Raw genomic sequence first — 57,671 nt, 5'->3', positions numbered from 1 at the left:
AATCTACTGTTGCTAGTCAATGGAATTTCTTTCAAAAGAAGGTTGGCGCTAACAGTGGCTCTTTACCAATTCTATTGAAGCCTGCACAAGGTGTAAGAAAAAATAGTAGGTTTTATCGTCAAATGGGACAAATGGCCACAAGATTTTTAACAACAAATAAGATGGTGATGGTGTTAGTGCCGAAAAAGTATCAAATGTATTTCCCTAGTGAAACTCGTTTTTTAAATGATGAGCAACACGTACCTAATAAAAATTTATATGCTTTTTGGCAATATACAAATCATGGACATGTAAAAAATACCAAAAATATGGAAGATAATGTAACGATGTATGCTTATAACGGCACCATGGGCCAGTATAAGCAACTTTATGGAGAGTTGACACAATAATGTATAACAAACAGATTCAAGCAGTATTAGCAAAAGAAGGCAAAGTAAAGCCAACTTTAATTCAAGAAAGGAGTTATGACTTACTTAAGAGCGGGCATAATGTTATTGGCTTTGCCAAAACAGGAACAGGAAAAACTTTAGCATATTCATTGCCATTAATTGAAGTGACCGAAGCTGGTGAGGCAAGCAGTTTAGTAATCTTTGAACCAACAACTGAACTTGCTATTCAAACGCGGAATGCGATTCGGCCATATGTTAAGGCGATGGATTTAGACGTTTTGGCTTTAGTAGGTAGTGGTAATCGCTCTCGTCAAATTGAACAACTAAAAAAGAAAAAGCCAGAAGTCTTAGTAGTTACACCCGGACGCTTTTTTGATTTGTTTTCAGATAATAAAATCAAAGTAAAGCAAATTAAACACTTGGTGATTGATGAAGCAGATGATATTTTAGAATTTACTAAGCTTGAACTTTTGTCAAGATTAGGTCAAAACCTACCTTCAGATAGTCAAGTTGTTTTATTTGGTGCTACCGAAAGTGATATCACCAAAAAGGCAGAAGACTTATTTTTAGCCAAGTTTTATTTGGTTGATGTGAGGGCAGACCAAAAGAGTACGATTAAGCACTATTTCTTAAAAGTGGCCAATCAATATAAGATTCAATTCTTACAACGCTTGGCTAAAGTCGACAATTTTAAGGGAGTTTTATTTTTTGATTCCAATGAAAATCTAGAAAGATTTGCTAGAATTTTTTCTCACTCAAAAACTCCTTTTGATTTATTGTCAAATAATCAACCAAAAAATCGGCGTCAAAAGGCAATTAATGATTTGGCTAGTGGCAAGACTAAGTTGTTATTAGCAACTGATTTGGCAGCGCGTGGGTTAGATATACCTAAGTTAAGTTTCGTGGTCAATTATGAATTACCTGAAGATTTGAATACTTATCTTCACCGCGCTGGTAGAACAGGCAGAATGGGAATGGAAGGTACTGTCGTTACTTTAGGTGATGATCATGATTTGCGTGATTTGCGAAAAGTTTTGCAAGGAATAGAACTCAAACAGGTTTATTTTGCTGGCTTCAAATTAGTGACAGAAAAGCCTAAGAAGAATATCCGCAAAAAAGTTCAAGCTGATTTAGAAAAGCCAGTTAAAAAGCATCACAAGAAGAGAAGAAAGAAGCAAAAGAATAAAGGATATCATCCTAGAAAAGAGAAAAAATAGTGCGAAAATTTATTGATTTTTTGAGTCGTTATGTTTTTCCACTTGCAACTAGACTGGCAAATTGGCGTTGGCTAGTCGCACTTAGGGATGCTTTTATCAGTATTATTCCAATTTCTGTTATTGGGTCATTAGCAGTATTAATTCCTGGACTAATTTCGGCTGCTAAGACGATGTTAGGACTAAAAGCGTTAGCTTATGCATTAGGGCCAATTGTGCAAATTTCTAATTTAGTTTATTTAGGTACTTTTAAGCTCTTTTCTTTTTTCTTTGTTTTAGCTTGGGGATACCAAATAGCCAAAAACTTTGAAGTGAATAGGTTAGCAGGAGCAATCGTGGCTCTGGGTAGTTTTTGTATGAGCATTGCAAATTTGGTTAAAGTAAAGATTGGCAATGAACAAGTTGTTTTGCATCATGTTTTTAATACTAGTCAATTATCTTCAACTGGCCTTTTTACTGGCTTAATTTTTGGCGGGTTAGGCGCAGCGCTGTACGTCTTATTTTATAAGGGACACTTGACTTTACGGTTTTCAAACCAAATTCCTCATGCTGAAGAAGCTGCCTTTGTATCACTTATTCCTGTTTTGCTGAGTTTAAGTATTGTTGGTACAGTGAATTATCTTTTTCAAACAATTACCGGAACTTATTTTGGAAATTGGTTACTTAATTCAATCCAAGCTCCATTGATGAAAATGGGCCAAGGTTTTGGTATGGTTTTATTAATCACCTTTTTAATTCACGCTTTCTACTTTTTTGGAATAAATGGTTTGAGTGTTTTAGCCCCCGTCCTAGATTCTATTTGGTTAACTGCTCAAAATTCAAATATCAGTTTAGCAAAAGCTGGAAAACTACCTCATTATATTTGGACAAGAAATTCATTTGATGTTTTTGCCTTTTTAGGAGGTAGTGGGGCAACGTTATTATTAATTTTTGCTATTTTGCTATTTTCAAAACGAAGTGATTATCGTACACTAGCAAAAATAGCTATTGGTCCTGGATTTTTCAACGTGAATGAACCAATAATTTGGAGTTTACCAATCGTACTCAATCCTATTTATGTAATTCCGTTTATTTTAGCTCCGATGGTAAATGTTTCAATTGCCTATTTTGCTAGTGCGATGCATTGGATTAACCCAATCCAAGCCACAGTCCCTAGTGTAATTCCTCCGATACTGAATGCCTATTTAGCAACAGCTTATGATTGGCGAGTAATTATCTTAATTATTATTAATATGGTTGTGAGCTTGTTAATTTGGACGCCTTTCGTTTTTGCGGCAGATAGGGTTAGGGATGAGAGCGAGCATCGCTCATTTTTTAATTATCAATACTAATGAAAAACACTAACTAATATGGTAAAGTAATTAGTGTTGATGGCCACGTAGCTCAGTAGGATAGAGCCACTGTCTCCTAAACAGTAGGTCGCCAGTTCGATTCTGGCCGTGGTCATAAAAAAAGGTTGATATCTACGCTTATACGTAGGATATCAACCTTTTTTATCTAGTTTTTAATTTTTCTCCATCAGCAAAAATTTAGAAAAATCTCCTTTTAACTTTTTCTTATCATTAACCGCCTTTAATAATTGCTCTTTACTAATTCCTTTGAAGTCTAAAATTGCATGGAAAACAGTATAAACGTCCGCTAATTCTTCGAGTAAATTTTCTTCACTTGTAGCATTTTTTACTTCATTAGCTTCTTCTACAATTTTATTTTGGAGAGCAGAAAGAATTTCCTCTTGTTTAAGACTTCTAAACTTAGCGTTAGTTGCAAATTCAGGTATTTTGTCTCGTACTAATTTATGCATATTATAAGTTCCTCTAATATTATTTTTTATTTTCATAGTTAATTATGAATTATGGATAAATATAACTCATTGTTCTTAATTTTATCACTAATTTTGATAAAATTCATTGACTGTTACTCAAATATTATTTAAATTGCAAATTATTATACGCGACTAAATTAATAATGTACGCATTTTCACAAATAAAATGACGACGATTATCCAAAATATCAAACCTACAAAAATTAAAAAATATTTCTGATAGCTTTTTTTACTTGCAATTCCAAATACTAGACAAAAAGCGCCTATTGCAATCGCAAAGCCACAAATTAGTAAGTAAAAGAAACCTAAATCCATTTAATTCCCTTCTTTTCAATAACTTATTAATAGCGTATCATAGGTAGTAACGCGATGGAGGTAATTTTATGAAGCAAATTAAAGTAATGACTGTTTTTGGAACAAGACCAGAAGCAATTAAGATGGCTCCGCTTGTTTTGAAATTAAAGTCAGATGCGCGCTTTGAAGAAGTGACTGTTGTTACTGCCCAACATAGAGAAATGCTTGATCAAGTATTAGACATTTTTAAGATTAAGCCAGACTATGACTTTAATATTATGCACAAGAATCAAACCTTAGCTGATATTACAACTAAGGTTATGACAATGCTTACTGATACAATAAAAAAAGAAAAGCCTGATATTGTTTTAGTTCATGGCGATACTACTACTTCATTTGCTGCTAGTTTAGCTACATTTTATGAACAAACAACCTTAGGCCACGTTGAAGCTGGACTTAGAACTTGGAATAAGTATTCTCCATTCCCTGAAGAAATGAATCGTCAATTAACTGATGTTTTAAGTGACTTATACTTTGCTCCAACTAGTTTAAGTAAGCAAAATTTACTTAAAGAAAGTCATCCAGCAGATAATATTTTTATTACTGGTAATACTGCAATTGATGCTTTACATGAAACGGTTCAAAAAGATTACCATCATGATGTTTTAGATGAAATTAAGCCAGGTAATCGTGTGATTTTGGTAACAATGCACCGCCGTGAGAACCAAGGTGAACCAATGCGCCGAGTATTTAAAGTGATGAAACAAGTGGTGGATAGTCACGATGATGTTGAAATTATTTACCCAGTCCACTTGTCACCACGTGTCCAAGCGGTAGCTAAGGAAGTGCTAGGTGGCGATTCTAGAATTCACTTGATTGATCCATTAGATGTCGTTGATTTCCATAATTTAGCTCAAAGAAGTTACTTCATTATGACTGATTCAGGTGGTGTGCAAGAAGAAGCCCCTTCACTTGGTAAGCCAGTTCTAGTTTTACGAGATACTACTGAAAGACCTGAAGGTGTTGAAGCAGGGACTTTGAAACTCGTAGGTACTGAAGTTGATAAAGTAAAAACTGAAATGGTTAAACTTTTAGAAGATAAGGCTGCTTATGAAGAAATGGCCAATGCCAAGAATCCATATGGTGATGGTCATGCAAGTGACAGAATCATGGATGCAATTGCTTATTACTTTGATAAAGAAAATACTAAGCGTCCAGCTGAATTTGAATAAAACTAGACTCTAATTTCTAGCAATATGTATTTTAAGGCTTAATTCCGATATTTTTTGGAATTAGGCTTTATTTTTTTGGAAAATAAGTTGATAAAAGCAACTATTTTATTATAAAATAAGTTGATAAAAGCAACTATTTGCAGGTGATAATCAATGCTTAACAATAAAGAAATCAATATAATTCGAAAATTTAATCGGCAATATGTAATTGCCCTTGGAGTACTTAATAAGAAGATTTTTAAAACGGATTTATCTTGGCCCGAAGGAAGAATTCTTGAGGAAATTGCTGAAGAAGCTGAGATAACACCAATTCAAATTGTAAATAAATTAAAGATTGACAAAGGCTATACTAGTCGAATAATTAGTCAATTAGAAAAGAAAAAGTTAATTGAAAAAATCCCCGATTCACAAGATCGGCGTTCAATTAAATTGGTTCTAACTGATAAGGGGCTTGAAGCATATAAATCAATTGATATCCGTTCGAATGATCAAATAAATAACTTAATTGAAAATTTACCAGATAGTCAACAAATAGAGTTTTTTGAGAGTATCAAACATGCAAATCGATTATTATTTGGAAGTGAGGGAAAATAGCTATGTGGTACGTTAAGAAATGGAATGAATTAACACCTGAAGAAATTTGGCAAATATTGGACTTACGCATTTCTACGTTTGTTGTTGAACAAAAACGAATTTATCATGAAATTGATAAAACTGATCTCTCTGCTTTACATGTTTTTGCAATTGAAAATGATAAAATAGTAGCTTATGCTCGGGTCTTTTTGGATGGAAAATATGTTTCTTTTGGAAGAGTGGTTACTAGTGAAGTGGTTCGTGGGCATGGATATGGGATGAAGTTATTAAAGGAAATTATGCATACTATAAAAGAGAACTTCCCAGGAAGAGAAATTGAAATTGAATCTCAAGAACAGGTACAAGATTTTTACAAAAAAGTGGGCTTTAAGACTATTGGAGCGCCTTTCATTTTTGAATCAACGCCTCATATTAAAATGATTCATAAAAGTTTATAAGTTAGTCTATCGCAACAAAAAAAGGACCGTTAATGGTCCTTTTTTCTTTGCTTTGACTCAATCACGTATTGCCGAATACGCTCTCTAATAAGATGGTCATTTTTTTGAAAAATGGCCTTTGTAGTTAAATAGTTAAAGATTCCAACTAAAAGCTGGTCAACTAATTTAACACATACTGAGTTTAAATGAAGTAAGCTGAGACCTACTATCATAATTAAAGTATCAGGAATGATACTAATTATTCTAAAAGTGAAAAAAGCTACTAACTTATGCCAAATGGACTTACTTTGATCGACATGATGAGTAAACACTGCAAAATGATTAAAGAAGAAAGAGGCTAAGTTAGAAATGATAAATGCTAATGTATTAGCAAAAACTAGGACAACTTTAAAATCAGTATGTAAAACAACGAAAACAATTGTATTAATTAAGGCTGCAATAAAGCCAAAAATCATATAAACATATAAGTTTCGATGTCTTTTAACTAACTTTTTGCCTAAGTTACGAAGGTGAGCTTTTTCCGTTGGTAAATTAGTCTTTTTAGCCATTGAGAATATCGGCTAATTGTTCGGCAACAGCATCAATTCGATCAACATCGTCATCATCAGGTGCATTTTCAACAGTTAAAGGTTTAACAGTTTCCTCAGCTCCAACTGCTAAAAAGGCCTTTTCAAAGTCAAAGACATTTTCACAGTAATGTTCTTTATATGTTTTATCGCCACTACCCATGACGAAGAACTTTTTACCAGTTAAATCTAGAGTTTTTAATTGTTCATAAAAATCTGCAATTTCATCGGTCATCTTACCTTCACCGTATGTGTAGGTTACAAAAACACAAAGATCGCAGTTTAGATAATCACTGGCATCAGTGAAAGAAACATCACTTGAATCTACATCAAAGCCAGCGTCTTGTAAATCTTCTTCTAGAATTTCAGCCATATCTTCATCATTACCAGTCATACTGGCGTAGACAATTTTTACTTGCATAGCAATTTCCTTTTCTTGTTTTGTATAATTATCTGCTTCAGTTTAGCATATTATCAACTAGTTGGTAACTAATAATGGAATAATTTAAGAATTGTTTTTTAATTTGTGGTTTAACGCTATAATAGAGAAGAAACTATAAATTAAGGAGAATTTACATTGATCACTTTAAAATCAAAGCGTGAACTTATTGGTATGCAAAAATCAGGTCGTCTTTTAGCTTCAATGTTTGAAGGACTAAGAGATGTTATTAAACCTGGAATTTCTACTTGGGAAATTGAAGAGTTTTGTCAAGCATTCATGAAAAAACGCGGAGGACGCTTATCAGAACAAGGATTTGAAGGTTATAAATATGGCACTTGTATCTCTGTTAACGATGAAATTGCTCACGCCATTCCACGTAAAGATTTAATTCTCCAAGAAGGAGATTTAGTCAGCGTTGATGTTACTTGTAATTTAAATGGTTATGAAACTGACTCATGTACCACTTATCCTGTTGGTGCAATTTCTGAAGAAGATCAAAAGCTACTTGATGTAACTAAAAAAGCAATGTACATGGGAATTGACCAAGCTCAAGTTGGTAATCGGATTGGTGATATCGGTGCCGTAATTCAACATTATGTTGAAGATGAAAATGGCTTTGGTGATGTTCGTGAATTAATTGGTCACGGAATTCAACCAACTATTCACGAAGACCCAGAAGTACCACACTGGGGCAAAGCTGGTCATGGTTTACGCTTAAAGGAAGGTATGACTATCACTGTTGAACCAATGCTTGAAGCAGGTGGTGACTGGCGAATTATGCAAAAAACTGTTGACGATCCTAATGACGATTGGGTTTACTATGTAACTCCAGATGGCTCAAAGGCTGCTCAATTTGAACATACTTTTGCAATTACCAAAGATGGTCCAAAGATTTTGACTTTGCAAAAACCATATGATGGTTTAGAAAAATATATTCCACATTTTGATGATGAAGTAGATGATTAAGAATTTTGATTTGAGACATTTTTTTAAAGTGCTTTCTAAAAGAATGTCTCATGGTGAGATTAATCAAAGTTCAATCATAATCGCCTATTACTTACTGTTTAGTATGTTTCCGATTTTAATTATCGTTGGGAATATTTTGCCGTTATTTCATTTGAAGACGGAATTAATTGAAGAGTATTTGGTTTATGTTTTACCAACTAAAATAAGTGAATTTATGATTCCGATTGTAAAAAGTGTTTTGCAAAAACAATCGACAGGGTATATTTCATTTGGTATTTTGATTGCATTATGGTCTTTTTCTTCTTTGACAAATGCCATGAGGATTAATATGAATCGAATCTATGGTGTTAGACAGGAAGAACTCCATTTTTCTTTAGGGCGAAAAATGCTTGAACGGATAGCAGTTATTTTGATAACTGGATTAATGATAGTTTTACTAGTAATATTGACTTTCGCTTTAACTTTTGGTCAGGAATTAATTGAAAGTCTCAAAAGATTTTGGGGAATATCTTATTTGGGATTTGAAAGTATTTTTGCTTATAAGTGGTTAGTTTTACTAATAACGATGTTAATTGTAATTGCCTATTTTAATTTTGCACTCCCCAATGTAAAAAAGCATAAACGGGCAGTTTGGCCAGGAGTTTTTACAACTCTTATTGGTTGGGCAATTCTTTCATACTTATTTGGGTTGTATTTAAGTCACTTTAAAATTTCATTTGAAAATTACGGGATAGTTGGTACATTCATTATTTTTATGTTATGGTTGAATTTAAGTTCACTGTTATTCTTGTTTGGGGTTTGCATTAATGCAACTATCGACGAATTAGAATATGGAATACCAGAAATCCGTTAGATGAAAGCGCATTATTTTGTTATACTGAGTATATAATGATAAATAAGAAAGTGTGAATATATGAAAGTTAGAAAAGCAGTTATACCCGCAGCAGGCTTAGGTACACGTTTTTTACCTGCAACTAAGGCAATGCCTAAAGAAATGCTTCCAATTGTTGACAAGCCAACAATTCAATTTATTGTTGAGGAAGCTAAGAATTCTGGAATTGAAGATATTTTAATTGTTACAGGTAAGAGTAAGCGAGCAATTGAAGATCATTTTGACTCCAATCCTGAACTTGAAGCAGATCTTGAAGAAAAGCATAAAGAACAACTTTTGGAATTAACCCAAAGTATCACCAACTTGGGGGTAAATTTATATTACACTCGGCAACCACACCCAGCTGGCTTAGGGGATGCAATTTATCGTGCTAGAAGCTTTGTGGCAGGCGAACCATTTGTGGTTTTGCTTGGTGATGACTTAATGAATGACAAAGTGCCATTAACTAAGCAATTAATTAATCGTTATAATGAGACTCATGCTTCAACTATTGCAGTTAAGCGAGTACCACATGAAGAAGTTTCAAAATATGGTATTATTGAGCCTTCTGGCGAAATTGCTTCAGGTTTGTACAATGTTAAATCATTTGTTGAAAAGCCAGCAATTGATAAAGCTCCAAGTAACTTAGCAATCATTGGTCGTTATTTATTAACACCTGAAATTTTCGATATTTTAGCTAAACAACGTCCAGGTGCAGGTGGCGAAATCCAACTGACTGATGCAATTGATACTATGAATAAAACGCAAAGAGTGTTTGCTCATGTATTTAATGGTGAACGTCATGATGTTGGTAACAAAGAAGGGTATCTTGAAACTTCAATTGAATATGGTTTAACCCACCCTGAAACTAAGGATGCTTTGCGTCAATATATTCTTGATTTAGCCAAGACGCTTGAAAAGCCAGTAGATAAGAAAAATAAATAATTAATTTAATAAAGGTCAACCATTTTGTGGTTGGCCTTTTTACTTGATAAGCACTTTATTTGGTTTTCCAATTTGAATTCCAAAAATTAGCTCTTGTTTGTGATCGAGTTGAATTTTAACTAAGAGCTGTCGATTTTTAACTTTTTTTGTTAAAAAATAAAATTTTTGTTTTTGCATTGCTTCTTTACCGGGAATTAATACACATGCTTCACTAGTAATTTCGATTTTGCTAATAGGGTAAGCTTTATCAGCTTTCAAAAACACTAAATTACTATTTTGATTTAAATCTTTGATAAGTAGTAAAAAATCAATTAGTCTCATATCTTAATTTTCCCTTTAGTTAACTAAATTTGTGTAAGTTTTAACAGCTTTTTTGATAATATTTCTCTTGAAAGCTAATTTTACTTTTTGATTTCTATCCATTCTTTTTATGATATACTGTTTAACAGTTCGATTCAGATAGGAATGGAGAATAATAATGCAAAAAAATAAAAAGCATAACCGTCTTGTTTTATGGTTAGGTGGAATTATCACCTTCATCATTTTTGCTTTTGCTGGGGCAGGGATGTATTTTTATAATGTAGCAGTAGTTCCGGGACACAAAACATTTTTAAGTAGTAGTAAACCACTTACTAAGTCTGATTCCTTGTATCAAGAAAAACTTTGGTATAAAAAGGCTACTAAAAAACATCTATACATGATGAGTAGTGACAATAAATTACGTCTTGATGCCAATTATATCAAAAATAATAATTCCAAAAAGACTGTTATTATTTTGCATGGTTATATGAATAATAAAGATGGAATGGGTGAATATGCCGCTTTATTTCATTCTTTGGGCTACAATGTCTTGCTTCCAGATGCACGTGGACATGGTCAAAGTCAGGGGAATTATGTTGGGTATGGCTGGATGGAAAAAGATGATATAAAAAAATGGATTCAGAAATTGCTCAAAGATAATCCTAAACAAGAGATTGTGATTTTTGGAGTTTCAATGGGTGGTGCTACAACGATGATGACTAGTGGCTTGAAACTACCTAGTCAGGTTAAGGCTTTTATTGAAGATTGTGGGTATACTAATGCTAAGAATGAAATTGAGCATGAAGCTCAAGCAATTTATTCGATGCCAACTTTTCCACGCTTCCCTTTGGTTGAAATTTTGAGTGGAATAACTCGTTTGAGAGCTGGTTATTTCTTAGGAGATGCTGATAGCATTAAGATGCTTAAGCATAATACAAAGCCGATGCTGTTTATCCATGGGGCAAAAGATACTTTTGTACCAACTGAAATGGTTTATAAGAATTATCGTGCTAGTCGTGGACCAAAACAGCTCTGGGTAGTGCCAGGTGCTAGCCATGCTAAATCATTTGCAACTCATCCCCATGAATATAAAGCTAGAATCAAAGCATTTTTAAATAAGTACATCAAATAGTAAAATTAGCATCAGATTTTGGAGAAATGAGAGGAAATTTGATGCAAGACATTTATATTATCGCCGCAAAGAGAACACCTTTTGGTCGTTATCGTGGTCAGTTAGCAGCTTTTAATGCCGTAGAGTTAGGGACTTATGCCCTTAAAGACGCCTTGAAGGCTGCTAATTTGCGTTCTAGTGACTTAGATGCCTTATTTATGGGAAATGTTTTAAGTGCAGGACTTGGACAGAATATGGCTCGTCAAGTTGCTATTAATAGCGGGATGAGAGAAGAAAGTGTTGCTACAACAATTAATGAAGTATGTGGATCTTCACTTAAGGCTGTTCGTTTAGCCCAAGCTCAAATGCTTATTGGCGATTTAGATCTTGTCGCAGTTGGTGGTAGTGAGAGTATGACTAATGCGCCACTTCTAGCTAAAAAATCCGAAAAAGATAATCCTAATTTTGTTGATAGTATGCTCAATGATGGTCTAACTGATTCATTTAGCAACAAGTTAATGGGAAATACTTGTGAAAATGTCGCTGTTAAATATGGGATAAGTCGCGCTGAAGCAGATGAATTTAGTGTGGATTCACATCAAAAAGCAGCTCGCGCACAGGCTGCTGGCTTCTTTAATCAAGAAATTACTCCTTTGGCAGAATTAGATCATGATGAAAATGTACGGCCAGATTCAAATGTTGAAAAGTTAGCTAGTTTGAAGACGGTCTTTAAAGAAGGTGGTGTTGCTACAGCTGGTAACTCATCACCTTTATCAGATGGGGCAAGTATGTTAATTTTAGCTACTGAAGATAAGGTTAAAGAATTGAACTTAAAGCCACTTGCCAAGTTAACCGCCTATGCCGAAGTGGGGCTTGATCCACAAATTATGGGCTTTGGTCCTAAAGTAGTTATTGAGAAATTATTGCAGGAAAATGGGCAAACTCTAGCTGATATTGACTTGTTTGAAATTAATGAAGCTTTTGCTGCAACTAGTCTAGCTGTTGAAAAAGAATTGCACTTGGACCATAGTAAGGTTAATATTCATGGTGGAGCCTTAGCATTGGGACATCCATTAGGAGCAAGTGGTGCGAGAATTTTAGGTACTTTAGCTCATTCTTTAATTAGTGAAAATAAAGAAAGAGGAATTGCCAGCCTTTGTATTGGAGGCGGGCTAGCAATTGCCTTTGAGATTGAACGGGTGAAATAAAAAATGAAATTTTATCAGTTGCCAATAAGTGAGCGGCGAAAAATGCTGCTTCAAAATGGAATTAAGCTGAATCATGTTGATGACGATTTATTAAGTGAATTAGATTTGCTTAGTGAAAATGTAATTGGCAAACTAACTTTACCATTATCAGTTTTGCAAACCGCAATTGTTAATGGACAAAGCTTTCAAGTTCCAGTGGCAACTGAAGAGTCATCAGTTGTTGCTGCAGCTAACCATGGCTTAAATATCTTTAACCAAAATGGTGGAGTTAGCGCTAAAAGTGAGCGGACAGGTATTTGGGGACAATTAGTTTTTGAAGCAGCAGAATTTTCATTAGCTGAATTTGAAGCTAAAAAGCCGGATTATCTAAAATTAGTTAACGAGGAATTTGCATCACTAGTTAAGCATGGTGGTGGCGTTAGACAAATTATCGCTGAAGTAAAAGCAGATTTATTGTTTTTACGGGTGTTAGTTGATCCTGCAGAAAGCATGGGAGCTAATCGGACTAATGCAATTTTGGAGTTTTTGGGACAAAAAATCAGTCAAGATTTTACAATTGAAAAACTATATGCAATTTTATCTAACTATCCTAGTCAATATACTTACGCTAAAGTCTCTTTGGCTTTTGCCAGTTTAACTAAAACTAAAGATGAAAAAATTGGTAAAAAAATAGCTCAAAAAATTGTTTTACTTAGTAAAATTGGTCAAGAAGATCCATATCGCGCTGTTACTAATAATAAAGGGATTATGAATGGTGTGGATGCGATTTTGCTGGCAACAGGTAATGATTTCCGCGCTGTAGAAGCAGCTTGTCATCAAGCCGCAAGTTTATCAGGTAGTTATCAAAGTTTAAGTAACTGGCGAATTGAAGATAATAAGCTAGTTGGTGAAATAAAATTGCCACTTGCAATTGGTGTTGTTGGCGGCTCAATTAAATCGCGAAGTGACGTCCAAGTTGCTTATCGGATTTTGGGACAGGTAACTGCTAGTGAACTAGCGGAAATTATTGCAGCAGTTGGGTTAGCTAACAACTTAGCTGCTTTACTTGCTATTTCAACTGTGGGGATTCAAAAGGGACACATGAGTTTACAAATCCGTAATGTCTTAAAGAATCTAACAGCAACTGATGAAGAAAAAAATTCAGTAAAAGAACTAATGCAAAAGCAAAAACGTTATAGTGAAACTGACGCAAAAAAGTTTTTACAAGAAATTAGAGAGGAAAATAATTAAGTATGAAAGTCGGTATTGATAAAATTGGTTTTTATACACCAAATAAATTTGTAGATATGGTGGATTTAGCTAAGGCCCGCGATGTTGATTCTGGGAAATTTTTAATTGGTATCGGTCAAAATAAGATGGCAGTTGCTGATAAAAGCCAAGATGCTGTTTCAATGGCAATCAATGCAACTAGTGAATATATTGATAAGATTGAACTTGATAAGTTGGGCTTACTAGTATTTGGTACTGAATCAAGTGTAGATCAATCAAAGTCTGCTTCATTATTTGTTAAAAAGGCCTTGAATTTACCTAAAAACATTAGAACTTTTGAATTAAAGGAAGCTTGCTTTGGTCTTACTGCTGCAATTATGACGGCAATTGACTATGTCAAAGCTCATGAAGATAAAACAGCCATCGTTATTGGTAGTGATATTGCTCGCTACGGTGTGGCAACTCCTGGAGAAGTTACACAAGGTGCCGGTAGTATTAGTTTGCTCATTAAAAAAGATCCAAGCATTATGGAAATTGACAGTGAAACTAGTATGTACTCAGATGATATTGATGACTTTTGGCGTCCCAACAACTTCAAATGTGCTTTAGTTGATGGCAAATATTCAACTAATGTTTATCTTGATTTCTTTAAGCACTGTTTTGAAGATTATATCCAAAAGCAAAATTTAAAAACCAGTGATTTTGAAGCCTTACTTTTCCACTTACCATTCACTAAAATGGGACAAAAAGCCCTTAAATTGGCTATCGAAGGTCAAGCTCCAGAAACAACTGCTCGCTTACTTGATAAGTTTGTGGCAGGAGCAACATATGGTAAAGAAGTTGGTAATATTTATACTGCCTCACTTTACATGTCACTTCTTAGTTTACTTGAAGTGGATCAACCAAAAGCTGGCAGTTTAATTGGCTTATTTTCATATGGTTCAGGTGCGATGGCTGAATTTTTCACTGGCCGATTGGTAGATGGTTATGAAAAACAATTAGCTCCTGAAAAGCACGAAGAAATGCTTGAAAATCGTCAAAAGCTAGCAGTTGACGAATATGAAAAGATATTTAATGATAGTTTGAAAGATTTAGGGGCTAATGAAGAAGTAAGCTCTGATGCTAGTGGTTGGTACTTTGCAGGAACTCAAGAAAATATTAGACAATATTCTAATAAATAATTGTTGCAAGCGTTTACATAAAATGGTATATTAGAAGCGTGGAAGAGGTAGAAAGTAACAAAATTAGGTTTTTATCTCCAGAATTGTATTGTTAGTTAAATGAAGATTCTCTGAATAGAGGTGTTAGCTAATTTTTCGATTGGCTACGCGTGTATTTTCCATTTGATTATTATTTTTTGATTGCGTTTGACGCAATAAACTCGAACAAGTGATGTTATTTTAAGGTCGCGTCGCCAAGATTTGATGATTGTGACTAGAGGAATTAATCCTGCCTCGTCCATTTGATAAACAGGCTACTTACTAGGAAAGCAAGGGTAGCCTGTTTTTTAATGCAAAAAAATAAGGCCTAACATGGCCTTATTTTTATATAATTAGATATCTTTTCGTAAAACTAATTTAGCAATTGCTTCGCAACGAGCAGTTTGTGGAAGCATATCGATATTTTCAATTACACGAACATCATAAACTTCACTCAGCATGACTAAGTCTTGAGCAACAGTAGAAGGGTTACATGAAATATAAACAAAACTTTCTGGTCTTACTTGCATTATTGTTTTAATCAATGATTTAGCTAAACCGGTTCTTGGTGGGTCAACAATTAATGCATCAATTGGTACGCCACTATTCTTCAACTGGGGTAAGATTTTTTCAACGCTACCTTGTAAGTATTCCGCATTGCGTACGTGATTTAATTTAACATTATGCATTGCATCTTCAACTGCTTCAGGAATACTCTCAATTCCAATAACTTGTTTGACATAATCACTGGCGATAATTCCGATTGTTCCAACGCCACTGTATGCATCAATTAGGACCTGATCAGGAGTTAAGTTAAGAAGTTTAATTGCTTCTGAATAAAGAATTTCAGTTTGTTCAGGATTTAACTGGAAGAATGCACGTGGAGAAAGGGCAAATTTCTTTTCTAAGATATGTTCTACAATTTGGTTCTTTCCGGCTAACTTAATAGTCTTATTACCCCAAACTTGTGGATTGTTCCAATCAGTTTCATTTTGATAAACAGAAACTACTTTGTCTAATTTCATAACTTCTAAAGCTAATTTCTTTAAACCATTGATTTTCTTACCAACAGTGATAAAAGTAACTTGCATTTCACCGGTTGAAGCTGCTTCACGAACTACTACAGTTTTAATGCCATCGAAGTGTTTGCGCCAACTTGCAACAGGAAGATGATATTTATCAATTAACTTTTTGATTAAACGCTCAGTTTTTTGTGTATTTTTAGATTGGGTAGGCATTTCAGGTAAATCAATTAGGCGCCGAGAGTTTGGAGCATACATTCCTAACTTGGTTTTACCTTTGAAAAATTCAAGTTGATATTGTGCCTTGGCACGATAGTGCCAAATATTCTTGGCAGGAATTGTATTTTTCACTTTGTACTTTTGGTAACCACGTGGATGATATTTTCTAAGTGATTCTAAGACGATATCTTTTTTAAATTCAAGCTGCTGATCATAATTTAGATGTGCTAGCTCTAAACCACCGATTTCAGGATCAACTTTTTCAGGAAAGGCCACACGATTAGAGCTCTTTTCTTTAATGCGAACTAATTCAGCTTCAATATATCCTGGATGAGTCTTGATTATTTTAGCAACAACAACTTCACCAGGTAATGCTCCAGGAATAAAGATAATCTTTTTCTTGTAGTAACCTATTCCCTCACCATTAATTCCCAAACGCTTTATGGTGATAATTAAATCCTTTTTAAATGTCTTCTTTTCGGCCATTTGCGTACCTGTTCTTTCTACAAAAATCTTTTAATCATTATTTATAATACGGGCAAAAAAAGCCCCTTGCAAGCAAAAAAGACTTTGGATAGCATATTATACTAGAGAGGATAAAATTATGGCAAAAATCACGAAAGTCTCAGCACAAAAGCGACCTGGTAGATATAATATCTTTTTAGATGGAAAATACGCTTTTTCAGCTAGCGAAAAGACATTAGCCAATTTTCGCCTTTTTAAGGATACTGAGCTGACTGCTGAAGAAATCGAAGAAATTAAACAATTTGATTTAGATAGCAAGGCTAGTGACTTAGCTGCTAAATTTTTAAGTTATCAGCCACGAACAGTTTATGAAGTGGTAGTCTATTTAAAAGAAAAAGATTTAACAGATGAAGCTATCAATAATGCTGTTAGTGAGTTTGAAGACTTAGGTTATTTAGATGATTCGAATTATTGTGTTTTGTTTATTAAAAATAATCTACATGTTGGAAAAGATGGACCTAAGAGCTTAGCCAATAAGTTGCGAAAAAAGGGTGTAAGTGATAATAAAATTGAAGATGCTTTGAATGAATTTGATGATGAAGATTTTATTGAAGCTGGAATTAGGTTAATTAAGTCAATGAAGCATCAACAAGGAAAGCTTGCCTTTAAAGAATTAAAGCGTAAAAGTTTAACTAAGTTAATGAGTCATGGCTTTGATCATAATCTGGCTGAAAATATTTTTGCTAAGTTAGATTTAGTAGAAGATAATGATTATGAGTTAGATGCAATTAAACGCCAAGGAATTAAGGCGTACAAACGCTTTAAAAATTTGGATGAGACTCAAAGAAAGTATAAGATAAAAAATTATCTTTATACTCATGGCTTTAGTAGTACAGCAATTGATGAATTTCTTGCTGGTGAGATTGTTAACTTATCTGAATTAGATGAATATTAATGAGGTGTATTATGGAAACAAGAGAATTTGAAAAAAGATATTTTTATGGACGACCATTTCCTGCAAGTCTAATTGACGAAAATCGTTCATATTCAGTTCAAAACATGACAATGGAACAAGACGATGAATTTTTAGCATTTTTAAAAGAAAATGATTTAGAAGCAAATCGAGCTAACTTAGTAGTCTTTAATCCAGATAGTTTTATGTACTGGTACGGAGCTATTACCGATAAAATGATAAGTGATCGTCATGGCTTATTAAAATTTGATTTACCACAAGCTAAGGTAGCTAGTGAGATAAGTGAAGGTACGATTGCTAATTTATCTATGCCTTTGAATGCAGCTATTCCTACTTTTTTAAAGAAAGTTACTGCTAGTGGAATTAAAGTATATGAAAATTTAGGTGATAGCCAAACTCCTTATGTACTTCAAATGGTTGATTTAAATACAAAAAAACTGACTCAAATATTGTATCTTGAGTCAGTTGAAAAGTAGCTATTAAGCTGCTTTTTTATTTTTGTCTGGGGTCAATTGATAAATTATCGTATTCTAGATAGGCCCCAATGCAAGTTGAAATAAACATTACGATTAAAACTATGCCAATTGAAGTATTGACGATTTGGGATAAAGTTAGGACTTTTCTAGTAGCAACAGTAGAAATGTAGCAAAGAATAAAGTCTAAAATAACGTTAGCTATCAAAAATACAGGGCGTCTACGAATACTAAAAAAGCGCAAAAATTGTTCAAATAGACCTTCATCTAATTCTTTGGCCATTAAGTCTAATGGTCTTTGAATTGTTGCCTTAATCCCAAACATAACTAAACTTCCGGTAAAGGCTCCAACTAAGCTACGCCAAAGACTATCAGAATGGAGCACTAAACCATTATAGCCAATACCAATTAAAGTTAAGGAACAAATATAAGGAATAAGTAATAAGAAGATAAAGACCAAAAAGATATTGCGTTTTTTCATTGCTTAAATTACCTCGTTTCTTAACTGTATTTTATCATAAAAATTTGTAAGCTATGGTATAATAATTTAATTAATGAGAAACTATAATTTTTGTAAAGAAAGTGAGAAATAAGAAGATGAGTAGTGACCCGGCGGCGACTGGCTTCTTCGAAAATTTAAAGAAACATTTTGCTCATGAAAAAGAAGATAGTACTTTAGAAAAACTGGGCAAAGAAATAGAAGATTTGCATCAAAAAACAGAAATTAATGATACTGAATATTCAATGTTTTCAGGATTATTAAACTTCCAAGGGAAGATGGCTCGTGAAGTAATGGTGCCACGCCCAGATGCATTTATGGTTGATATTAATGATAGCTTTCAAGATAATTTAGATAGTATTTTACATGAACCTTACTCTAGAATTCCGGTTTATGACCAAGACAAGGATAAGATTGTAGGGGTAATTCATATTCGGTCTGTTTTAAGAAAAGCTCATAAAGTTGGCTTTGAAAATTTGAATTACCAAGATGTAATGTATAAGCCATTATTCGCACCAGAAACTATTGAATTAAGTGATTTGTTAGTAGAAATGCAAAAACGACAACAGCAAATCGCCATTTTGACAGATGAATATGGTGGCGTGGTCGGCTTAGCAACCATTGAAGACTTAATCGAAGAAATTGTTGGTGATATTGATGACGAAGTTGACACAGCAGAAGTCTTGTTTACCCAACTTTCCGAAAATAAGTATGTTATCTATGGTAAGATGCCACTAGATGATTTTAATGAAGAATTTGATACTGATTTAGAAATGGAAGATGTTGATACCGTTGCGGGGTATGTCATCACTAAATTAGGGATGATACCTGCTAAAGGCGAAAAGTTAAGTGTGCGTCTTGATAATGGTATGGTTTTAACGACTAGAAGGATGAAAGGATCAAGAATTCTTACCTTACTTTTAACAATTCCAGATAAAAAGAAAGAAGAAATAGAGGATTAATGGCAGAAAAGTTATTAGATCAAGTTAATAAGCGTCGGACCTTTGCAATTATTTCCCACCCCGATGCTGGTAAAACAACAATTACAGAACAAATGCTTTTGTTTGGTGGGGTTATTAGAAGTGCTGGTACAGTTAAGGCGCGTAAGTCAGGCCACTTTGCAACTAGTGACTGGATGGAAATTGAAAAAAAGCGTGGTATTTCTGTTACTAGTTCGGTAATGCAGTTTGAATATGAAGGTAAGAGAATTAACATCCTTGATACACCCGGGCACCAAGACTTTTCAGAAGATACCTACCGGACATTAATGGCAGTTGACGCTGCGGTCATGGTAATTGACTCAGCCAAGGGTATCGAACCACAAACTAAGAAGCTTTTCAAAGTCGTCCGTAAACGTGGAATTCCTATCTTTACCTTTATGAACAAGCTTGACCGTGATGGTCGCGATGGCTTAGATTTAGTAGCTGAGCTAGAAGATATCTTAGGTATCGAAGGCGTTGCGATGAATTGGCCAATTGGTTCTGGCAAGAGCTTAAAGGGGTTATACGATATTCAAAATAACCGGGTAGAGCTTTATCGTAAAGATGGTGATGACCGCTTTATCGACCTAGATAGTGATGGTAAATTACCTGAAAGTGAAGAATTAAGTCAAGATAGTTTGTACCTTTCAGCCTTAGATGAAATTGAATTAATTAAAGAAGCTGGGAATACTTTCGATGAAGATAAAGTATTAGCTGGTGAGCAAACTCCAGTCTTCTTTGGTTCAGCCTTGACTAACTTTGGGGTTGAAACTTTCTTGAAGAGCTTTGTTGATTTAGCTCCAGCTCCAAGTAGCCACAAGGTTAATGATGATGAAGAACTTAAACCAGATGATGATGAATTTTCAGGTTTTATCTTTAAGATTCAAGCTAATATGAATCCTAACCACCGTGACCGGATTGCCTTTGTCAGAATTGGTAGTGGTGAATTTGAAAAGGGCCTTGATGTAACTTTAGCAAGAACTGGCAAGGCAGTTCGTTTAAACAATGCGACTGAATTCATGTCCAGTGAGCGTGTTCAAGTATCTAAGGCTGTTGCTGGTGATATCGTTGGGTTATATGATACTGGTAATTTCCAAATCGGAGATAGTATCTATGCTGGCAAACGTAAGATTGTTTATGAACCACTTCCAGAATTTACGCCAGAATTATTTATGCGCGTAACAGCTAAGAATGTTATGAAGCAAAAGTCATTCCACAAGGGGATGAATCAATTAGTTCAAGAAGGTGCGGTTCAGTTATATCGTAACTTCAACACTGATGAATATATTTTAGGTGCAGTTGGTCAACTTCAATTTGAAGTCTTTAAGTTTAGAATGCAAAATGAATATAATTCAGAAGTAGAAATGACTTCACTTGGTAAGAGGGTTGCACGCTGGATTGATCCAGAGCAACTTGATCCAAAGATGTCATCATCAAGAAACCTCTTAGTTAAGGATCGATATGACAAGCCATTGTTCTTATTTGAAAATGAATTTGCAATGCGCTGGTTCCATGATAAGTATCCAGATGTAAAATTAACTGAAAAGTTGTAATAAAAAACAAGCTATGAAATTCATAGCTTGTTTTTTTTGCTTAATTATTTTTTACAAGTGATAGCAATAACTTTCTTACTACTGTCGACGGTAACGTTGTAACTACGATCATCATGAATTAATCGACGAACCAAGAAATCAACTTCTTCATCCTTGATTTTACGATTATGATTTTCAATAACAATTTCAATATCGACATCAGTTTCAGTATAAACGACTGAGGAATTACCAAGTGAATATACTTTTACATATTGAGCATTAGTTGAATTAAGCTGATTTTGAACCAAATCGGAATAAGTATTTGTAACGTCAATTAAATGCATATTTTTCACCAGCGTCTTTCTAAATCTTTCTATTTCCAGTATACCTTAAATTCAGATATTCGTTCACAAAAAAAGCACCCGAAGGTGCTTTTTTTATTCATCTTCTTTAGCTGAAATAGTAATCTCATCGTTAACTGAATCAGCAACAAAACTCTTTACATCTGGATGATCAAGCTTAAAGTCGGCAACTTTGTCTTCAATCTCTTCTTGAATTGTCCGACGTAGAGGTCTTGCACCGAGACTAGGTTCATAACCTTCTTTTACTAATTTTTCTTTAGCTGCATCAGTAACATCAATATGCAAGCCTTGATCACTAATCATGCTATTGGTTTTAGCAATCATTAAGTCAACAATCTTGAGAAGGTCTTCTTTAGAGAGTGGATTAAATTCGATGACATCATCTAAACGGTTTAAAAATTCTGGTTTAAAGAATTGACTCATAGATGAACGAGTTGATTCTTTACTTGGATTTGCTTCAGCAGTAAATCCAACACTGGCATTCTTAATACCTTGACCAGCATTAGAAGTCATAATAATGATTGTATCCTTGAATGAAACAGTTCGACCTTGTGAATCAGTTAAACGCCCATCATCTAAGATTTGCAAGAAGAGGTTTAAGACATCAGGGTGAGCTTTTTCAATTTCGTCAAGTAAAATCAAGCTATATGGGTTGTGACGAACGCGTTCGGTCAATTGACCAGCTTCTTCGTAACCGACATATCCTGGTGCTGAACCAATTAACTTAGAAACTGAATATTGTTCCATGTATTCTGACATGTCGAAACGAATCATGGCGTCAGTTGAACCAAACATCTTCAAAGCCACTTGCTTAGCAAGTTCAGTTTTACCTACACCAGTTGGCCCAACAAATAAGAATGATCCAATTGGACGACCGGATTTATTAAAACCAATCCGATTACGACGAATTGCACGAGCAACTTGTTCAACAGCCTTATCTTGACCAATAACGCTTGCTTTTAAGTCACTAGCCAAGTTTTGCAATTGGTTTTCTTCTTGCTTTTGAATATCACCAACCGGGATGCCAGTCTTTTCTTCGACAATCTTATTCATAATCTTATCGGTAATGACAGGAGATTTGTCTGGATCAACTTTTTGATCTTTCATCTTGTCATACTTTTCAATTTGGTCACGGTAGTAAGCAGCTTTTTCATAGTCTTCATTTTTTAAGGCTTCTTGCTTTAATTCTTGTGCTGCATCAATTCGTTCCTTAATTTTTTCTTTGTCAACATAAGGAATAGTGAGGTTCATTCTTGAACCGGCTTCATCGAGTAAGTCAATCGCTTTATCAGGAAGATAACGGTCTTGGATATAGCGTGATGAGAGTTTAACTGCACTTTCAATTGCACTATCAGTGTAATGAACATGGTGATAGTCTTCATAACGTTTTTGAATACCATGCAAAATTCGAATAGTTTCATCTACACTTGGTTCTTTAACTTCAACTGGTTGGAAGCGGCGAGCAAGGGCAGAGTCTTTTTCAATTTCACGGTATTCTTTAATTGTAGTAGCACCAACTAATTGGAAGTCACCACGAGCAAGGGCAGGCTTGATAATGTTCCCCGCATCCATACCGCCTTCGGCGTTACCGGCACCAACAATTTGGTGAATTTCGTCAATAAATAAAATTAAATCTGGGTTGCTTTGTAATTCTTTAATCAGGCGTTGCATTCTTTGCTCAAATTGACCACGAACGCCAGTACCTTGAACCATTGAGACAATGTTAAGCGAAACAATCCGCTTGTTTTGAAGTTTAGCTGGAACACTGCCATCAACTATTTCTTGAGCTAACCCTTCAACAACTGCCGTTTTACCAACACCAGCTTCACCAATTAAAACAGGATTATTTTTAGTTCTTCGATTCAAGATTTCAATTACACGAGCAATTTCTTTATCTCGTCCAATTACTGGATCAATTTTGCCCTTTTTAGCTAAATCAGTTAAATCGGTACCATATTGGTCTAAGATGGAGTTATTACCATTGTTTCTGCCACCACGTTGGGCTTGCATGTTAGGATTTTGAAAGTTATCTCTTTGACTTTCATTGAAAGCTTTAAATAAATCATCAAAATTTCCAAAGAATTCATTATTTTCATCGTTGTTCATAGCGTTATTTCCTTGTTCTGATCTTAATTTTTGATAACATTGCCCACATAAGGCAATTTCGCGACTTTGTCCATTGACCTTGGTATAAAGGTGAATGGAGGCAGGACGCTCATGACAATTTTGACATAACATTGAGTTTCCGCCTTTCTATTCATTTACCTAAATTATAGTTTTAGCACTCAAAAGGGTCAAGTGCTAAAACTTGATTTCATTTAAAAAAACGGGAAAATAGGTTTATAGCGGTTGCTTGGGAATTTTATTTGTAATTGAAGGGAAAAATTATGGAAGAAATAAGTAAGATTTTAGATCAACTAATTAATGGAGAAATCAAAGAATATCGAGTAGAGGCTGAAAATGCTTTCGAATTTCAGAAAGTTTTACGCACTTATGCCAAAAGACAAAATATTACTGGCAGGGCTCTACGTGGCGGGGCAATAATTTATCATTTAAAAAATGAAAAGATATAACGCTGAAAACATTTACATTGGCGGTTGTTTTAGCTTCTGAAACATGTTACTCTATTTAACGTACGGGTATTTTATTATTACAAATTAAGGAGACTTTTATTATGGAAAAACGCGAATTTCACATTATTGCCGAAACTGGTATTCACGCACGTCCTGCAACTTTATTAGTTCAAGCTGCTTCAAAATTTAGCTCAGATATTAGCTTAGAATACAATGGTAAATCAGTAAACCTTAAGTCAATCATGGGTGTAATGTCACTTGGTGTTGGTAAGGATGCAGATGTAGCAATTACTGCCGACGGTGATGATGCTGCTGACGCAATTGCAGCTATTGCTGACACAATGAAAAAGGAAGGTTTAGCTGAATAATGACGAAAACACTAAAGGGTATTGCAGCCAGTGATGGTATTGCAGTTGCGCCTGCGTATCGTTTGGTTGAACCTGACCTTTCGTTTTCTAAAACTTCAGTTACTGATGTAGATCAAGAAGTGGCTCGGTTCCAAAAGGCTGTAAATACTTCAATTAAGGATGTTGAGAGCGTTCGCGATATCGCTAAAGAAAATTTGGGTGAAGATGAAGCTCAAGTTTTTGAAGCTCACTTAATGATCTTGAATGACCCTGAATTTATTGGGGCAATCGAACAAGAAATTAAGGATTCAAAAGTTAACGCCGAATTTGCACTTGATGAAACTAGTCAAAAATTTATCACAATCTTTGAAGGCATGACTGACAATGCATATATGCAAGAACGTGCTGCTGATGTTCGTGATGTTTCAAAGAGAATGATGGCACACTTATTAGGGAAGAATTTACCAAATCCTGCAGCAATTGATCATGAAGTTATCATCATTGCTCATGACTTGACCCCAAGTGATACCGCTCAATTAAATAAAGACTACGTTAAGGGCTTTATTACTGATATTGGTGGTAGAACAGCTCACTCAGCAATTATGGCACGTTCACTTGAATTGCCAGCCGTTGTAGGTACTGATACAATTACTAGTGATGTTAAAGATGGTCAAATGGTAGTTGTAGATGGATTAGATGGCTTGGCTGTAGTTGAACCTTCAGATAGCGAAGTTGCTGATTACAAGCAAAAAGGTGAAGCTTTCTTAAAGCAAAAAGCAGAATGGAAGAAATTAAAGGATGCTCCTTCTCAAACTAAGGATGGCAAACATTTTACCATTGCTGCTAATATTGGTACCCCTGATGATATGGCTGGTGTGCTTGAAAATGGTGCAGAAGCAGTTGGTTTATACAGAACTGAATTCTTATATATGAATTCTAGTGAATTACCATCTGAAGATGATCAATTTGAAGCATACAAGAAGGTCATTGAAGGTATGAAGGGTAAGCAAGTGGTAATTCGTACCATGGATATTGGTGGGGATAAGCACTTACCTTACTTACCATTACCAGAAGAAATGAATCCATTCTTAGGTTACCGTGCAATTAGAATTTCTTTGAAGGAAGATCAAATCTTCCGTACTCAATTAAGAGCCTTACTTAGAGCTTCAGCTTATGGTCGTTTGGGTATCATGTTCCCAATGATCGGTACTTTAGCTGAACTTCACAAGGCTAAGGCTATCTTCAACGAAGAAAAAGAAAAATTAGTTGCTAAGGGTGTTAAGATTGGTGATGACATTCAAGTTGGGATGATGATTGAAGTTCCAGCAGCAGCTATTTTAGCGGACCAATTCGCTAAGGAAGTTGACTTCTTCTCAATTGGTACCAACGACTTGATTCAATACACCTTTGCGGCTGACCGTGGTAATGAACATGTTTCATACTTATACCAACCTTACAACCCTTCACTACTTCGTTTGATTAAGCACACTATTGATGCTGCTCATGATAACGGAATTTGGTGTGGTATGTGTGGTGAAGCAGCTGGTGATTCAGTAATGTTCCCACTACTTTTAGCAATGGGTCTTGATGAATACTCAATGAGTGCTACTTCAATCTTACGTATTAGAAGTCAAATGAAGAAGCTTGATACTAAGGACTTAGAAGGCTTAGTAGACAAGGCAATTAATGAATCAAAAACTAACGAAGATAATGAAAAGTTAGTTCAAGAATTAATGAGTAAGCTTAATCTCGATTAATCGAAAAAGAATTTACCAATTAGGGTAAATTCTTTTTTTATACTAGAACTTCATAGAATATTCAAATTTAAATAATAAAATGAGAATAGTTAAAAGATAATGATTAAAAGAATTAGTAAAAAATTAGCTTTTAAAAAGTTTTTTTATGGTGTATAATAAAATTACAGGTAATTAATGCTGTTATTTAAGGAGCGTGAATAATATGATTAATTTATATGTTTCATCAAGCTGTACTTCATGTCGTAAGGCAAGAGCGTGGCTAAAAAAACATAATATTCCTTTTAAAGAAAGAAATATCTTTTCAGATCCACTTAGCAAAGAAGAAATAGTAAATATTCTTCGACTAACTGAAAATGGTACTGAAGAAATAATTTCAACACGTTCACGCGCATTTCAAGAATTGCATGTTGATTTAGACGAGTTATCAATTGATCAGTTACTAGATTTAGTTCAGAATAATCCAAGTTTATTAAGAAGACCAATTATTATGGATAATCGTCGTTTACAAGTTGGATATAATGATGATGAAATTCGTCGCTTCTTACCAAGAAAGGTTCGCCGTTTGGAATTGGTAAAAGCTCAAAAAATGGCAGATTTATAATTTGAATATGACGTCAGTCTAGTTAGGCTGACGTTTTTCTTTTATAATTGATTTAGGTTACAATAGATATAGAAGAAAGTGAGGTGCCTAATTTGGAAGTAAATCGCATTAATGAAAATACTTTACGAATTCGTCTAACAACAGCGGAATTAAAAGAGCGCGGTATTGGAATGCTGGATTTACTTGGCAATAAGAGCAAGATTCAAGACTTTCTGTACTCTGTTTTAGAGGAAGCGGATACCAGTCGTGAGTTTGTAGATAGTCAACCAGTGGCATTTCAGGTTATTCCAAATAAAAATGGACTGGATTTACTTGTAGCTAAGTCTAAAGGTGGCGCAGATTTAGGTGATTTTTTAAATAATGAAGTACTTTCTAATTTAAAAGATAATAATGAAGCAGAAGCCCAAGTTAATCCAGAAGTAAAAAGTCAATGTATTTTTATCTTTAATGATATTGATTTAATTGCCGATTTAGCTGATATGTTACCAAGTAATCATCAACTCGGTTCGACATTATATCAATTTAATAATCAATTCATGTTGCTTGTTACAGATTTAGCTCCCGAAACTCCGGACAGAGAAGCTATAAGAAGTCAACTTTGGGCAATTTTCTTAGAATATGGTTGTGAAAATAACGATATTAAGCCTGAAAATTTAAAATTTAGTGGTAGATGTTTGATACAACAGGATGCATTAGGAAAAATTAGCTACTATTTCAAATAAATTTAAAAAGGTCAGATAAAATCTGGCCTTTTTTGCGTATATAACACTGAGGTGTTAAAAATGTATGCAGCATTATTAAATAAAAAACTAGTATCTGCTGTTGAGGAAGCAATATTAGTTCAAAAACAAGTTAAACGATTAAATTATGATTTATATCGTTGCCCCAAGTGTAATAAAAAAGTGGTTTTGATTATTTCTGAAAATAAGAATGCGTTTTTTAAGCATTATCGTTCTGCACATCAAGCTGGTGAAAAGGAAGAGCATCTTCAAAGTAAACTATTAATGAAAACAGCTTTAACAGCTGCTGGTTTTAAGGCCAAAACTGAAGTATCACTATCTGAAAATGAATTAAGGGCAGATATATTAGCAAGTTCTAAATTGGCGATTGAAATTCAATGTGCACCATTAAATGAACAGGAATTTACCCATCGTCATCAACTTTATCAGAAATTAGGAATATTAGATTTATGGATAGTAGGTAAAAGACATTATTTAAAAGAAAAGCTAAAGAAGACTCAAGTAATTTTTTTTCGGAGAAATGAAAAGTGGGGAACGTATTTAATTGAGATTGATCCTTGGAAAGCTATTTTGCGTTTAAAATATCAAATAATGTTAGCCCCGATTTCTAATAAAGTCTTTTTCTTGACTCAAATCTTTCCTTTAGATGATTTGGGCTTAGTTCAACTTTGGAAATTTGAAGGTGAAAAATTTAAATATCAGTTAAATCCTTTGATTGAACGACAATATTTAGCTAAGCAACTTCAGCAAAAAACGAATTTGGGCTTACGCTTAGGCCAAGAACTCTATTTAAATAAACTTAGTATTGAACAATTACCTGATGAGATTTTTTTAAACTTAAGGAATATAAATGAAGTTACAAATTTAGAACAATATTTAAAGAAAAAAGCATTTACCTGAGGTAAATGCTTTAAAGTAAACGAAGTTTGTTAGGATGAAGTTCAATCATTGAAGCTGATAAAGAAGTGAAATCATTTTCACCATTAATAATTTGAACTAATTCATCATAGGGTAATAAACCTTCAATGATAAGTCCACTAGTTTCATCTTCATCATTGAAGATAACAGTTGTAGGTGTATCTCTAATATGCCATTTTTGGGCTAATTTCTCATCTGCAGCAATCGATTCTTTCAAATATGGTGATGCTTCTGCTGCTTGAACTTTACTTGCGTCAAGTTTTAATTCTGCAAATAAATTCAAAACCAAAGTTAATGAATATGGCTGATTTAGTTCATTAATAGCATGTTGGAGTCTTAAACAAAATGCACGAGCTTTTTTATTGCCATATGCCATCTTAATTGCATGATAAGTTTTAAGAGCAGTAAAAGTGGCTTCAGAAGCATGATTAAATATAGTTAAATTTGATGGGCAAAGATGCTTTCGAATTAAATCACTTTGAATCGTATGCATATTTGCAAGAGGGATTAATTGATAGCGAGTAGCTATTTTTGCTTCCTTCATAGTTTTCATAATTGTTTGTTCAGTTTGGTAGCAACAAGTGCCAATTGGATTCACAAACATAAAAACTTCAAACATGGTTATCTAAACCTCCGAATTATTGTTCAGTTATATTTTAAACAAGAATATAGGTAAGTGCTAGATTTTTGCTTTAAATTTTATGTTTACTTGCACGAGCAATCTTGCTTTCATGTTTTTTTTCAGGAATTTTTTCAAAATTAAAATCATGTTTCAGTTTCTGTAATACAGCTTGAATGAGAGCTGCATCATCATTTTCAATTTCAAGTTCAAAGTCAAAATAACCATCAGGGTAATGAGTTTCATCTAAAGTTAATTCACAATTTTGAGGTCCATTTAAGAGACAACGTTTTGTCTTGGAATATGTAAATAATCTTAAGTTGATATCTGGAAAGTGTTGTTTTAAATATTGACCGATACTTCCGTTGAAATTAGCATTATCCCCTGTTTGTACTTTTTTTAAAAAGGATTCTGCCTCACTTAAAGTTAAAGCATCGGTTAATTCAACAGAACTATGAAAGTTACTTTTTTTAGGCGTAGGGATTTTCATTGTCTGTTCTGCGTGATCATCATAAAGTCGAATTCGTAAACTTATTTTAGCTGCTTTTAGAGTACTGTTAGTATCATCAAAATAATAATTGCTTTGCCAAAATTCATTTTCTTTAGCAAAGGTAGTAACTATATTCTGATAAATAGTAGGTGTAATTAAAGTCTTTGATTCAAGTTCAAGATTTTTACTCATTTTTAACCTCCATACTCTCTTATTATACCTTAATATGTTAGAATGATTGTGTTTGAATAAAATAATTAAAGGAGCAGGCGAATGGAAAATTGGGATGTTTTTCTTTGGCCATACAACGAATGTGTTCGTGAATTAAAGACCAAGTTTCGCAATTTAAGACAGGGCTTTTTAACTAAGGGTGAGCATTCACCAATTGAGTTCGTTGTTGGTAGAGTGAAAACGATTGAGTCAATTAGAGAAAAGATGACTCGAAGAGTGATTTCACCAGAATTAATTGAAACAGACATGCAAGATATTGCTGGAATTAGAATTATGTGTCAATTTGTAGATGATATTTATCGAGTAGTTGACTTGATTCATGAACGCAATGATATGCAGGTTTTAGAAGAAAGAGATTATATTCATGCAGCCAAGCCTTCAGGTTATCGGTCATATCATATGGTGATTGAATATACTGTTTATTTGCCTGAAGGGGAGAAAAAATTGTTAGCCGAGATTCAAATTCGGACGCTAGCAATGAATTTTTGGGCAACAGTTGAGCATACGCTTAGCTATAAATATCAAGGTAAATATCCAGAAGATGTACAAAAGCGGCTTAAATCAACAGCTGAAGCAGCATATCAGCTAGATGAGGAAATGAATCAAATCCGTAAAGAAGTTCAAGAAGCACAGCGAGTTTTCAATCAAAGTAAGGGTAACAAGTAAGTATGAAGGTAGCAATTGTTAAAAATCCTCGAAAACAATCTCAACTAGTTGCACAGCAATTAGAAAAATTATTACTTGATCAGGGAATTGAAATTGATGGAACAAACCCTGAAGTGGTAATTTCAGTTGGTGGTGATGGTACAATGATTTCAGCTTTTCATAAGTATCAAGCCCAGCTAGATCGAGTTCGATTTATTGGTGTCCATACTGGGCACCTGGGATTTTATACTGATTGGCGTAATTTTGACTTGAAAAAAATGGTTCAGGCTCTTACCCAAGAAAAACCTTTGACCAGTTCATATCCTTTACTTGAGCTAATTGTTATTACTGATAATGAACCAAGACATTTTTTAGCTTTAAATGAAGCTAGTATCAAGCGAATTTCTAAGACTTTAGTGGCAAAAGTAGCGATTAAAGATGAGCTATTTGAAACTTTTCGTGGTGATGGATTATGTGTGTCTACTCCAACTGGATCGACAGCTTATAGCAAGTCGTTAGGAGGAGCGGTAATTCATCCTCGGTTAAAGGCCTTACAATTAACTGAGGTAGCCTCAATTAATAATCGAGTTTTTAGAACAATAGGATCTCCTGTTGTGATAGCGCCAGATGAATGGATTACAATTGAGCCAGCCGATCAACATAATTTGATTTTGATTGTAGATGGAAAAAGAGTCCCTGTAGATCATGTTCAGAAGGTAATTTACCGTATTAGTAAGCAAGAGATTAAGTTTGATAAGTTTGGACACCACCATTTCTGGTCAAGAGTGAAAGATAGCTTTATTGGGCAGGTTGATGATGAAAGTTTTTAAATTTAAAGTTACAAAAAAGGACCCCAAGAGATTGGGTTCCTTTTTAGGAAGTAAGCATTTTTCAAAACAGGCGATTTTAAATGCCAAACATAATGGTGGCATGATTTTAGTTAATAAAAAAAGACGGTATACAAACTTTATCTTAAAAAATGGCGATTTTGTTTATTTTGCAATGGGGGAAGAAAAGCTTAATAAGTATTTAAAGCCTTCTAATGCTCCGATTGATATTTGTTTTGAGACTGAGAATTATTTAGTCATAAATAAAGAAGCTGGTGTATTATCAATTCCTTCGCGTTATGAAGATGATAGTGCTTTAGTAAATCGAGTGTTAGGTTATTTTAGTAAAAGACCAAGTTCTGAACAAAAATTTCTTAAGCCACACGTTGTTACTAGATTAGATCGTGATACAAGTGGGTTAGTTCTAATCGGAAGTAATGCTTTAGCACATGGAAAATTTAGTGAACTAAAAAAAGATGTCTTTATCAAAAAATATCATGCAATCGTCCATGGCAATTTTGAGACCTTAACAGGACTAATTGAAGCCCCAATTGGTAAAGTAGGTAGTTCTGTAAAAAGAGCTGTTAAAGTTGATGGACAATATGCAGCGACAAAGTATCGGGTTTTAGAGCAAAAAAACGGCGCAAGTTTAGTTGAGCTCCAATTACTAACTGGGCGAACGCATCAAATTAGAGTTCATATGTCTTATTTAGGTCATCCTTTATACGGTGATGAATTATATGGTGCAAAGGATGATTTTTCAAGACAAGCTTTAAATTGTTATTATCTTAGCTTTCCTGATCCCTTTACAAATAAAATCCAAGAAATTCAAATTGCTGAACCGATAGATATGCAGAACTTATGGAGTGAGTTATAAACTTACTCTATTTTTATTTATAAAAATTCATAATATTTCGCAGTTTATTATTTACTTCTTCACAAATTCTTCAAATACCGGCTGTACTATATAATCAAATCAAAAGCAAGGAGGCAACTAATGAAGCAAAAATTTGATAGTAAAAAATATTTAGTAGGTTACCTCAACTTGGTAACTTTTGGAAGGTGGTAAGGCTATAGTAAAGACAAATTTTTAAACTCCTGAAAAAAATCCAATTAATTTTAAAGCTTACACTATTTTAGTACAACAATTATTCTCCCAAATTATAAAACCTCATATATATTCCCCAAATAACAATGAACTTATTATTTATTTCTTAAACTCAATCCATATTTATAAGTTGTTACTAAAAGTGTAGTTTTAATATTCCTCAATAAAAATCCAATATACAAAAAGACCGTAATTCAGCTTTAATGAATTACGGCTTTTCTTTAGTTATTAAATATATTTTTGATACCTACTAGTGCTAGTCCAGTAATTCCAACAATTAATGCAGGTAGCAAAAGCCAAGAAACTAAAAAGAAAATAAATGCTATGGCGATAAAAAAACTAAAGATATAAATTAATCCGATACTAAGTTTATATAAAAGATAAATTACCAAAAGTAATAGTAATAACTCAAGCATATATTACACCTCATTAATGAATGAAATTTAATACTCCAGCTAAAATAACTATAATACCTAATACAATTCGGTACCAACCAAATGACTTGAAGTCGTGTGTTTGAATAAAGCGCAATAAGAATTTTACAGCAATATAAGCTACTACAAATGAGACAACCATTCCGACTAAGAGGACCATTAATTGATCACCAGCAAAAGTATGTCCTGCTTTGATATATTTCACTATTTTTAAAAGTGAAGCCCCAAACATAGTAGGGATGGCTAAGAAAAATGAAAATTCGGCAGATACATAACGACTAGCGCCAATTAACATTGCACCTAAAATTGTTGCACCTGAACGAGAAGTACCTGGGATAAGTGAAAGTACTTGAAAGCATCCAATTAAAAAGGCCATTTGAAAACTAATTTTATTTAAATCAGTAAATTTAGCTTGGCGATTTTTATAGTAATTTTCCAAAATGATAAATAAAATACCATAAATAATCAATGTGGCGCTAATAACTTGCCAATTTGTCATGTTTTCTTCTAACCAGCTATTTAAAGGTAAACCAACAATCATTGCTGGGATGACAGCGACTACTACTTTAAACCAAAGAATCCAGGTGTTTTTTCTTTGGAGGGCAGTCTTCTTTAATGAAAATGGATTAAGTTTACTAAAGTAAATTACGATAATGCTTAAAATCGCTCCAAGTTGAATTACAACCATAAACATATCAATAAAATATTTAGGTTCGTTTAACTTAACTAGATAGTCAGCTAAATAGAGGTGACCAGTAGAAGAAATAGGAAGAAATTCAGTGATTCCTTCAATAATTCCTAAAATAATTGCTTTAATTATATTTATAATGACCATATATTAATCCTCACTAAAAACAACACAAGTTCCTTCTGGAACACTAATATCTTTTTGAACTAATGCAAGTGTACCTAATTCACTGCTACGTTCATATAATGTAGCATTATTTGAATTTTGATTAGCAGCAATCACCCATTTTTGGCTCATATCCCAGTTAAAATCACGCGGAAATTCACCAAATGTTGAGATTCTTTGGAGTAATTTTAACTGAAAATCTTTGCCAATTTTGAATACAGTAATTGAATTATGGCCTCGATTTGAAACGTATAAAAACTTATTATCATCTGAGATTCTGATTGCGGCAACACCATTATGTTCATGAAATTCAGCTGGAATTGTTGAATAAGTAGCTAAATTTTTAAACTGCCAATTTTCTTCGTCAAATGCAACAAGATTGATTTTACTTGATAATTCTCCAGCTACAAAGAAGTGTTTACCATCTTTAGTAAAAACTAAATGCCTACTACCAAATCCAGGTTCATTTTTGTATTGAGCTTGGTGTTTTAGTGAGTTGTTTTTAAAGCTGTAGAAATCCACACTATCATTTCCTAAATCACAACTAACTAAGTTACCTTTGGGTGTTTGGTCAAAGAAATGTGGATGGGCACCATCAACTTGTTCAGGTCTAGGGCCTAAATTGTCATTTTGATGTTTAACTTGATCTAGTAGCTTTAACTTCCCATCTTGATATGAAAAGACGGAAAGGTAAGCGGTGTGATAATTAGCAGTAAAAATGAGCTTTTCTTTGCGATTAATACCAATATATGCTGGACTAGCTCCATCAGAATAAAAAGATGATCTAAGTTTTTTATTGCTTAAGTCAAAAAGGTCAATACCACCTTTATTTTCTTTTTTACTGATAGAAATTAAATAATTACCGTCTTTTTTTAAATAGGTAGGACCACTCTCTGGTAGGCATAAGTTGAATTCGCTAACTTTTCCATTATTTAGGCTCGCTTGATATATTCCTTGGGAGCTAGTTTTGGTGTAGCCTCCGATAAAAACTTGCATTACGCTTTCCCTCCTAGAAATCTTCTAACTTTATCCTAGTATATCATTGCTTGTTAATTTTTTTGCGTTAAAATAAGTTAGTACATTTTAACTTTAAAGTTTGAAAGAGGAATATAAAGTGGACGAAAAAAAGATTCGTGAACTTTATGCTGAAAGTGAAATTGAAGATGTTTATCACACATTAAAATCTACTGCTTCAGGATTAAGTTCAGAACAAGCCAAAGAAAGATTACGAAAATACGGCCTTAATGAAATTAAGCGCCCACCGAAGCAAGGCCAGTGGCAAACATTTATTAAAAACTTTACCACCTTGATGGCAATTTTATTATGGATTTCGGGTTTTATTGCAATTGTTTCAGGAACTTTAGAATTAGGTATTGCAATTTGGCTAGTTAATATCATTAATGGTACTTTCAGTTTTTGGCAGGAACGACAAGCTCAAAGAGCGACGGACGCTTTAAATAAGATGCTTGAAAGTTATGTTCAAGTATACCGAGATGGTAAAAAGCAACAAATTGAAGCTAAAAATATTGTCCCAGGTGATGTATTTTCTTTACAAGCAGGTAGTAAAGTACCAGCCGATGCAAGAATAATTAAATCAACTAGTTTGCAAGTTGACCAATCTGCTTTAAATGGGGAATCTGTACCTGAAAGCAAGAAAAATAGCTTTGAACCTGGTGAAGGTAAATATGCTGAAAGTAATTTAGTTTATTCAGGAACAACTGCAGTGTCAGGTAATGCTACAGCTATTTGTTTTAGCACCGGGATGGATACTGAATTAGGTCAAATTGCCAATTTAACTCAAAGTCAAGAAAAAGTTGAGTCACCACTTAGTCGTGAACTTAATCGTTTGACTAAACAAATTTCAATTATTGCTTTTTCAATTGGGTTAGCATTCTTTATTTGTGCACTATTTTTTGTTAAGTATCCTTTTGCTAAGGCCTTTATCTTCAGTTTAGGAATGGTTGTTGCCTTTATTCCAGAAGGTTTATTACCAACTGTAACTTTGTCATTGGCTCAAGGGGTTAAGCGGATGGCTAAGAAGCATGCTTTGGTTAAAGAACTTAATTCTGTTGAAACTTTAGGTGAAACCACAGTTATTTGTTCAGATAAGACTGGTACTTTAACTCAAAACCAAATGACTATCCACTATATCAGAACTTTAAATGATGAATTTACAGTTTCTGGAGACGGCTATGTTAATAATGGTCAAGTTGAATTAAATGGCAAGCAGTTGTTCTATGATGAACATCCTGATTTGAAGCGGCTTGTGCAAATTGCTTCTTTAGATAATGACACCGCAATCGAAAATAAAGATGGTAAAAACAAAATTATGGGGACACCAACCGAGGCAGCTCTTGTTATCATGGCGCAAAAAGCTGGTTATGATATCCATAAAGAAGTTTTGAAGATGCCACGTTTACGTGAGTTTACTTTTGATTCTGAACGTAAAAAGATGTCTACCATCAATCAATTAAATGATGAACGTGCTATTGTATTAGTTAAGGGATCGTATTCTGACTTAATTAAAGATTGTACTCAGATTCAAGTTAATGGTGCGATTCGACCTTTGACTGCAAGTGATCGTCAAAAGATGGATCAACTTAATCATGATTATGCTGCACAAGGATTGCGGAGCATGGGGCTTGCATTTAAGCTTGTTGATAATAATCAATCAATTAACTCCATGACCCTAAAAGATGCAGAAAGCGAGTTAATCTTTAGTGGGTTAGTGACAATGAGTGATCCACCACGTCCAGAGATTTATGATGCAATTAAGCATTGTCATGATGCCAAAATTCGTGTTGTAATGGTGACAGGGGATTCAAAGCTCACTGCAAAAACTGTTGCTGTTAAAATTGGAATTACCAGCGATAAGGCGCGTGTAATCGATGGGCGTGAACTTGATGAAATGAGTGATAGCGAATTAAGAGAAGCTATTAAGGATGAAGTTATTTTTGCTCGTGTTGCACCTGAGCAAAAATACAAGATTGTCAAAACTTTCCAAGAAAATGGTGAAGTTGTTGCATCAACTGGCGATGGAGTAAATGATGCTCCTGCCCTTAAGCGTGCTGATATTGGTATAGCAATGGGGCTCAGTGGAACTGACGTTGCCAAAGATGCGGCTAACATGATTTTGACAGATGATAACTTTGCTTCAATTGTAGCAGCGATTGAAGAAGGAAGAACTGTTTATTCAAATATTCGTAAGTTTTTGACATATATTTTGTCTTCAAATGTGCCTGAAGCAATTCCATCAGTTTTATTCTTATTATCTGGCGGTACAATTCCGTTACCATTAACTGTTATGCAAATTTTAACAATTGATCTTGGAACTGATATGTTGCCAGCTTTGGCATTGGGAGCTGAACCTAGTGATCCCGATGTAATGAAGCAAGCTCCTATTAGCAGAAAAGAGCACTTACTTAATAAACGGGTTTTGTTTAAGAGCTTTTTATGGTATGGTTTGCTTGAAGCATTAATTTCTGTAGCGGCATATTATTTCGTAAACTTACGTTCAGGTTATACAATTAATCATTTAGCAAGTGGTAACAATTTCTATGTAGCAGCTACAACTATGACTTTGGGTGCGATTGTCTTTGCTCAAATAGCTAATGTTATTAACTGCCGAACTGAAAAGGTTACAGTCTTTAAAAAAGGACTTTTCCAAAATCAACATATTTGGACTGGTATTCTGTTCGAAATTGTCTTATTCTTTGCTTTAACTGTAACTCCGGGAATTCAAGAAGTATTCAATACAACTAGTCTTTCTTGGAGTGATTGGTTGATTCTTTTAGTAATACCAATTCCACTTGTTCTTATTGAAGAAGCAAGAAAATGGCTATTCTACCATCGTAAATAATTATGTGACTCGCTTATTTAAAAGATAAGCGGGTCTTTTTTATGGTAGAATTTTCTTAGACGAAAAAAGGGGTTTATTTTTATGGAAAAAAAGAAAAATAAAGGAATGAACCTATTTAGAGATTGGTTTTTGAATAATCGTTTTACGGTTTCACTTTTAAATATATTACTTTTCTTTTTGATAATTTGGTTATTTAATGAAATTTCTTTTGTATTGCAACCTGCTTGGATATTTTTATTTGCAGTATTGCCACCGATAATTTTGGCAACAGTTCAATATTATCTTATGAACCCGGTTGTAGATTTTTTTCAAGAAAAACTTAAAGTTCCGAGAATAGTTACAATTTTACTTTTATTTTTGCTTGTCCTTGGACTTTTAATTTGGATGATTAATTCACTAATTCCGTTGATTCAAAGTCAAGTTGATTCTTTAGTCAGAAATTGGCCCAAAATTTGGAAAAGTATTAATAATATTACTCAAGATTTATTGCATGATAGTCATTTTAAAGGAATTAAGAGTAACTTATTTGCAGCAATCAATAATATTGAGAAAAATGTCTTTAAATCATGGCAAGATACGGCTAATTTAGCAATTAGCAATATTTCTTCTGCTGTTAGCGTCTTTGGTGTTGTATTTATGACCTTGTTAACCGCACCATTTGTTTTATTTTATATGCTTAAAGATGGTCATAAACTAAATGCTTACTTAACTCAGTTCGCTCCTAGAAGATGGCAAGATGGATTTTCTAGCATGTTACATGATATTAATGAGGCAGTTGGCTCTTATGTTAGAGGACAAATTGTAGTTGCCTTTTGGGTTGGAATCATCTACGCTATTGGTTATAACTTAATTGGGTTACCATATGGAACTGCTTTAGCAGTTTTTGCTGCCTTTATGTTGCTTATACCATATTTCGGAACTTTTATCGCCTTGATTCCAGTTTTAATAATTGCAGCGATTACTTCATGGGGGATGTTGATAAATGTTTTGATTGTATTTGTAATTGAACAAACGATTGAAACAAGATTTATTAGTCCTTTTGTTGTTGGTAATCGAATGAAGATGCATCCAATAACAACAATTTTGTTATTGATTGGGGCAAGTGCTGTTTGGGGATTACCGGGCGTAATTTTTGGAATTCCAATTTATGCTGTGATTAAAATTATTGTGACACGTTCGTTTAACTACTTCCGTGAAGTATCACGTTTTTATAATGATGAGGATTTATTTGAGACCCAAAACAATTCGAAAATAGAATTAAATAAAGGAGATATAGATAACCATGACTAATCACGTTGTTTTATTTGAACCTCTTATGCCAGCTAATACTGGTAATATTGCGAGAACTTGTGCTGGAACAAATACTGTCTTAGATTTAATTGAACCTTTAGGTTTCCAACTTGATAATAAAAAGATGAAGCGAGCTGGACTAGATTATTGGGATAAAGTTGATATTCGCAAGCATGATGATTTGAAAGCCTTCTTAGATACTTTAGGTCCTAATGATGAAATGTATTTAATTTCTAAATTTTCATCAAAGTCATATACTGATATTCAATATACTGATGATAATAAAAATTATTACTTTGTCTTTGGTAAAGAAACAACTGGTTTACCAGAAACATTTATGCGAGAGTATTATGACCGGAATTTAAGAATTCCAATGTCTGACCATATTAGAGCTTATAATTTATCTAATTCTGTGGCGATGGTGTTAATGGAAGCTTTAAGACAACAAGAATTCCCAGGACTTGAAACTAGTCACCACTATGAAAATGATAAATTGAAAGATGATTATAATCGTCACGAACGATATGAAAGAAATTTAGGAGATGAATAAGATGGTTGATTTTACAAAAGAAACTGATATTTTAGTTCGTAATTTTCATTATGATATGAATGAAAAGCCTGAAACAAAGTCAGAAGTAAATATTGCATTGAGACAGGTTGAAAAACGTGACGAGCAAAACCAGCCGGTTGAAACTAAGGGTGGTAGTTACTTTGAAATTGCTGTACCGTTTGAAGTTAGTCCTGAACCTGGTGAATTTACAGTTTCAGGTTTGATTACCCAAGTGGTGTTTTTGAAGGATTATTTTGGTGATGGCCAAGATTTGGATAAGGCGGATTATAAGCTTTTATCACGTCCTTTAGTTGAATATATTGAAACCTTAACGTATCAAATAACACAAGTTGCGCTTGATCAACCTGTTAATTTGAATTTTGAAGCTAATTTTTAAACTGAAATAAAGGAGAAAGAAACATGCCAAGAAGGAGAAAGAAAGCCAGTAAAACGTCAGTTTCACAACGTGAGCTGAGATGGGCTGTTTTTGGCATCGTTCTCGTCGTTTATGCGATGTTTACTTTTGCCAAGTTAGGCTTAATTGGTAAACAATTAGCAAATATCTTACGCCTGTTTGTAGGTGACAGCTATTTAATTATGGCTGGCTTATTCTTTATCTTTGGTTTTGTGATGCTGATTTATTCTAAGCCCCCTCGCTTAGGTTTTAAACGCAATTTTGGTCTTGTTTTAGCATATTTAAGTTTAATAGTAGAACTAGCAAGTCAATATTTTGATCATGAATTTGTTTATAACGGCTTTTTTAATGTTTTTATTAAAGCTATTGAAAGTGAATTTGGACGGGCTAATATTACTACCAATGTTGGCGGTGGTATGCTAGGAACTTTAGTTTATACTCCAATGTATTCACTATTTGGTAAATTAGGGGTTACTTTGCTGGCTATTATTGGGATAATAGTTGGTTTTTTAATGTTTTTTGATGTTAAGTTTTTACAAGTCTTACATGGCTTCCAATCTGTAAGTCAAAAGGTTATCGAGAAAAACAAAGATGCTGGAGCTAAAATCATCGACAAGTATGGCGAAGCTAAAGATGCATATTTGCAAAAAAAGTCTGACAATCGGGAAAAATTGCAAGATCCTTTAGCTAATACTGATGATACCTTCCCTGACACTGATGTTTTTGATACGAATAAAAAAACAGAGACTAAGGAAAATGATGATGTAATTTTTGATTTTCCTGATAACAAAAAAAATCAAGTCAAAGAGCAAGCCCCAGCAGATACAGAAGATTATACGGATGAATTACCTAAATCACATGCCTTTGAAGCAGAAGACCAAAAGATGCTGCAAGAGCATGCTAAAGCAGAATTAGAAAAAGAATCGAGTTCTCAACCCGATACTAATCATAAAGACTATACTAAACCCTCTCTGAATCTGCTTGCTCCAATAAAAAAGGTAGATCAATCTGGTGATCAAGACTTAATTAGAAAAAACACTCAGATTTTGGAGTCGACCTTTAAGAGTTTCGGGGTAGAAGTTGTTGTTAAAAAAGCAATTTTGGGTCCAACAATAACCCGATATGAGGTTCAACCTGCAATTGGGGTCAAGGTTTCTAAAATTGTAAATCTAAGTGATGACCTTGCGTTAGCCTTGGCTGCTAAAGACATTAGAATTGAAGCTCCAATTCCTGGAAAGCCTTTAGTCGGAATTGAAGTCCCTAATAAAACTACTAGTTCTGTTTCATTTAAGGATGTTATGCTACACCAAGATGAAAAGTCAAAGGCTAATCCATTGGATGTTCCACTAGGAAAAGATGTAACTGGTGCAATTGTTTCTACTAATTTAACTAAGATGCCTCACTTGTTAATTGCAGGTTCAACTGGTTCTGGTAAGTCAGTCGCTATTAACACAATGTTAACGAGTATTTTAATGAAGAGTTATCCAGATGACGTTAAATTGGTTTTGATTGATCCCAAGATGGTGGAATTATCTGTTTATGCAGGTGTTCCGCATCTTTTAATTCCAGTCGTAACGGATGCTAAATTGGCTGCGAACGCGTTGCATAAAACAGTAAAAGAAATGGAACGACGTTATAAGTTATTTGCTGCTGGTGGGGTTCGCAATATTACTGAATATAACGAAAAAGTTGAACAAAATAACGCTGATAAGACTAAACCAGTAATGAATAAGTTGCCATTTATTTTAGTTGTGGTTGATGAATTGAGTGACCTTATGATGGTTGGTGGTCATGATGTGGAAGATGCAATTGTCCGTTTAGGACAAATGGCAAGAGCGGCTGGTATTCATATGATTTTGGCTACACAAAGACCAAGTGTTGATGTTATTACTGGCTTGATTAAGGCTAATGTACCTTCTAGAATTTCATTTGCAGTATCTAGTGGAGTTGACTCACGTACAATTTTAGATCAAGTAGGTGCTGAAAAGCTTTTGGGACGAGGCGATATGCTTTACTTGCCAATTGGAGCAGCTAAGCCTGAACGTGTTCAAGGAGCATATATTTCAGTTGAAGAAGTTGAACGTGTGGTTGAATTTGTGAAGCAACAACAACAAGCTCAATACAATGAAGACATGATTCCGCAAAAAGGCGCAGAATCAGATTCTGGTAATCCTGCAGCCGATGAAGAAGATGAATTATATGGTCAAGCTGTTGAACTAGTAGTTAAGCAACAATCAGCTAGTGTATCGATGTTACAGCGTCGTTTTAGAATTGGTTATAATCGGGCGGCTAGAATAATAGACCAAATGGAGGCTCGAGGTGTCGTTGGCCCATCAGAAGGTTCAAAACCTAGACAAGTATTGATTACAAGTGCGGAGGGCAATAATGCTAAGCAATAAGTTACAGAATGCAAGTATCTTTATTGATGAAAATAAAAATTTTGCAACGGGAATAATTTCACTTTATTTCAAGCTACCTTTGACTGCTCATAACTTAGCTTTTGCAAACTTGTTGACGAATCTACAGTCGAATTCAAGTGAAAAGTACCCTAATATTACAGCTTTGAACACCGTTTTAGAGCAAAACTATAATGTACGGATAAATTTTAATACTGAGATTTATGGATGTCAGTTACTAATTCGCTATACGTTAAATTATCTTGAACCGCTTGAATTACTCGATGCAGAATATAATTATCAAGCGATTGTTGATTTGTTTTGTGAGTTGGTTCTGAAACCTAATTTTAGTGCTGATGCTATTTCATATAGTCAGAGGCAATTAGCAGAAGATTATCAACTTGCAATGAGTGATCCAGAGAATTATGCCACTGAACAATTTTTTAAGAAATGGTATCATCAAGAACGCGATTATACCTATGGTTTTATGGGACCTATCAGCGAAATCTTAGCGGCGGATGTTGAAAGTCTTAGACGCTTTTTTGAAAGTCTAAAAAAATCACCGGCAGCCATTTTTGGAATAGGTGTTAATTCAGATGCTTTAAGTCAATTATTGATTGACAAATTGTCTGAATACAGCTTAAAACGTGATTTTAGTGCTAATGATTTGGTTATCGCTAGTTTGCCTGATCCAGTTGTCAAAACTGAAGAAAAGAACTTGTCTCAAGCAATTGTTAACTTAGGTTTTGGCTTTGATTCGGAATTAAATGCACGTGAAAGAAAGATTGCTAAAATTTTGGCAATATATTTGGGTGGTCTTGATAACTCAATTTTATTTGCTAAAGTCAGAGAAAAGTTAGGTGCTGCATATTATGTTCGAGCAGATGCATATGTTAACAATTCTCTTTTATTAGTTTCAGCAGGCTTGAATCACGAAAAAATGTCAGCTGGAATTGAAATAATCAAAGATGAAATTCAGAACTTACAATTAGGCAATGTTGATGGAGATTTGCTAAAAAGTGTAAAGCAAAATTATTTAACTTTAATTGAAAATGGGCAAGATAGTCCATTTTTTCGAGTTACTAAAAAAATGCAAGACTTATTGCTCCCACAATACATTGTTGATAATGAAATCTGCATAAAGAGTATCAAAAAAGCTGATTTATCAAAATTAGCTAAAAAGATGACATTAACTGAAAGTTATTATTTAAAATGAGAAAAATTCAAACAATAAAAAAAGTTTTTAAGAATGGCTTTACTACCCAAATAGTTTTAAGACCTGGTTTTAAAGAACATTTTTTTGCAATTGGGGTAAATTTTGGCTCGGCTGACCCGCAGATACCTGGGACAGCTCATTTTTTAGAGCATCAATTGTTCAATAAGGATACAGGCAATATCGGTAAAGAGTTTACTAAAATTCAAGCCTTTAATAACGCCTATACTACTTTTGATCGTACGGTCTTCTATGCTCGTGGCAATAAGAATACTAAAAGAATTATTGATTTGTTGTTTCAAGTTGTTAGTCAGCCATATTTTAGCCTGAACTCAATTGAAAAAGAGCGCGCTATTATTCAAGAAGAAGCCGCAATGTATTTAAATCAGCCATTGGTTAATTTAAATAATGCTCTAATGAGTGAATTATTTAATAACAATTTAGGAATTGATATTGTTGGCAATAAGAAAGATATTGCTAGTATTTCTGCAGATAGTTTGAAAGAAAGTTATCAAAATTTTTATACTTCAGGTAATATGGAATTTATTGCGGTTGGAGATTTTAGTGATTATGCCATTAAGCAAATTGAACATCTTACAAAAGAATATTCAAAAATGCTTTCTCCAAAAAAGTATTCCAAAAATAAGCCTAAGATTGAAGTGGGGAAGTTATCCAATCGTAAACTATCATTAGATTTGGCCACTAGTGGATTTAGTTTAGGGTTATTATTACCAGATTTTAAGAAAATGTTATATCAGGGCGAGATAGCAGAGTTTTTGCTAAATATAATGATAGAATCAAAAATAGGTGAATTGAGTAGCTACATGCAAGAAGCTATAAACAATGGTGATTTAAATAATCCATTATCAGTAGAAATAACAACAACTGGTTATGGAAATTTTGCTATAATTTCAGGATTTAGTGCTAATTATCAAAAAGTAGTTTCTGATATAACAAAATTATTGAAAAAGCCAATAAAATCACTCAATCAAGCTAAAGCTCAATTTGACTTATTGTTAAAAAGCGGATTAGGGAATGAAATTCGCAGTTATGACTCACTCGAAGCACTGGCAAATCAGTTCTTAGCTTTTTCACTAAAGGGTGAAGATTATTTAGATTTTGTGCGCCAGGCAGGTCAAGTGAAGTTTAACGATTATGCTAATTTTGTTGATGAAGTTATTGATAAGAGCAAGATGTGTTATATAATTGCTGATAATGATGCAAGGATGATATAAGTGAAAAGAGCAATAGTTTTTGGAGCTACTGGCGGAATAGGGCAGTCAATTTGTGGTGAATTGGCAGCTAATGGCTGGTCACTTTATATTCATTACAGCCATAACCAAGAGAAAGCAGATTTGCTTGCAGAGAAACTAACCAAGCAATATCCTATGCAAGATTTCTTAACTATTAAGTTGGATTTTTTAGTTAGTAATCAAGACTTGGAATCTTTTTGTTTCAGTCTATTACCGATAAATGCGGCAATTTTTGCACAAGGAATAACGCATTTTGGCTTTTTTGGTGAGCAAGAGCTAGATAATTTTGACCAGGAAATGAAGGTAAATTTACTCACACCTTTGAAGCTAACTAAGTTACTTGAGCCGATTTTACTAAGGTATGATCATTCTAGATTAATTTATTTAGGCTCTGTCTATGGTGGACAAGGTAGTCCACTTGAATCTGCCTATAGTGCAAGTAAGGCTGCTTTATCAAGATTTTGTCAAAGCTATGCTCGTGAAGTTGCATCAAGTCACTTAACTGTAAATTGTTTGGCGCCTGGAGCAGTTGATACAGCAATGAATTCAATTTTTTCTGAGGAAACACTAAATGAAGTCAAGGAAGAAATTCCAGCTGGTCGATTGGCAAAAGGAGATGATATAAGCTACTGGGTTGCTAATTTATTGCGCCCGGAAAGTGACTATTTAACTGGACAAACAATTTATATTTCAGGTGGATGGCTTGTATAGTCAAATTTTATGGTATACTCAATTTGTTAATTTTTTAGATATAAGGGGTTATTATGTCAGATATCGGAGAAAAACTACGCAGTGCTAGAGAAGCAATGGGCTTGTCTATTGCCGATGTTGAAAAAACAACCAAAATTCAAAGCAGATATTTAACTGCAATTGAAAATAGTGATTTTGATAAATTACCTGGTGACTTTTATGTTCGAGCTTTCATTCGTCAATATGCTCAAGTTGTAGGATTAGATGGTAAAGAGTTATTAGCTGAATATCACCATGAAGTTCCTGAAACTAAGAGTGAAGAATACGTTGAAAATTCAATTGACAACAAAACCGAAGAAGTCAAGAAGACAACTAACAGCAAGAAGGGGATGCTTCAAAACTACATGCCCAAGATTGTTTTGGGGGCAGGTGTTGTCATTGCTATCGTTGTTGTATACATGCTTGTAACTTCTTTATTTAGTGGTAGTTCAAATCAAGCTGATAACAATGTTGATTCAGGAGTAACAGTTTCATCTCAATCTGAATCATCATCTTCTTCAACTAAGAAAGAAAGTAAGCATGAAAAGAGTACCGTTAAAATTAACAGATTGGGTTATGGCTCATATCGCGTTACCGGTTTAAAGAGCGACCGAAAGTTAGTCATTTATGCTGGTGACAATAGTATTACTTCATACGTTACTATTGATGGAAGTACTGAATGGAGTGGTAGTATTTCAGAATCAGGTAAGCATACAATCACTATTCCAAAAGGTACTGAATCAGTTGTTGTTTACTTATCTAGCGATACTGGTACTAAAGTTACAATTGGTGGTAAGAAAGTTCCTTATACTGCCGGTGGTTCAAGCTTGAGCTTGCGTTTAACGTTAGGTAGTGCGAGCGCTTCAAGTTCTCAAAATAATACTAGTTCAAACTACAATAATTACAGCCAAAACAGTAGTCAAACTCAAAGTCAGGTTACAAATAATCAAACTAACCAATCAACTGTTCAATCAAGTCAAACTACTACTAATCAAACTACCAACTCAGGTCAATCAAATACTGGCCAAACTACTACTCAAAATAATAATACTGGCAATGCTAACCAAGGTGGTACTGCTAACGGTCAAAATAATGGGGGCCAACGTTAAGAAGAATGAATTTACCAAATCGTCTTACAGTTTTTAGAATTATCTTAATTCCAGTTTTTATGCTGGTATTGATTTTTAATTTCCCAGCAGGACAATTGCAAGTCCTTGAAACCAATATTACTTTTAGTCATATTTTGGCAGCAGTTATTTTTGCTGTTGCATCATATACAGACTATTTAGATGGACATATCGCTAGAGCTCGAGGCTTAGTTACTAACTTTGGTAAATTCGCTGATCCTTTAGCTGATAAAATGCTCGTTATGACTGCTTTTATATTCATGGTAAGTATGAATTTAGCTCCAAGCTGGGTTATTGCAATTATCGTATGCCGTGAATTAGCGGTTACTGGCTTGAGATTATTATTGGTTGAAATGGATGGTGAAGTTCTCGCTGCCAAGATGCCAGGTAAAATTAAAACCGCGACTCAAATGTTATCAATAATCTTTTTGTTATTGGGTGACATCTATTATATCGGTACTGTGTTACTTTACCTCTGCTTAATTTTCACCATTTATTCTGGATGGGACTATTTCTACCAATCAAGAGATGTTTTTAAGGGTGAACTTTAGTAAAAAATCCACATTAAATGTGGATTTTTTTATTTTTAAAGTTAAAATCTAAAAAAATTACGTATATTATAATTGAAAGGTGATTTTTAAAACATCTGTTCGAATTTTTCTTGCTTTTTTGAATGAAAAGAAAGTATAATTATAAGGTAAACGGCTTAAGGAGGAAAAACTTTGGCTAAAGATGAAAAGCAAGCTGCTTTAGATGCAGCATTAAAGAAAATTGAAAAGAACTTTGGTAAGGGTGCTGTTATGAGAATGGGTGAGAAAGTTGACACCCAGATTTCAACTGTACCTACAGGATCCTTAGCACTTGATGCAGCTCTTGGCGTAGGGGGATATCCTCGCGGACGAATTGTTGAAGTATATGGGCCTGAATCATCTGGTAAAACTACTGTCGCACTTCATGCTGTTGCTGAAGTTCAAAAACGTGGTGGTACAGCAGCTTATATTGATGCTGAAAATGCAATGGACCCTGCCTATGCGCAAGCACTTGGTGTTGATATTGATTCCTTAATTTTGTCACAACCTAATACAGGTGAAGAAGGACTTCAAATTGCTGATACTTTGATTACTAGTGGTGCTATTGATATTTTAGTTGTTGACTCTGTTGCAGCTTTAGTTCCTAGAGCTGAAATTGAAGGTGAAATGGGGGACTCACACGTTGGTTTACAGGCCAGATTAATGAGTCAAGCCTTGAGAAAACTTTCAGGAAATATCAATAAGACAAAAACAATCGCTATTTTTATTAATCAAATTCGTGAAAAAGTTGGGGTCATGTTTGGTAATCCTGAAACCACACCAGGTGGACGTGCATTAAAGTTTTATTCAACTATTCGACTTGAAGTTAGACGTGCTGAACAGATTAAGCAATCTAGCGACGTTGTCGGAAATCGTGTAAAAATTAAAGTGGTAAAGAATAAGGTTGCACCACCATTTAAAGTGGCCGAAGTCGATATTATGTATGGGAAAGGCATTTCTCAATCTGGCGAATTGCTTGATATGGCGGTTGATAAGGACTTGGTTGATAAAGCAGGTTCATGGTATTCATATAATGGTGAAAAGATTGGCCAAGGCCGTGAAAATGCTAAAGCTTATCTTGAAGAACACCCAGAAGCATATTCTGAACTCATGACTAAGGTTCGTGAAGCATATGAAATTGATGCTAAATCTTTAGAAGATAAAGAAGATCCTGAAAAAATTAAGGAAGCACAAGAAAAAGAGCAAGACATTGATAAGGCCAGTAAAAGCTCAAAATCCTAAAGAAATTGATTTAGATCTAGGTTTTTAATCTAGGTCTTTTTTGTTCTAGTTGACTTCTCAAGATGTTAAATTTATCATTAATATGGTGTGTATAATTCGAAAAGGACGATAGTGATTATGATGAATGATTATTTAATTCCTGCAGCAGTCGCTATTGTTTCACTTTTGATTGGATATGTAATCGGATATTTAATTCGTAAAAAGCATTGGGAAAAACAAGCTGAAAATGCACGTAATGATGCCAAGCACATCTTGGAGAATGCACATAATAAATTAACTGCAGTTAAAGCTGAAGTAGAAATGGCTAAGCAGACTGCAAATACAGTCAAGCAAGAAGCTGAAACTAATAAAAAAGCTAAGATCTTGGAAGCTCAAGAAGAAATTCGAGCTTACCGTGAAAAAGCTGAAAATGAGCTTAGTCAGCAAAGACTTGATTTGACCCATAGAGATGCACGTTTACAACAAAAAGAAGATACAATTCAAGAAAAAAGTGAGAATTTGAGTCAAAAAGAGGCTCAGCTCACACAACTACAAGACCAACTTAAGCAGCAAGAAATTGACCTACAAAAGAAGCACGAAGATGCCGATGAATTGCTTGAAATGAGAAAAGAAAAACTATATCAAGTGTCTGAACTCAGCAAAGATCAAGCAAAGCAAATTATTTTGGATAAGCTATCAAATGAACTTGATAGTGAGCGAGCAGAGCTAATTCGTAATAGTAACGAACAAGCTCAAGCTAAGGCGGATCGCTTTGCAAGACAAATTTTGGTAGATGCAATTCAAAGTAGTGCTGCTGATACTGTTGCTGAAACAACAGTATCAGTTGTGGAACTTCCTAATGAGGAAATGAAGGGAAGAATTATTGGTCGCGAAGGCCGTAATATTCGTTCATTTGAAGCTCTAACTGGGGTTGATTTAATTATTGATGATACTCCAAAAGTCGTTACTTTAAGTGGTTTTGACCCAATTAGACGTGAAATTGCTAAAAGAGCTATGGAACGTCTAATTAAGGATGGTAGAATTCATCCAGCTCGAATTGAAGAGATGGTTGATAAGGCCCGCAAGGAAGTTAATGATGATATTTATGAAGCAGGTGAAGGTGCTTTAATTGAGTTAGGAATTCATAAGATGCATCCTGAACTTGTTAAAGTATTGGGAAGATTAAAATATCGGACTTCTTATGGTCAAAACGTTTTAGCTCACTCTATTGAAGTAGGGAAGCTAACAGGGACAATGGCAGCTGAACTTGGTTTAGATGAAAGATTAGCGGTTCGCGCAGGATTATTACACGATATTGGTAAAGCCATCGATCATGATATCGAAGGTTCTCACGTGGAAATCGGTGTTGAATTAGCGCGTAAGTATCATGAGTCCGACATTGTTGTAAATGCAATTGCGGCTCATCATGGCGACGTGCCTAAATTGTCGTTCATTGCAGAATTGGTTGTTGCAGCTGATACAATTTCATCTGCAAGACCTGGTGCACGAAGCGAAAGCCTTGAAAATTATATCAGAAGATTAACTCAACTTGAGTCAATCGCAACTGGTTATCAAGGGGTTGAACAAGCCTTCGCTATTCAAGCGGGGCGTGAAATTAGAGTTATGGTGAAACCTGATCAAATTTCAGATGATAGAACTACAATTTTAGCTCGGGATATCCGCAACCAAATTGAAAAAGAAATGGAATATCCAGGTAATATCAAAGTAACCGTAATACGTGAGAAACGTGCGGTGGCAATTGCTAAATAAGATAAAAGGGCCCAATACAGGGCCCTTTTTATTTTAGTTTGTTAAAGTCCTTAATAACTTGTATAATTAACGCTAGAAATATTGGAAAGTTGATTTTTTATGTTTGCAATAATTGTTAAATTATTTTTTCTTGTGATTATTTCGGCTTTAATAACTCCATTTATTAGACGATTAGCTTTTGTTTTAGGTGCTGTCGATAATCCAAATGCTCGCCGTGTTAATAAAAGACCAATGCCAACGATTGGTGGATTAGGTATTTTCGTTACTTTCAACATTGGAGTATTTGTTTTATTAAGAGAACAGTTTCCAACACATGAAGCCTTTTCAATTTTACTTGCCTCAAGCGTGATTATCTTGACCGGGATGGTTGATGATATTTTAGAACTTAAGCCAATCCAAAAGCTTGCTGGTCAACTTGCTGGTTCATTAGTGATTTATTTCTTGGCTGGAATTAAGATGAAAGAAATAATCTTGCCATTCATGCACCATCCGCATATTCAATTGGGCTGGTTAAGTTTACCAATTACAATTTTTTGGATTTTGGCTTTGACTAATGCAGTTAACTTAATTGATGGTCTAGATGGGTTAGCCGATGGTGTTTCATTGATTTCACTTTCAACTATGGGAGTGGTAGGGTATTTCTTTTTGCATACCAAGGACCTATATATCCCAATTGCCTGTTTTATTTTGGGAGCAGCATTATTAGGATTTTTACCTTATAATTTCCATCCTGCTAAAATCTTTTTAGGTGATACTGGAGCTTTGTATATCGGCTTTATGATTGCTATTCTCTCACTGAAAGGCTTAAAAAATGTTACCTTTATTTCATTGATTGTACCGATTATCATTTTAGGGGTTCCAATTACTGATACTGTTTATGCTATGATTAGACGTAAACTTAATCATAAGCCGATTTCGCAAGCAGATAAGCACCATTTGCATCACCAATTAATGAGAATGGGGCTTAGCCATCGGCAAACAGTTTTGTCTATCTATGGTATTTCTCTAGTTTTCTCTTTTATTTCACTCTTATTCTTATTATCGCCTTCATGGGGAATTTGGCCATTAATAATTGGATTGATGATTGCTTTAGAATTCTTTGTTGAATCTGTGGGATTACTTGGAGATAAGTATCATCCTCTATTGAATTTGATACAAGGCTTAATTAATGTATCGCGCCAAGATGAACCTGAAGTTCAAGTTTGGCACCTTGGTAAGGAAAAACCAGAACAATTAAAGAAAAAGTCTAAAAATAAGTAAAAAGTCGCATCAAACGATGCGACTTTTAATTTTGTTCATGATAATTTATCTCTTTAACTGGAATTTCGTTGTATCTTCCGGTTCCATTATTAAAATTGACTTGTCCATTAAGTAATTCTGTTAATTCATTTTCAAATTTGGCTAAATCTGATTCTTCAATAAAAATTGTAAATTTTACATCCGTTGTAAATTCACGATGGGCTACAAAAATCTCATTTTCATCTAAAAAATGATTTACTTCGTCAAGGCGATTATATGGAATAGAAAAGTAGATTTCTTCTTGATATACCCGTTTGATAACGCCAATTGCTTGGGCAGCTTCAGTTACAGAGTTGGAATATGCTCGGATTAAGCCCCCGGCCCCTAACTTGATACCACCAAAATATCGTGTTACAACCACAGCTACATTTTTTAACTTCATTAATTGTAGTGCTCTTAATTCTACAACGCCTGCTGTTCCTTGTGGTTCACCGTTGTCACTTGCTTTAACTTGGTCATCATTTAAGCCAATCGTATAAGCATAGGTATTATGTGTGGCATCATGATATTTTTTTGATATTTGATTGACAAAAGTTTCAGCTTCTTCTTTGTTGGTTACCCTAGCCATTGTTGTGATAAAACGACTTTTTTTAATGGTTAACTCGTTGCTACCACTTTCTTTAATAGTTAAATAATTTTCTTTTTCAGACAAAAAACTCATCCTTTCGTGTAATTAATAAAGGAGGGTGAAAAAATGGAAGATTTAACTCCTTTATCCGGAAGACAATGGATTAGTAATCAAGCAAATTCTAGCATATTTGAAGATTGTATCAAAGTTGAAACAATTAAAGATGACCACTGCCAAAGATGTGGTCAAAAAGTTACAGATAAGTTAGCGGATAAACGTTTTTATTGTCGGCGCTGTATTGGATTAGGAAGATGTATTGAAGGTGAATATTTATTCCGACTAAAAGGTCAAGGTAACTATACAGTAAAAGAGCCAGTTTTAACTTGGAAAGGGAAATTAACTTCAGACCAAGCTAGAGTTTCTCAAGAAATATTAGAAGCATTTGATCAAAGAAGAAATCATTTAGTTCACGCTGTTACCGGGGCTGGAAAGACGGAAATGCTATTTAAAGTTCTGGAAAAGTGTCTAAGTCAAGGATTAAGAGCAGCAATTGCTACGCCCAGAATAGATGTCGTCAATGAATTATATCCTAGAATTAATTCGGCATTTGCAAATACTGTTATTGGAAAATATCATGGAAGAGAATACAATGATGTGAAAAATGATCAATTAGTTATTTGTACTACCCATCAGCTTTTAAAATTTTATCGGACATTTGATTTGTTGATTATTGATGAGGTTGATTCATTTCCATATGCTCCGGATCCGATGCTACATTATGGAGCAAAAAATGCAGTTAAAGAACTAGGGCAAGGGATGATTTTGTATTTAACGGCGACTCCACCAGATGATTTACTTAAAGCAGTGAAGCAAAAGAAAATTGGCCTTTCTTTATTAAAGCGTCGATTTCATGGTGGTAAATTACCAGTTCCTAAGGAAAAACTTTTTATTGGTCCTTATATTAGTAAACAGCGCATAAATCATAGACTAAAAACAGAAATACTTCGAGTCGTCCAAAGTGGTCATCCGCTACTTTTGTTTGTACCCAAAATCTCTGAAATTCCAATATATTTAGCTTTATTAAAGAAAATTCCAGAATTAACAACTTGTTCAATTGAAGGGGTTCATGCTGCCGATAAAGATCGGATAGATAAAGTGGCAAATTTTAGAGCAAAGAAAACTCAAATATTGGTAACAACGACAATTTTAGAACGAGGAGTTACATTCCCACATGTTTGGGTGATTATTGTTGCAGCTGATGATCCAATTTATACTCGTGCCTCCTTAGTTCAGATAGCAGGGAGAGTTGGGAGAAGTAAAGAAGACCCAACAGGATTAGTACTTTATTGTTATCATCGCTACACCAAGAATATCAAGGAAGCAATCAAGGAAATAAAGAGGATGAATCGATGAGATGCTTAATGTGTGATAGTAAATTTTTGCCAGAGATGGATTTTAGAAAAATATTTTCACTTTTTAATGACTTAAATCAAAAGCTATGTCATTCTTGTCAAGGTAAGTTTAGTTATGTAGTTGGGGGATGTAGTAACTGCCAAAGTCCCAGGGTTGAAAATGGACTATGTCGAGATTGTCGAGCTTGGCAAAAAGCTGAAAAAATCCTTTTGAAAAATACAGCGGTTTGTTACTATAATCAAGCCTTTCATGATTTGTCAGTAGCATATAAACGCTATGGAGATTATCAAATGAAAGAAGTTTTGAAGTATTTGGCAAGTCCAGCATTAAAGAATTTTGATGCAGATTATTATATTCCAATTCCTACTACACAGAGTCATATTAAAAAAAGAGGATATGATACGATTAGTGAAGTTTTTGATGGCTTAGTGCCATTAAGTCCATTTTTGAGCAAGGTGGATGGGCAAAAAAGCCAAGGCGAAAAAAATCGACAAGAAAGATTACAAACACCGCAAACCTTTTACATCAAAACCAGCGCTACAATAAAAACCGGTAGTAAAATATTATTGTTGGATGATATTTATACTACTGGTAGAACACTTTATCATGCGAGAAATGCAATTTTTACGGCGTATCCAAATGTAAAAATTGAAAGTTTTACAATTAGCAGATAGATTTTGCAAGTGCTTACATTTTTGGTATAATAACAGTGTAAAGAAAATCCACTTCGGTGGAGAAAGGAGAATCTTTTATGTTAAAGTATAATGTTCGTGGTGAAAATATTGAAGTTACAGATGCTTTGAGAAGTTATGTTGAAAAGCGCCTAGAAAAGCTTGAAAAATATTTTGAACTCAATTCAGACGTAATTGCCCACGTTAACTTAAAGATTTATAAAAATCATAATGCCAAGGTTGAAGTTACTATTCCTCTTCCATATCTTGTTTTGAGAGCCGAAGAAACTTCAGATGATATGTATCGGAGTATCGACTTTGTTTCTGAAAAGTTGGAAAGACAAATCAGAAAATACAAGACCCGGGTTAACCGGAAGGGTCGTGAAAAGGGGATAAAGGACTTCTTCATTGAAACTCCAACCGAAGAAAAGAAGCCTGAAAAAGAATTTGATATTGTTCGTAATAAGCGAGTAAGCTTGAAGCCAATGGATCCTGAAGAAGCAGTATTGCAAATGGATATGCTTGAACATGATTTCTTTGTATTTCAAGATGCAGAAACGAATGGTACTAGCATCGTATATAAGAGAAATGATGGACGTTATGGCTTGATTGAAACAAACGAATAAACTATTAAAACATCTGCTCCTCAAGGACAAAATCCTTGGGGAGTTTTTGATTGGAAAGATTTTTCTTTTCAAGGTAAACATGGTAAAATATCATATGTATTTTTAGACTTTAAATTAGATTTAGGGACCGATTTAATGGTAAATATTTTAAAGAAGCTATACAATAGCGACAAAAGAGAACTTAAAAAATTTGAAAAATTAGCTGACAAAGTAGAAGGTTATGCAGATGAATATAGCAAGCTTTCTGATGAAGAACTTCAAGCTAAGACAACCGAATTTAGAGAACGTTTGAAAAAGGGAGAAACTTTAGATGATTTGCTTCCTGAAGCCTTTGCCACTTGTCGTGAAGGTGCTAAGAGAGTTTTGGGGCTTTTTCCATTTAGAGTTCAAATCATAGGTGGTATTTCACTTCACTTTGGTAACATTTCCGAAATGATGACTGGTGAAGGTAAAACTTTAACAGCTACTATGCCAGTGTATTTGAATGCTTTAACTGGTGATGGCGTTCACGTTGTAACTGTTAACGAATACCTTTCTAGTCGTGACGAAGAAGAAATGGGACAGTTGTACCGCTGGTTAGGTTTAACAGTAGGCTTGAACTTAAATTCAATGACACCAGACCAAAAGCGTGCAGCATATGATTGTGACGTTACTTATTCAACTAATGCTGAATTAGGTTTCGATTACTTGCGTGATAACATGGTGGTTTACAAAGAACAAATGGTACAACGACCACTTAATTACGCTATCATCGACGAAGTAGACTCAATCTTAATTGATGAAGCCAGAACTCCATTAATTATTTCTGGTGAAGCTGCACAAGCGAACGGTGAATACATTCGAGCAGATCGCTTTGTTAAGACTTTAACTGAAGATAAAAGTGATGACGATGTTGAAGATGACAAAGATTATGGCGACTACAAGATTGACTGGCCAACTAAGACAATTTCGTTGACTCGCCAAGGAATTGCTAAAGCATGTAAGCACTTTGGTCTTAAGAACTTGTACGATGTCGAAAACCAAGTCTTAGTTCACCACATTGATCAAGCATTGCGTGCAAACTACATTATGCTTAAAGATATTGACTATGTTGTGCAAGATGGCGAAGTTTTAATTGTTGACTCATTTACTGGCCGTGTAATGAAAGGCCGTCGTTATTCAGATGGCTTGCACCAAGCAATTGAAGCCAAAGAAGGCGTTAAGATTCAAGAAGAATCTAAGACCCAAGCAACAATTACTTACCAAAACTTCTTTAGAATGTACAAGAAGTTATCAGGGATGACAGGTACTGCTAAGACTGAAGAAGAAGAATTCCGTGAAATTTACAACATGCAAGTTATCACGATTCCAACTAACCGTCCAATTCAAAGAAAAGATATGCCGGATATTCTTTATCCTACTCTTGACTCAAAATTCCATGCAGTAGTAGAAGAAATTAAGAAGCGACACGCTAAGGGACAACCGGTATTGGTTGGTACTGTTGCAATTGAAAGTTCTGAACGTTTGAGTCACTTGCTTGATGAAGCTAATATTCCACATGCAGTTTTGAACGCAAAGAATCACGCTAAAGAAGCGGAAATTATTATGAAGGCTGGTCAAAGAGGAGCAGTTACAATTGCAACTAACATGGCTGGTCGTGGTACTGATATTAAGCTTGGACCTGGCGTTAAGGAATTAGGCGGTTTAGCAGTTATTGGTACTGAGAGACATGAGTCAAGAAGAATTGATAATCAGCTTCGTGGACGTTCAGGCCGTCAAGGTGATCCAGGTTACTCACGTTTTTATCTTTCACTTGAAGATGATTTAATGAAACGTTTTGGTGGTGACCGTGTTAAGGTATTCTTAGACCGAATTTCTGACAATGACGAAGATAAGGTTATTGAATCAAGAATGATAACTCGCCAAGTTGAATCTGCTCAAAAGCGTGTTGAAGGTAACAACTACGACACTCGTAAGCAAACTTTGCAATACGATGATGTTATGAGAATTCAACGTGAAATTATTTATGGCGAAAGAATGCAAGTGATTGAAGAGACCAAGACTCTTAAACCTGTATTAATGGGAATGGTTAAACGAACAATTGACCATCAAGTAGATTTGTATACACAAGGTGAAAAGAAAGATTGGAGAAATGATTCTCTTCGTGATTTCATCGTTTCAAGTTTGACCAACGAAGAAGTTGCAGACGAAATCAATCTTAAAGATATCCAAACTGCTGATGAACTTAAGAAGAAGTTATATGAATTAGCAGAAGAAAATTATAAGGATAAGGCAGACACTTTATCAGATCCAAGTCAAATGCTTGAATTTGAAAAAGTTGTTATCTTACGTGTTGTAGATGATCGCTGGACTGATCATATCGATGCAATGGATCAATTGCGCCAATCAATTGGCTTGCGTGGTTATGGACAACTTAACCCATTAGTTGAATATCAAGAATCTGGTTACCGTATGTTTGAAGAAATGATTTCAAACATTGAATTTGATGCTACTAGATTATTCATGAAGGCTCAAATTAGACAAAACATTGCTAGATAGTTGATAATTAAGAGGAAGGCGAAAGCTTCCTCTTTTTTGCTAAAAGGAGAAAAATATGGAAATAAGTGAAATTTCAGCTGTGTTAGATGAATTAAGAGTTAAGTTAGCGCACTTTAGGAGGTCTCTTTGACTTTGATGCTTTAAACGAAAGTATTGCAATCAATGAAGAAAAAATGGCTGAACCTGATTTTTGGAATAATCAGGAAACGGCCCAAGCATTAATCGGTCAGACTAATAAACTAAAAGAAAAAAGAGACCATTTTACTGAACTGTCAGAAGCGTTTTCTGATGAAGAAACTGCTTTGGAGTTATTAAAAGTGGAAAGCGATACTGATCTACAAAATGAAGTTGAAGCTAATTTAAGTAAACTAAAAGAGAGCTTTCATCAATATGAATTGAATCTGTTATTAGCAGGTAAATACGATTCTAATAATGCTTTGATGGAAATTCATCCTGGTGCAGGAGGTACTGAAGCGATGGATTGGGCTCAGATGCTCATGAGAATGTATCAACGCTTTAGTGAGGCACACGGTTTCACTTTTGAAATTGATGATTATGAGCCAGGAGATGAAGCCGGAGTAAAAAGTGTAAGTATTCTGATTAAGGGAAATAATGCCTATGGCTTTTTAAAAGGAGAGATGGGTGTTCATCGTTTAGTTAGAATCTCACCTTTTGATGCGGCTAAGAGAAGGCATAC

General features: G+C 34.4%; 58 protein-coding genes and 1 tRNA gene (2 of these 59 running past the window's edge). 45 read left to right on the top strand and 14 right to left on the bottom strand.

All coding sequences use genetic code 11. The features are described 5' to 3' along the window. From H628_RS0101145 to H628_RS0101130, 4 genes are all read left to right on the top strand, one after another. Positions 1-389, top strand: partial view of a GH25 family lysozyme gene (locus tag H628_RS0101145; protein ID WP_027824800.1) — the 3' portion only. 322 nt of this gene lie to the left of the window's left edge; 389 of the gene's 711 nt are visible here — the last part of the coding sequence; its start codon lies beyond the left edge, outside the window; it ends in the stop codon at positions 387-389. Next, positions 389-1,606, top strand: a complete 1,218-nt coding sequence (locus H628_RS0101140) for a DEAD/DEAH box helicase (protein ID WP_027824799.1) — start codon at positions 389-391, stop codon at positions 1,604-1,606. The genes H628_RS0101145 and H628_RS0101140 overlap by 1 nt, the downstream gene beginning before the upstream one ends. Beyond that, positions 1,606-2,934: a PTS sugar transporter subunit IIC gene (locus H628_RS0101135; RefSeq protein ID WP_027824798.1), complete on the top strand. Its 1,329-nt coding sequence runs from the start codon at positions 1,606-1,608 to the stop codon at positions 2,932-2,934. Before H628_RS0101140 ends, H628_RS0101135 begins: the two co-directional genes overlap by 1 nt. Before the next feature lie 41 nt (positions 2,935-2,975). Continuing rightward, positions 2,976-3,049 (top strand) — tRNA-Arg (locus tag H628_RS0101130). Positions 3,050-3,107: 58 nt separating this feature from the next. Here H628_RS0101130 and H628_RS0101125 read toward each other — a convergent pair. Then, the gene (locus H628_RS0101125) at positions 3,108-3,404 is read right to left on the bottom strand and encodes a nucleoside triphosphate pyrophosphohydrolase (protein WP_027824797.1); all 297 of its coding nucleotides are present in this window, start codon (positions 3,402-3,404) and stop codon (positions 3,108-3,110) included. A 404-nt stretch (positions 3,405-3,808) separates the two neighbouring features. Between H628_RS0101125 and wecB the strand changes: the two genes are divergently transcribed. From wecB to H628_RS0101105, 3 genes are all read left to right on the top strand, one after another. After that, the gene (wecB, locus tag H628_RS0101115; RefSeq protein WP_027824795.1) at positions 3,809-4,951 is read left to right on the top strand and encodes a non-hydrolyzing UDP-N-acetylglucosamine 2-epimerase; all 1,143 of its coding nucleotides are present in this window, start codon (positions 3,809-3,811) and stop codon (positions 4,949-4,951) included. Between the two features lie 153 nt (positions 4,952-5,104). After that, on the top strand, positions 5,105-5,545 hold the full coding sequence (locus tag H628_RS0101110; RefSeq protein ID WP_027824794.1) for a MarR family winged helix-turn-helix transcriptional regulator: 441 nt from the start codon (positions 5,105-5,107) through the stop codon (positions 5,543-5,545). Positions 5,546-5,547: 2 nt separating this feature from the next. Continuing rightward, positions 5,548-5,982, top strand: coding sequence for a GNAT family N-acetyltransferase (locus tag H628_RS0101105; RefSeq protein ID WP_027824793.1), 435 nt, complete (start codon positions 5,548-5,550; stop codon positions 5,980-5,982). A gap of 29 nt (positions 5,983-6,011) precedes the next feature. Here the strand turns inward: H628_RS0101105 and H628_RS0101100 are convergent, their stop codons facing one another. Together H628_RS0101100 and H628_RS0101095 are read right to left on the bottom strand one after the other, a co-directional pair. Next, entirely contained in the window at positions 6,012-6,530 is a 519-nt protein-coding gene (locus tag H628_RS0101100) for a GtrA family protein (protein ID WP_027824792.1), read from the bottom strand. Continuing rightward, positions 6,523-6,969 (bottom strand): flavodoxin, encoded by a 447-nt coding sequence (locus H628_RS0101095; protein ID WP_027824791.1) that lies wholly within the window; start codon positions 6,967-6,969, stop codon positions 6,523-6,525. The genes H628_RS0101100 and H628_RS0101095 overlap by 8 nt, the downstream gene beginning before the upstream one ends. Before the next feature lie 156 nt (positions 6,970-7,125). On the opposite strand from H628_RS0101095, the gene map reads away from it, so the two are divergent. The 3 genes from map to galU are packed head-to-tail and all read left to right on the top strand — an operon-like array spanning position 7,126 to position 9,772. Continuing rightward, positions 7,126-7,956 carry a type I methionyl aminopeptidase gene (map, locus tag H628_RS0101090; RefSeq protein WP_027824790.1) on the top strand — a complete coding sequence of 277 codons (831 nt, stop codon included), beginning with the start codon at positions 7,126-7,128 and terminating at the stop codon, positions 7,954-7,956. Beyond that, positions 7,949-8,809, top strand: coding sequence for a YihY/virulence factor BrkB family protein (locus tag H628_RS0101085; RefSeq protein WP_027824789.1), 861 nt, complete (start codon positions 7,949-7,951; stop codon positions 8,807-8,809). The genes map and H628_RS0101085 overlap by 8 nt, the downstream gene beginning before the upstream one ends. 60 nt (positions 8,810-8,869) lie before the next feature. Further along, positions 8,870-9,772, top strand: coding sequence for a UTP--glucose-1-phosphate uridylyltransferase GalU (galU, locus tag H628_RS0101080; protein ID WP_027824788.1), 903 nt, complete (start codon positions 8,870-8,872; stop codon positions 9,770-9,772). 39 nt (positions 9,773-9,811) lie between these two features. On the opposite strand, the gene H628_RS0101075 is transcribed toward galU, so the two are convergent. Beyond that, complete coding sequence (locus H628_RS0101075) at positions 9,812-10,093, bottom strand: hypothetical protein (protein ID WP_027824787.1); 282 nt, start codon at positions 10,091-10,093, stop codon at positions 9,812-9,814. Between the two features lie 157 nt (positions 10,094-10,250). Between H628_RS0101075 and H628_RS0101070 the strand changes: the two genes are divergently transcribed. The 4 genes from H628_RS0101070 to H628_RS0101055 are packed head-to-tail and all read left to right on the top strand — an operon-like array spanning position 10,251 to position 14,781. After that, positions 10,251-11,204, top strand: coding sequence for an alpha/beta hydrolase (locus H628_RS0101070; protein WP_034538070.1), 954 nt, complete (start codon positions 10,251-10,253; stop codon positions 11,202-11,204). A 41-nt stretch (positions 11,205-11,245) separates the two neighbouring features. Further along, positions 11,246-12,391: a thiolase family protein gene (locus tag H628_RS07640; protein WP_027824785.1), complete on the top strand. Its 1,146-nt coding sequence runs from the start codon at positions 11,246-11,248 to the stop codon at positions 12,389-12,391. Between the two features lie 3 nt (positions 12,392-12,394). Further along, entirely contained in the window at positions 12,395-13,621 is a 1,227-nt protein-coding gene (locus tag H628_RS07635) for a hydroxymethylglutaryl-CoA reductase, degradative (RefSeq protein ID WP_027824784.1), read from the top strand. A 2-nt stretch (positions 13,622-13,623) separates the two neighbouring features. Further along, the gene (locus H628_RS0101055) at positions 13,624-14,781 is read left to right on the top strand and encodes a hydroxymethylglutaryl-CoA synthase (protein ID WP_027824783.1); all 1,158 of its coding nucleotides are present in this window, start codon (positions 13,624-13,626) and stop codon (positions 14,779-14,781) included. 371 nt (positions 14,782-15,152) lie between these two features. On the opposite strand, the gene rlmD is transcribed toward H628_RS0101055, so the two are convergent. Continuing rightward, positions 15,153-16,526, bottom strand: a complete 1,374-nt coding sequence (gene rlmD / locus H628_RS0101050; protein WP_027824782.1) for a 23S rRNA (uracil(1939)-C(5))-methyltransferase RlmD — start codon at positions 16,524-16,526, stop codon at positions 15,153-15,155. A 118-nt stretch (positions 16,527-16,644) separates the two neighbouring features. On the opposite strand from rlmD, the gene recX reads away from it, so the two are divergent. Together recX and H628_RS0101040 are read left to right on the top strand one after the other, a co-directional pair. Continuing rightward, a complete protein-coding gene (gene recX / locus H628_RS0101045) occupies positions 16,645-17,460 on the top strand; it encodes a recombination regulator RecX (protein ID WP_027824781.1) in 816 nt (271 codons plus the stop codon). An 11-nt stretch (positions 17,461-17,471) separates the two neighbouring features. Beyond that, positions 17,472-17,954, top strand: a complete 483-nt coding sequence (locus H628_RS0101040; protein WP_027824780.1) for a hypothetical protein — start codon at positions 17,472-17,474, stop codon at positions 17,952-17,954. Positions 17,955-17,970: 16 nt separating this feature from the next. Here H628_RS0101040 and H628_RS0101035 read toward each other — a convergent pair whose 3' ends face one another. Beyond that, positions 17,971-18,432 carry a hypothetical protein gene (locus H628_RS0101035; RefSeq protein ID WP_027824779.1) on the bottom strand — a complete coding sequence of 154 codons (462 nt, stop codon included), beginning with the start codon at positions 18,430-18,432 and terminating at the stop codon, positions 17,971-17,973. Positions 18,433-18,548: 116 nt separating this feature from the next. Between H628_RS0101035 and H628_RS0101030 the strand changes: the two genes are divergently transcribed. Continuing rightward, positions 18,549-19,412 (top strand): hemolysin family protein, encoded by an 864-nt coding sequence (locus H628_RS0101030; protein WP_027824778.1) that lies wholly within the window; start codon positions 18,549-18,551, stop codon positions 19,410-19,412. Next, a complete protein-coding gene (locus tag H628_RS0101025) occupies positions 19,412-20,983 on the top strand; it encodes a peptide chain release factor 3 (protein ID WP_027824777.1) in 1,572 nt (523 codons plus the stop codon). Before H628_RS0101030 ends, H628_RS0101025 begins: the two co-directional genes overlap by 1 nt. 44 nt (positions 20,984-21,027) lie before the next feature. Here H628_RS0101025 and H628_RS0101020 read toward each other — a convergent pair whose 3' ends face one another. Beyond that, positions 21,028-21,306, bottom strand: coding sequence for a DUF1827 family protein (locus H628_RS0101020; RefSeq protein ID WP_027824776.1), 279 nt, complete (start codon positions 21,304-21,306; stop codon positions 21,028-21,030). 93 nt (positions 21,307-21,399) lie between these two features. Next, the gene (locus H628_RS0101015) at positions 21,400-23,562 is read right to left on the bottom strand and encodes an ATP-dependent Clp protease ATP-binding subunit (RefSeq protein WP_027824775.1); all 2,163 of its coding nucleotides are present in this window, start codon (positions 23,560-23,562) and stop codon (positions 21,400-21,402) included. Positions 23,563-23,711: 149 nt separating this feature from the next. Here H628_RS0101015 and H628_RS0101010 point away from each other — a divergent pair, with 149 nt between their 5' ends. From H628_RS0101010 to H628_RS0100985, 6 genes are all read left to right on the top strand, one after another. Then, positions 23,712-23,897, top strand: a complete 186-nt coding sequence (locus tag H628_RS0101010; protein ID WP_027824774.1) for a hypothetical protein — start codon at positions 23,712-23,714, stop codon at positions 23,895-23,897. 101 nt (positions 23,898-23,998) lie between these two features. Next, on the top strand, positions 23,999-24,265 hold the full coding sequence (locus tag H628_RS0101005) for a phosphocarrier protein HPr (RefSeq protein ID WP_027824773.1): 267 nt from the start codon (positions 23,999-24,001) through the stop codon (positions 24,263-24,265). Continuing rightward, positions 24,265-26,001 (top strand): phosphoenolpyruvate--protein phosphotransferase, encoded by a 1,737-nt coding sequence (ptsP, locus tag H628_RS0101000; RefSeq protein ID WP_027824772.1) that lies wholly within the window; start codon positions 24,265-24,267, stop codon positions 25,999-26,001. The genes H628_RS0101005 and ptsP overlap by 1 nt, the downstream gene beginning before the upstream one ends. A 202-nt stretch (positions 26,002-26,203) precedes the next feature. Next, positions 26,204-26,602, top strand: a complete 399-nt coding sequence (gene spx, locus H628_RS0100995; protein ID WP_027824771.1) for a transcriptional regulator Spx — start codon at positions 26,204-26,206, stop codon at positions 26,600-26,602. Positions 26,603-26,694: 92 nt separating this feature from the next. Then, positions 26,695-27,324: an adaptor protein MecA gene (locus H628_RS0100990; protein WP_027824770.1), complete on the top strand. Its 630-nt coding sequence runs from the start codon at positions 26,695-26,697 to the stop codon at positions 27,322-27,324. A 60-nt stretch (positions 27,325-27,384) separates the two neighbouring features. Then, positions 27,385-28,242, top strand: coding sequence for a competence protein CoiA (locus tag H628_RS0100985; protein WP_027824769.1), 858 nt, complete (start codon positions 27,385-27,387; stop codon positions 28,240-28,242). A gap of 10 nt (positions 28,243-28,252) precedes the next feature. Here the strand turns inward: H628_RS0100985 and H628_RS0100980 are convergent, their stop codons facing one another. Continuing rightward, on the bottom strand, positions 28,253-28,879 hold the full coding sequence (locus H628_RS0100980; protein WP_027824768.1) for a DsbA family protein: 627 nt from the start codon (positions 28,877-28,879) through the stop codon (positions 28,253-28,255). Positions 28,880-28,952: 73 nt separating this feature from the next. Beyond that, complete coding sequence (locus H628_RS0100975; RefSeq protein WP_027824767.1) at positions 28,953-29,561, bottom strand: CYTH domain-containing protein; 609 nt, start codon at positions 29,559-29,561, stop codon at positions 28,953-28,955. A gap of 81 nt (positions 29,562-29,642) precedes the next feature. Here H628_RS0100975 and yjbM point away from each other — a divergent pair, with 81 nt between their 5' ends. From yjbM to H628_RS0100960, 3 genes are read left to right on the top strand one after another with little or no spacing between them, the layout of a single operon-like run. Further along, positions 29,643-30,266, top strand: coding sequence for a GTP diphosphokinase (yjbM, locus tag H628_RS0100970; protein WP_027824766.1), 624 nt, complete (start codon positions 29,643-29,645; stop codon positions 30,264-30,266). Between the two features lie 2 nt (positions 30,267-30,268). Next, on the top strand, positions 30,269-31,075 hold the full coding sequence (locus H628_RS0100965; protein ID WP_027824765.1) for an NAD kinase: 807 nt from the start codon (positions 30,269-30,271) through the stop codon (positions 31,073-31,075). Then, the gene (locus tag H628_RS0100960) at positions 31,059-31,949 is read left to right on the top strand and encodes an RluA family pseudouridine synthase (protein WP_027824764.1); all 891 of its coding nucleotides are present in this window, start codon (positions 31,059-31,061) and stop codon (positions 31,947-31,949) included. The genes H628_RS0100965 and H628_RS0100960 overlap by 17 nt, the downstream gene beginning before the upstream one ends. A 452-nt stretch (positions 31,950-32,401) precedes the next feature. On the opposite strand, the gene H628_RS0100955 is transcribed toward H628_RS0100960, so the two are convergent. The 3 genes from H628_RS0100955 to H628_RS0100945 are packed head-to-tail and all read right to left on the bottom strand — an operon-like array spanning position 32,402 to position 34,463. Then, positions 32,402-32,596 (bottom strand): hypothetical protein, encoded by a 195-nt coding sequence (locus H628_RS0100955; protein ID WP_027824763.1) that lies wholly within the window; start codon positions 32,594-32,596, stop codon positions 32,402-32,404. Positions 32,597-32,609: 13 nt separating this feature from the next. Then, positions 32,610-33,449, bottom strand: coding sequence for an undecaprenyl-diphosphate phosphatase (locus H628_RS0100950; RefSeq protein ID WP_081662429.1), 840 nt, complete (start codon positions 33,447-33,449; stop codon positions 32,610-32,612). Positions 33,450-33,452: 3 nt separating this feature from the next. Continuing rightward, complete coding sequence (locus H628_RS0100945; RefSeq protein WP_027824761.1) at positions 33,453-34,463, bottom strand: lactonase family protein; 1,011 nt, start codon at positions 34,461-34,463, stop codon at positions 33,453-33,455. Positions 34,464-34,581: 118 nt separating this feature from the next. On the opposite strand from H628_RS0100945, the gene H628_RS0100940 reads away from it, so the two are divergent. The 13 genes from H628_RS0100940 to H628_RS0100880 all read left to right on the top strand — a co-directional run bounded on the left by H628_RS0100940 (position 34,582) and on the right by H628_RS0100880 (position 51,119). Then, positions 34,582-37,326: a cation-translocating P-type ATPase gene (locus H628_RS0100940; RefSeq protein WP_027824760.1), complete on the top strand. Its 2,745-nt coding sequence runs from the start codon at positions 34,582-34,584 to the stop codon at positions 37,324-37,326. An 81-nt stretch (positions 37,327-37,407) separates the two neighbouring features. Next, complete coding sequence (locus H628_RS0100935; RefSeq protein ID WP_027824759.1) at positions 37,408-38,616, top strand: AI-2E family transporter; 1,209 nt, start codon at positions 37,408-37,410, stop codon at positions 38,614-38,616. Then, entirely contained in the window at positions 38,609-39,166 is a 558-nt protein-coding gene (locus H628_RS0100930; RefSeq protein WP_027824758.1) for a tRNA (cytidine(34)-2'-O)-methyltransferase, read from the top strand. The genes H628_RS0100935 and H628_RS0100930 overlap by 8 nt, the downstream gene beginning before the upstream one ends. Beyond that, positions 39,159-39,563 carry a DUF1149 family protein gene (locus tag H628_RS0100925; RefSeq protein WP_027824757.1) on the top strand — a complete coding sequence of 135 codons (405 nt, stop codon included), beginning with the start codon at positions 39,159-39,161 and terminating at the stop codon, positions 39,561-39,563. Before H628_RS0100930 ends, H628_RS0100925 begins: the two co-directional genes overlap by 8 nt. A 23-nt stretch (positions 39,564-39,586) precedes the next feature. Then, on the top strand, positions 39,587-41,980 hold the full coding sequence (locus H628_RS0100920) for an FtsK/SpoIIIE family DNA translocase (protein WP_027824756.1): 2,394 nt from the start codon (positions 39,587-39,589) through the stop codon (positions 41,978-41,980). Continuing rightward, the gene (locus H628_RS0100915) at positions 41,967-43,193 is read left to right on the top strand and encodes a M16 family metallopeptidase (RefSeq protein WP_034538067.1); all 1,227 of its coding nucleotides are present in this window, start codon (positions 41,967-41,969) and stop codon (positions 43,191-43,193) included. The genes H628_RS0100920 and H628_RS0100915 overlap by 14 nt, the downstream gene beginning before the upstream one ends. After that, positions 43,190-44,425, top strand: a complete 1,236-nt coding sequence (locus H628_RS07155; RefSeq protein WP_051237951.1) for a M16 family metallopeptidase — start codon at positions 43,190-43,192, stop codon at positions 44,423-44,425. Before H628_RS0100915 ends, H628_RS07155 begins: the two co-directional genes overlap by 4 nt. Beyond that, positions 44,426-45,154 (top strand): elongation factor P 5-aminopentanone reductase, encoded by a 729-nt coding sequence (gene ymfI / locus H628_RS0100905; protein WP_027824754.1) that lies wholly within the window; start codon positions 44,426-44,428, stop codon positions 45,152-45,154. A 53-nt stretch (positions 45,155-45,207) separates the two neighbouring features. Further along, positions 45,208-46,281: a helix-turn-helix domain-containing protein gene (locus H628_RS0100900; protein WP_027824753.1), complete on the top strand. Its 1,074-nt coding sequence runs from the start codon at positions 45,208-45,210 to the stop codon at positions 46,279-46,281. Positions 46,282-46,286: 5 nt separating this feature from the next. Further along, positions 46,287-46,850, top strand: a complete 564-nt coding sequence (pgsA, locus tag H628_RS0100895; protein ID WP_027824752.1) for a CDP-diacylglycerol--glycerol-3-phosphate 3-phosphatidyltransferase — start codon at positions 46,287-46,289, stop codon at positions 46,848-46,850. A gap of 171 nt (positions 46,851-47,021) precedes the next feature. Further along, entirely contained in the window at positions 47,022-48,110 is a 1,089-nt protein-coding gene (gene recA, locus H628_RS0100890; RefSeq protein ID WP_027824751.1) for a recombinase RecA, read from the top strand. A 117-nt stretch (positions 48,111-48,227) separates the two neighbouring features. Further along, on the top strand, positions 48,228-49,859 hold the full coding sequence (gene rny / locus H628_RS0100885) for a ribonuclease Y (protein ID WP_027824750.1): 1,632 nt from the start codon (positions 48,228-48,230) through the stop codon (positions 49,857-49,859). A gap of 99 nt (positions 49,860-49,958) precedes the next feature. Next, a complete protein-coding gene (locus H628_RS0100880) occupies positions 49,959-51,119 on the top strand; it encodes a glycosyltransferase family 4 protein (RefSeq protein WP_027824749.1) in 1,161 nt (386 codons plus the stop codon). A 25-nt stretch (positions 51,120-51,144) separates the two neighbouring features. Here the strand turns inward: H628_RS0100880 and H628_RS0100875 are convergent, their stop codons facing one another. After that, positions 51,145-51,810 (bottom strand): YigZ family protein, encoded by a 666-nt coding sequence (locus H628_RS0100875; protein ID WP_027824748.1) that lies wholly within the window; start codon positions 51,808-51,810, stop codon positions 51,145-51,147. A 42-nt stretch (positions 51,811-51,852) separates the two neighbouring features. Between H628_RS0100875 and H628_RS0100870 the strand changes: the two genes are divergently transcribed. From H628_RS0100870 to prfB, 5 genes are all read left to right on the top strand, one after another. Further along, positions 51,853-53,139, top strand: a complete 1,287-nt coding sequence (locus H628_RS0100870) for an ATP-dependent helicase ComFA (protein WP_027824747.1) — start codon at positions 51,853-51,855, stop codon at positions 53,137-53,139. 8 nt (positions 53,140-53,147) lie between these two features. After that, positions 53,148-53,813, top strand: a complete 666-nt coding sequence (locus tag H628_RS0100865) for a ComF family protein (protein ID WP_338042800.1) — start codon at positions 53,148-53,150, stop codon at positions 53,811-53,813. 77 nt (positions 53,814-53,890) lie between these two features. Further along, on the top strand, positions 53,891-54,436 hold the full coding sequence (gene hpf, locus H628_RS0100860; protein WP_027824745.1) for a ribosome hibernation-promoting factor, HPF/YfiA family: 546 nt from the start codon (positions 53,891-53,893) through the stop codon (positions 54,434-54,436). A gap of 135 nt (positions 54,437-54,571) precedes the next feature. After that, positions 54,572-56,974 (top strand): preprotein translocase subunit SecA, encoded by a 2,403-nt coding sequence (gene secA / locus H628_RS0100855; protein WP_027824744.1) that lies wholly within the window; start codon positions 54,572-54,574, stop codon positions 56,972-56,974. A gap of 55 nt (positions 56,975-57,029) precedes the next feature. Next, positions 57,030-57,671, top strand: a protein-coding gene (prfB, locus tag H628_RS0100850; protein WP_169449738.1) for a peptide chain release factor 2 whose coding sequence is annotated in 2 segments (ribosomal slippage) — positions 57,030-57,101 and positions 57,103-57,671 — 1,116 coding nt in all (it continues 475 nt past the right edge of the window). Because the reading frame shifts where the segments join, the coding sequence is not laid out codon by codon here.

This window comes from Lactobacillus psittaci DSM 15354, assembly GCF_000425905.1.
Taxonomy (GTDB): domain Bacteria; phylum Bacillota; class Bacilli; order Lactobacillales; family Lactobacillaceae; genus Lactobacillus; species Lactobacillus psittaci.
The sequence above is the reverse complement of the archived record's forward strand: the minus strand, read 5'-3'. Positions and strand labels throughout refer to the sequence as shown.

Coding starts and splice junctions, on each gene's coding strand:
- H628_RS0100965 (WP_027824765.1), top strand. CDS start 30,269: ATGAAGGTAGCAATTGTTAAAAATCCTCGAAAACAATCTCAACTAGTT.
- H628_RS0100930 (WP_027824758.1), top strand. CDS start 38,609: ATGACTAATCACGTTGTTTTATTTGAACCTCTTATGCCAGCTAATACT.
- pgsA (WP_027824752.1), top strand. CDS start 46,287: ATGAATTTACCAAATCGTCTTACAGTTTTTAGAATTATCTTAATTCCA.
- H628_RS0101005 (WP_027824773.1), top strand. CDS start 23,999: ATGGAAAAACGCGAATTTCACATTATTGCCGAAACTGGTATTCACGCA.
- H628_RS0100920 (WP_027824756.1), top strand. CDS start 39,587: ATGCCAAGAAGGAGAAAGAAAGCCAGTAAAACGTCAGTTTCACAACGT.
- H628_RS0101035 (WP_027824779.1), bottom strand. CDS start 18,432: ATGAAAAAACGCAATATCTTTTTGGTCTTTATCTTCTTATTACTTATT.
- H628_RS0101055 (WP_027824783.1), top strand. CDS start 13,624: ATGAAAGTCGGTATTGATAAAATTGGTTTTTATACACCAAATAAATTT.
- H628_RS0101085 (WP_027824789.1), top strand. CDS start 7,949: ATGATTAAGAATTTTGATTTGAGACATTTTTTTAAAGTGCTTTCTAAA.
- H628_RS0100955 (WP_027824763.1), bottom strand. CDS start 32,596: ATGCTTGAGTTATTACTATTACTTTTGGTAATTTATCTTTTATATAAA.
- H628_RS0101075 (WP_027824787.1), bottom strand. CDS start 10,093: ATGAGACTAATTGATTTTTTACTACTTATCAAAGATTTAAATCAAAAT.
- H628_RS0101105 (WP_027824793.1), top strand. CDS start 5,548: ATGTGGTACGTTAAGAAATGGAATGAATTAACACCTGAAGAAATTTGG.
- hpf (WP_027824745.1), top strand. CDS start 53,891: ATGTTAAAGTATAATGTTCGTGGTGAAAATATTGAAGTTACAGATGCT.
- H628_RS0101140 (WP_027824799.1), top strand. CDS start 389: ATGTATAACAAACAGATTCAAGCAGTATTAGCAAAAGAAGGCAAAGTA.
- H628_RS0100975 (WP_027824767.1), bottom strand. CDS start 29,561: ATGAGTAAAAATCTTGAACTTGAATCAAAGACTTTAATTACACCTACT.
- H628_RS0100900 (WP_027824753.1), top strand. CDS start 45,208: ATGTCAGATATCGGAGAAAAACTACGCAGTGCTAGAGAAGCAATGGGC.
- ptsP (WP_027824772.1), top strand. CDS start 24,265: ATGACGAAAACACTAAAGGGTATTGCAGCCAGTGATGGTATTGCAGTT.
- H628_RS0100935 (WP_027824759.1), top strand. CDS start 37,408: ATGGAAAAAAAGAAAAATAAAGGAATGAACCTATTTAGAGATTGGTTT.
- H628_RS0100870 (WP_027824747.1), top strand. CDS start 51,853: ATGGAAGATTTAACTCCTTTATCCGGAAGACAATGGATTAGTAATCAA.
- H628_RS0101025 (WP_027824777.1), top strand. CDS start 19,412: ATGGCAGAAAAGTTATTAGATCAAGTTAATAAGCGTCGGACCTTTGCA.
- rlmD (WP_027824782.1), bottom strand. CDS start 16,526: ATGGCCGAAAAGAAGACATTTAAAAAGGATTTAATTATCACCATAAAG.
- H628_RS0100925 (WP_027824757.1), top strand. CDS start 39,159: ATGAATAAGATGGTTGATTTTACAAAAGAAACTGATATTTTAGTTCGT.
- secA (WP_027824744.1), top strand. CDS start 54,572: ATGGTAAATATTTTAAAGAAGCTATACAATAGCGACAAAAGAGAACTT.
- H628_RS0100915 (WP_034538067.1), top strand. CDS start 41,967: ATGCTAAGCAATAAGTTACAGAATGCAAGTATCTTTATTGATGAAAAT.
- H628_RS0100865 (WP_338042800.1), top strand. CDS start 53,148: ATGTGTGATAGTAAATTTTTGCCAGAGATGGATTTTAGAAAAATATTT.
- H628_RS0101070 (WP_034538070.1), top strand. CDS start 10,251: ATGCAAAAAAATAAAAAGCATAACCGTCTTGTTTTATGGTTAGGTGGA.
- galU (WP_027824788.1), top strand. CDS start 8,870: ATGAAAGTTAGAAAAGCAGTTATACCCGCAGCAGGCTTAGGTACACGT.
- H628_RS07155 (WP_051237951.1), top strand. CDS start 43,190: ATGAGAAAAATTCAAACAATAAAAAAAGTTTTTAAGAATGGCTTTACT.
- rny (WP_027824750.1), top strand. CDS start 48,228: ATGATGAATGATTATTTAATTCCTGCAGCAGTCGCTATTGTTTCACTT.
- H628_RS0100980 (WP_027824768.1), bottom strand. CDS start 28,879: ATGTTTGAAGTTTTTATGTTTGTGAATCCAATTGGCACTTGTTGCTAC.
- H628_RS0101125 (WP_027824797.1), bottom strand. CDS start 3,404: ATGCATAAATTAGTACGAGACAAAATACCTGAATTTGCAACTAACGCT.
- H628_RS0101110 (WP_027824794.1), top strand. CDS start 5,105: ATGCTTAACAATAAAGAAATCAATATAATTCGAAAATTTAATCGGCAA.
- H628_RS0101015 (WP_027824775.1), bottom strand. CDS start 23,562: ATGTTATGTCAAAATTGTCATGAGCGTCCTGCCTCCATTCACCTTTAT.
- H628_RS07635 (WP_027824784.1), top strand. CDS start 12,395: ATGAAATTTTATCAGTTGCCAATAAGTGAGCGGCGAAAAATGCTGCTT.
- H628_RS0100985 (WP_027824769.1), top strand. CDS start 27,385: ATGTATGCAGCATTATTAAATAAAAAACTAGTATCTGCTGTTGAGGAA.
- wecB (WP_027824795.1), top strand. CDS start 3,809: ATGAAGCAAATTAAAGTAATGACTGTTTTTGGAACAAGACCAGAAGCA.
- H628_RS0101020 (WP_027824776.1), bottom strand. CDS start 21,306: ATGCATTTAATTGACGTTACAAATACTTATTCCGATTTGGTTCAAAAT.
- H628_RS07640 (WP_027824785.1), top strand. CDS start 11,246: ATGCAAGACATTTATATTATCGCCGCAAAGAGAACACCTTTTGGTCGT.
- H628_RS0101095 (WP_027824791.1), bottom strand. CDS start 6,969: ATGCAAGTAAAAATTGTCTACGCCAGTATGACTGGTAATGATGAAGAT.
- yjbM (WP_027824766.1), top strand. CDS start 29,643: ATGGAAAATTGGGATGTTTTTCTTTGGCCATACAACGAATGTGTTCGT.
- H628_RS0100950 (WP_081662429.1), bottom strand. CDS start 33,449: ATGGTCATTATAAATATAATTAAAGCAATTATTTTAGGAATTATTGAA.
- H628_RS0100960 (WP_027824764.1), top strand. CDS start 31,059: ATGATGAAAGTTTTTAAATTTAAAGTTACAAAAAAGGACCCCAAGAGA.
- H628_RS0101100 (WP_027824792.1), bottom strand. CDS start 6,530: ATGGCTAAAAAGACTAATTTACCAACGGAAAAAGCTCACCTTCGTAAC.
- H628_RS0101040 (WP_027824780.1), top strand. CDS start 17,472: ATGGAAACAAGAGAATTTGAAAAAAGATATTTTTATGGACGACCATTT.
- H628_RS0100945 (WP_027824761.1), bottom strand. CDS start 34,463: ATGCAAGTTTTTATCGGAGGCTACACCAAAACTAGCTCCCAAGGAATA.
- recX (WP_027824781.1), top strand. CDS start 16,645: ATGGCAAAAATCACGAAAGTCTCAGCACAAAAGCGACCTGGTAGATAT.
- H628_RS0100880 (WP_027824749.1), top strand. CDS start 49,959: ATGTTTGCAATAATTGTTAAATTATTTTTTCTTGTGATTATTTCGGCT.
- H628_RS0101030 (WP_027824778.1), top strand. CDS start 18,549: ATGAGTAGTGACCCGGCGGCGACTGGCTTCTTCGAAAATTTAAAGAAA.
- spx (WP_027824771.1), top strand. CDS start 26,204: ATGATTAATTTATATGTTTCATCAAGCTGTACTTCATGTCGTAAGGCA.
- H628_RS0101010 (WP_027824774.1), top strand. CDS start 23,712: ATGGAAGAAATAAGTAAGATTTTAGATCAACTAATTAATGGAGAAATC.